Consider the following 56944-nt stretch of genomic DNA (forward strand, 5'->3'; position numbering starts at 1 on the left):
CACTAGCAACCCCGCAACCGGAGGAAGAAACACCCAGCTCAGGGGTGGGGTGAAGCGTCAATCACGGGCACGGGGCTATATGCGCTACAGGTGTTGGGGCGGACGGACTCACGTTATGGGAAGGGAGGAAGTTGACCGCCGGGAAGAAGATGCCACTGGCGTGCGGGGAAACGCTGGCCTCGGGCGCACGTTCTGGGTGCCGAAACGGAACAGGAAAAGCCCCGCGAGGAAGGGGCTTGGAACCTTAGGCGCTTGTAGGGCCCAGCGGCATGGTGCGCTTGTGGGCGCCGCCGCGCCAGAGGGTTTCGATGCGCTCGCGGGCGTCGTCAGGCACGTCCTTGCCCTCGAGGTAGTCATCGATGTGGGTGTAGGTGACGCCGAGAGCTTCTTCATCAGAGAGCAAGGGGCGGTCATCCTCCAAGTCAGCAGTTGGTACCTTCTTCCACGTGGAATCCGGTGCGCCGAGATGTTTCAGGAGTTGAGCGCCCTGGCGCTTGTTGAGCCCGGCGAGAGGCAGGATGTCGGCAGCGCCATCGCCCCACTTGGTAAAGAAAGCTGTGACGTTTTCGGCGGCGTGGTCGGTACCGATGACTAGCGCACCGACCTCGCCGGCTAGCGCGTACTGTGCAGCCATGCGCAGACGCGCCTTCAGGTTGCCTCGATTGAAGTCGCCCAAAGAGTCCTGTCGCAGGGCGCTAGCAACGGCGTCGTCGAGAGCTGTGGTGGTCTCGGCAATGTTGACGGTGAGGGAGTAGTCAGGCTCGATGAAGTCCAGAGCGATCTGTGCGTCATCCTCGTCGGCCTGCACTCCGTGGGGAAGGCGCACGGCCCAGAAATGTGCGCCGTCGACGCGGGCCACCGCCAGCTGCGCCAACCGTCCGGCCAGGGTGGAGTCTTGGCCACCAGAGATGCCCAGGACAAAGCCCTTCGCACCGGTGGTGCGAAGATAGTCCACCAAGAAAGCGACGCGGCGCTCAACCTCTTCTGCTGGATCGATACGGGGTTTTACGCCGAGGGCCTTGATGATGTCGTGCTGGAGGTCTGAGGATTCATGTGACATGACGCCCATGGTAGCCGCCTGCGACAATAGGAACCCGTGAACAAAGATACTTACGTCATGATCGTCGCAGGCGTAGCCGCCCTGGGCGGCCTGCTCTTCGGATATGACACCGGAGTGATGTCTGGTGCCCTTCTCTTCGTGGGGCCGGAATTCGGCATGTCCGCCCACGAGGAGGGGCTGGTGACCTCGATGCTGTTGGTTGGCGCGGCAGTCGGTGCGCTGGCAGCTGGGCGTGTGGCGAGCGTAATCGGGCGGCGTCGAACCCTCATCGCCGGCGGACTCATCTTCGTGGCTGGTTCCGTGTGGTGTGCGCTTGCAAACTCAGCTGCGGAACTTGCTACCGCCCGCACATTCCTTGGCGTGGCGGTGGGCGCGGTGTCCATCGTCTCCCCGATGTACATCTCCGAAATCACCCCGGCGGCTGTGCGGGGCCGGATGGTCTCCCTCAACACGCTCATGATCGTCGTCGGGCAGCTACTCGCGTACGGGGTGAACTCGCTGTTGGCTGCAAGCGGCAGCTGGCATTGGATGCTCGGGCTGGCCGCGGTCCCGGGTGGGGCGCTGGCGCTCGGCATGGTGTTACTCCCCGATACCCCGGCGTGGCTCGCGGCACAAGGTCGAACGCGCGAGGCTGCCGCAGTCAGCGCTCGGGTTGGCGCGCGGGGAGCGGAGTTGGAACATAGCGCGCGGCCGAACACGGGTGAATGGCGAGCTTTGCGACGCCACCGCTGGATGCGCTGGGCCATCGCGCTTGCCATGCTCATGGGCCTGACCCAGCAGATTACGGGTGTTAACGCCATCGTGTACTTCGCACCCACGATGATGAACCAGGTGGGTATCTCCACCACCAACTCGGTGTATACGTCGATGGTGATTGGTGTGGTGTCTGTCGCGGCGTGCCTAGTGGGCTTGCGCGTGGTCGACCGACTGGGGCGCCGTCGGTTGTTGCTAGCAGGATTAAGTGGCAACGTTGTGTCGCTCGTGGTCCTCGCTGTGGCTTATCACTTCGCCTATGATTCCACTCCGCTGGCTATGCTGGCGCTGACGTGCATGGCGGCGTTCATTGCCTTCCAGCAGGCGGCGGTCTCCCCGGCCACGTGGCTGCTCATGTCAGAAATTGTGCCGCCCGAAGTTCGCGGCTTGGGCATGGGAATCGCCGGGCTGGTGTTGTGGGTGAGTAACTGGGCGGTGGCGCAGTTCTTCTTGCCGGTGGTCGAGTGGCTCGGCGGCTCGCTGGCCTTCGGAATCTTTGCGGTCTTAGGCCTCGTCGCGGTGGGGTATACCCGCGCACTCGTTCCGGAAACGGCGGGGAAGAGCCTCGAGGATGTTGCCGAACAGCTTCGCTCCCGCTACTCCGAAAGCTGAGTGTTTTGGTTATGGCGCGCGCGTGGGGTAACATTTTTCCTCGTGTCATTGCTGGGTGTCTGCCCGGCTGTGCTTTGAACTAATCAATCGCATCAAGATTGCGCATAACGAAAGGAGCGCCCGATGAAGGTTCGCAAGTCGCTTCGGTCGCTGAAGAAGAAGCCGGGCGCCCAGGTTATTCGCCGCCACGGTAAGGTCTTCGTGATCAACAAGAAGGATCCGCGCTTCAAGGCTCGCCAGGGCTAAGTCGTACGGACTCGCACCGCCCCCTTCAGCATGCTCATAGCTTGTTGGAGGGGGCGGTTTCCTTTTGCCGCTTCGCTCCGGGCTGAAACTGCCTCTGTGAGCTTAAGGAGTCTTTCGTGCCAGTGTGCGGGAGGCGAAAACCGGGGACCGAGTGGTGTTTGTCACAAACTAGGTGAATCTTCGGTGAACGAGCAGGGAATATCACCCGTGTAGTTACCGCCGTGGCAATCGGTGAAGTGATGGGGTGTCAACATGTGGGGTCGGGGCGGGTTACATCCTGGGAATATCACCCTTGTAACTACTACATATAGTGCTAGTTGCGGGGTGCGAGCACAAAGTATAGTGTCGTTGATGTTGCTTGAGCGGCGGTTCTGCACCGCTGTTCAAAGCTTTAATATGGGGCTACTAAGCGCCCTGCTGGTATCGAATTCAACAGTCACTCCGCGTGTAGTGCCGAAGGAAGCTGAAGGAACGTCACATGAGCATCACCCTCTACACCAAGCCCGCCTGCGTCCAGTGCAACGCCACCAAGAAGGCTCTTGACCGTGCTGGTCTCGACTATGAAACGGTGGATATCAGCCTGGATGATGATGCCCGCGACTACGTCATGGCTCTGGGCTACGTCCAGGCGCCGGTCGTTGAAGCTCACGGCGAGCACTGGTCTGGCTTCCGTCCCGACCGCATCAAGGCTCTCTCTGCCATGGCGGCGAGCGCCTAGGGTGCAGCCATGTTGGTCGTGTATTTCTCTTCCGCTACGGAAAACACCCACCGCTTCGTCGAGAAGCTCGGCCTTCCCAGCGCCCGCATCCCGCTGCGTCTTAACGACGAGCCCCTCACCGTGAACGAACCCTACGTCTTGATTTGTCCGACGTACGGGGGAGGGGCGTCGATGAGCGGGCGGAACACCCGGCCTGTCCCCAAGCAGGTCATTCGTTTCCTCAATGACGAGCACAACCGCAGCTTTATTCGTGCTGTCGTAGCCGGAGGTAATAGTAACTTCGGCAGTGACTTTGGTAAGGCGGGCGACGTTATCGCCGCCAAGTGTAAGGTTCCTTATGTGTACCGCTTCGAACTTCTCGGAACCGAGGAAGATGTCACAATTTGCCGTGAAGGCCTCTTGGCCAACGCGGCCGCTTTAGGCTTAGCTGCTTAAAGCCTCATTCCTATTATTTTGTCTCTCCATTTCGCCATAGCAAAGAAAGGCCCGTGAACGTCGTGACCACGCAATTGGGTAAGACCGTCGCTGAACCTGTGAAGCCAGAGGAGCAGCTGGATTACCATGCGCTCAACGCACTTCTGAACCTGTATGACGAGAACGGCAAGATTCAGTTCGACAAGGACCGCGAGGCCGCGAACCAATTCTTCCTCCAGCACGTCAACCAGAACACCGTCTACTTCCACGACTTGGAAGAAAAGATGCGCTACCTGGTGGACAACAAGTATTACGAGCCGGAGTTGCTCGAGCAGTACGACTTCGATTTCATCAAGTCTCTGTTCAAGCGCGCCTACGCCTTCAAGTTCCGTTTTAAGACCTTCCTTGGCGCCTACAAGTACTACACCTCATACACGCTGAAGACCTTCGATGGCCGCCGCTACCTCGAGCGCTTCGAAGACCGTGTATCCATGACCGCACTCTTCTTGGCGGATGGTGACACGAAGGTGGCTGAGCACCTCGTTGATGAAATCATGACCGGCCGCTTCCAGCCGGCGACCCCGACCTTCCTCAATGCCGGCAAGGCCCAGCGCGGCGAGTTGGTGTCCTGCTTCCTGTTGCGCATTGAGGACAACATGGAGTCGATCGGCCGCTCCATCAACTCCGCTCTGCAGCTGTCCAAGCGCGGCGGCGGCGTTGCCCTGTTGCTGTCCAACATCCGTGAATCTGGCGCGCCCATCAAGCACATCGAGAACCAGTCTTCCGGTGTCATCCCCGTGATGAAGCTGCTGGAGGATTCCTTCTCCTACGCTAACCAGCTGGGGGCTCGCCAAGGCGCAGGTGCGGTTTACCTTAATGCGCACCACCCGGACATCATGAATTTCCTCGACACCAAGCGCGAGAATGCGGATGAGAAGATCCGCATCAAGACTCTCTCGCTCGGCATCGTGATCCCGGACATCACCTTCGAGCTGGCGAAGCGTAATGATGACATGTACCTGTTCAGCCCGTACGACGTCGAGCGCGTCTACGGCAAGGCTTTCGGCGATATCTCCGTTACCGAGCACTACGAAGAGATGGTTGAGGATCCGCGCATCCGCAAGAAGAAGATCAACGCTCGCCACTTCTTCCAGACTGTCGCGGAGCTGCAGTTCGAGTCCGGTTACCCGTACATCATGTTCGAGGACACCGTGAACCGTGCCAACCCGGTCAAGACCGGACGCATCAACATGTCGAACCTGTGCTCTGAGATTCTGCAGGTCAACTCCCCGTCGGAGCTCAACGACGACCTCACCTACAAGACCTTGGGCAGCGATATTTCCTGCAACCTTGGCTCCCTGAACATCGCCGCCACCATGGATTCGCCGGACTTCGCGTTGACGGTGGAGACCGCTATCCGTGGCTTGACCGCCGTGGCGGACAAGACGTCCATCAACTCCGTTCCGTCCGTGCGCAAGGGCAACGATGATTCCCATGCCATCGGCCTGGGCCAGATGAATTTGCACGGCTTCCTTGGCCGCGAGCACATCGAGTACGGCTCCGAGGAAGGCTTGGACTTCACCAACGCCTACTTCGCCGCCATCATGTACGCAGCGCTACGCGCATCCAACAAGCTGGCCCGCGAACGCGGCGAGTACTTCAGCGAGTTCCCCGAGTCTGACTACGCTAGTGGCGAGTTCTTCGACCGCTATGATCCGGCTGACTTTGCTCCCCGTACGGAGAAGGTCAAGGAGCTCTTCGCCAAGTCCTCGATCCACACCCCGTCGGCAGAGGAGTGGGCGCAGCTGAAGGTGGACGTCGCCAAGCACGGCATTTACAACCGCAACCTGCAGGCGGTGCCGCCGACCGGATCGATTTCCTACATCAATAACTCGACCTCTTCGATCCACCCGATTGCCTCTAAGATTGAGATTCGTAAGGAAGGCAAGATCGGCCGCGTCTACTACCCGGCGCCGCACATGGACAACGACAACCTGGAGTACTTCAAGGACTCCTACGAGATCGGCTACGAGAAGATCATCGACACCTACGCCGAGGCCACGAAGTACGTTGACCAAGGTCTGTCGCTGACGCTGTTCTTCAAGGACACCGCCACTACCCGCGATATCAACCGTGCTCAGATTTACGCTTGGCGCAAGGGTATTAAGACTCTCTACTACATCCGCCTGCGCCAGATGGCGCTGGAGGGAACCGAGGTTGAGGGCTGCGTTTCCTGCATGCTCTAGTCTTTATTCGCACGCGCCTCAATGAGAATGGCGCGTGCGATTTTTTCTGCCTCGGGGGAGTCACCGCGGTGGATTCCCTCCGCTAGATCGAGGTGGAGCTGTGCGGTGCCGGCCGTGGGGTTGCGCTTGCGGGAACCATAGAGGGAGCGCCCGCGCACCATGGATAGGAGATAGGGGCTTAGCGCAGTGAACATTTCATTGCCTGAGGCATGGAGAACCATGGCGTGGAAGCGCAGATCTGTGGCGAGGTGCTCGCCCACGCGCCGCGTTGGCGTGACCTGAAGGCGGTGGGCCAGCTCCAAAATCTCTTCCTTATCTTCTGAGGAAGCGTGCTGCGCGGCTAAGCCCGCGGCGACAGGCTCGATGGCGAGACGCAGATCATTAAGAGAGGTGCGCTGGCTATCGCGCGATTTCTCGGATCCTAAACGCCAAGAAATGATTGCGGGATCGTAGACCGCCCATTCACTGATGGGGAGCACTGTAATACCTACTCGGCGCGACGAGGAGACCATCCCTAGGTGCTCGAGCGCGCGCATGGCTTCGCGGGCTACGGTTCGGGAAATACCGAAACGCGCGCAGAGATCAGTGAGCGTAAATCGATCACCGGCTGCCAGCGTGCCGCTGACGATGTCCGTGCCCAATGCGTCGAGCACGGTGCTGAGGAGGGGAGCGGAGGAGTCAGTCATTCCATCGAAACTTGGGGTCATGAGAACAGGACTTAAGTATAAAACACGCTGGAATTTTGGCCCCTAATTTTAGCGGGTACGATGGCACCGAACCCCAAAATTACTAGCAAGACGAGGTGACGTGCGTGTCTCACGAGTACGACGATTACATCGCTAGCCACGAGGCTCCGGTGAAAGCAATTAACTGGAATACCATTCCGGATGAGAAGGACCTTGAGGTGTGGGATCGCCTGACCGGTAACTTCTGGCTCCCGGAGAAGGTTCCGGTGTCCAACGACATCCCGAGTTGGAAGACGCTGACGGAGAAGGAGCAGGAGACCACCATGCGCGTCTTCGCTGGCCTCACCCTGCTCGATACCATTCAGGGCACCGTGGGTGCGGTCTCGCTGCTTCCCGACGCCGTCACGCCCCACGAGGAGGCCGTGTACACCAACATCGCCTTTATGGAGTCCGTCCACGCGAAGTCCTACTCCAATATCTTTATGACGCTGGCGTCGACCCCCATGATCAACGACGCCTTCCGCTGGTCTGAGGAGAATGAAAACCTCCAGCGCAAGGCTAAGATCGTCATGTCCTACTACGAGGGAGATAACCCGCTGAAGAAGAAGGTAGCGTCCGTGCTGCTGGAATCCTTCCTCTTTTACTCTGGTTTCTTCCTGCCGATGCACTTCTCGTCGCGAGCAAAGCTGACGAACACGGCCGACATCATCCGCCTCATTATTCGTGATGAGGCCGTTCACGGCTACTACATCGGCTACAAGTTCCAGCAGGGCTACAAGGAGCTTTCGGAGCCGGAGCAGGAAGAGTTGAAGGGCTATGCCTTCGACTTGCTCTACGATCTCTATGAGAACGAGATTGACTACACTGAGGACCTTTACGATGAGCTGGGCTGGACCGAGGATGTGAAGCGCTTCCTGCGCTACAACGCCAACAAGGCGCTGAATAACCTAGGCTTCGAGGGCCTCTTCCCCGCGGATGAAACCCGCGTGTCCCCAGCGATCCTGTCTTCGCTGTCTCCGAACGCCGATGAGAACCATGACTTCTTCTCTGGCTCCGGCTCTTCCTACGTAATTGGCAAGGCCGAGGAAACCACCGACGACGACTGGGACTTCTAAGCCCTCCCTGTCGGTACCGCGCACCTCCCGAGAGGATCAATCGAAAGTTTGATTCTTTCAGGGGGTGCGTTTTTGGCTTTCCGGGGCCTACAGGACCGACCTTCTGTGTTCTATATCACCGAGCGTTAAGGTGCGCTGCGGCGGGTCGGCCGCGTACAAGGGGTTATCTGCTCCAAACGGGGCTAGCGAGGGCAGTGGAAAATAACAGAGCGCTGGAAATTTGGCCCTGAGGTGGCCTAATATAATGCGAGTAAACCTAGGTGTTTGATCGCTGAGCGTGTGGCGCGTGAAAACGCGTGATACCGATGTGGTTAAACGCTTGTTCTTCAGGAGGATTTTATGACCGCTGTGGCGCCACGGCTCGACGATTACGTCGCGCCTACACGTCCGGAGCCGACTGGTAATGCAAAGACCGGTTCCAAGGCGTGGACGTTGCTAACCACCACCGACCACAAGCAGCTGGGCATCATGTACATGATCATGTCCTTCAGCTTCTTCTTCCTCGGTGGCTTTATGGCTCTGCTTCTTCGTGCTGAGCTTTTCACCCCAGGACTGCAGTTCCTGTCCAACGAGCAGTTCAACCAGCTGTTCACCATGCACGGCACCGTTATGCTGCTGCTGTTTGCAACACCAGTGGTGTGGGCGTTCGGTAACTACGTTCTGCCCCTGCAGATTGGTGCACCGGATGTGGCCTTCCCGCGTCTGAACGCTTTCGGTTTCTGGATTACCCTGACCGGCGGCATCGTGATGCTCGCGGGCTTCTTGACCCCGGGCGGTGCTGCTGACTTCGGCTGGACCATGTACATGCCGCTGGCTGACTCGGTTCACACCCCGGGCATCGGCGCTGACATGTGGATTGTTGGTGTGGGTGCTACCGGTGTCGGTACCATTGCTTCCGCCATCAACATGATCACCACGGTTCTCACCCTGCGTGCGCCAGGCATGACCATGTTCCGTCTGCCGGTCTTCACCTGGGCTGTCTTCACCGCTTCCATCATCGTGCTGATGATCTTCCCGCTGCTGACCGCCGCAGCGCTGGGCGTTCTCTATGACCGCAAGCTGGGTGGCCACATCTTCGATTCCGCCAACGGTGGCGCCATCCTGTGGCAGCACCTCTTCTGGTTCTTCGGCCACCCGGAGGTTTACGTCCTGGCACTGCCGTTCTTCGGCATCATCTCCGAGATTGTTCCGGTCTTCTCCCGTAAGCCGGTCTTCGGCTACATTGGCCTCGTCTTCGCTCTGCTGGCCATCGGTGCACTGTCCATGGCTGTGTGGGCTCACCACATGTTCGTGACCGGCGCCGTCCTGCTGCCGTTCTTCTCCTTCATGACCTTCCTCATTGCGGTTCCGACCGGCGTGAAGTTCTTCAACTGGGTCGGCACGATGTGGAAGGGTCATATCACCTGGGATACCCCAATGATCTTCGCCATGGGCTTCCTGACTACCTTCCTCTTCGGCGGTATGACCGGTATTATGCTGGCCTCTCCGGCGCTGGACTTCCACCTTGCTGAGTCCTACTTCCTGATTGCTCACTTCCACTACACCCTCTTCGGTACCGTGGTCTTCTCCGCCTTCGGTGGTCTGTACTTCTGGTTCCCGAAGATGACCGGCCGCATGCTGGATGAGCGTCTGGGCAAGATTCACTTCTGGCTGACCTTCATTGGCTTCCACGGCACCTTCCTGGTTCAGCACTGGGTGGGCAACATGGGTATGCCGCGTCGTTACGCCGACTACCTGGAGTCTGACGGCTTCACGGTCTTCAACCAGATTTCCACCATCTTCTCCTTCGTCCTCGGCGCCTCGGTTATCCCGCTGATTTGGAACGTCTTCAAGTCCTGGCGCTACGGTGAGATCGTCACCGTGGACGATCCGTGGGGCTACGGCAACTCCCTCGAGTGGGCCACCTCCTGCCCGCCGCCGCGCCACAACTTCGTGTCGCTGCCGCGCATCCGTTCCGAGCGCCCGGCCTTCGAGCTGCACTACCCGCACATGGTTAAGCGCATGCGCGAGGAAGCACACGTCGGCCACTAAGCACTCACTAGCTGAGTACTCCTGAAAACGCCGCCTCCCCATCACTGCGATGGGGAGGCGGCGTTTGCCGTAGGTGAAAAGGTCACCAACGCGGTGTGAGATAATAAGCCCCGTGGATAATCAAAGTGAACAAGTCTTCGCCGTTGTTACCGCCTCCGGCCCCGATAAGCCCGGCGTGTCGGCGGCCTTCTTCCGCGTACTGAGCTCCCACAATGTCGAGCTCGTCGACGCCGAGCAAGCCATCTTCTCCGGCCGTATTTCCCTCTCCGCGTATATCCGGGTGCAGGCCTCCCGCCTCGAAGCGCTCGAGCAGGGCCTACGCAACACGTTGAGCATTTATGCCCAATCCATCAACGTGGATCTTCGCGAAGAGGAGGCAACCTCACGGCCGCGCTCCACGCACGTCGTCGTGGTGCTAGGACGCCAGCTCAACGCCAGCCACATGTCGGCGATTGCCAAGGAGCTGGCCAACCTGAACGTCAACATCGACCGCATCCGCGGTCTTTCTACCTACCCGCTCAACGGTCTCGAGCTCTACATCACCATTGAGGGAGCTTCCGACCCAGTCCGCGCAATGCTGGCCCGCTTGGCCACGGAGCAGGGCGTCGACATCGCCATTGAGCGCTCCGGCCTGCAACGCCGCTCAAAGCGGCTTATTTGCTTTGACTGCGATTCCACCCTCATCACCGGCGAGGTCATCGAAATGCTGGCCGCCCACGCCGGAAAGGAAGCCGAGGTTGCCGCAGTGACCGAGCGCGCGATGCGCGGCGAGCTGGATTTCGAGCAATCCCTACGCGAGCGCGTCGCCACCCTGGAAGGTTTGCCGGAGTCCGTCATCGCAGAAACCGCCGCCGATATTTGCCTGACCCCGGGTGTGCGGACCACCATCCGTACCCTCAAGCGCATGGGTTACCGCGTTGCGGTAGTCTCTGGTGGCTTTATCCAGGTCCTCGAAGATCTGGCAAAAGAACTCGACCTTGATTACGTGCGCGCCAACACCCTCGAAATCGTGGACGGTAAGCTCACCGGCCGCGTCATCGGTGACGTGGTGGACCGCAAGGCCAAGGAGAAGTTCCTGCGCGAATTCGCCGCGGATTCGGGCCTGAGCATGCTGCAGACCGTTGCCGTCGGCGACGGCGCTAACGATATCGACATGATTTCCGCCGCCGGCTTGGGCATCGCCTTCAACGCCAAGCCAGCGCTGCGCCAGGTTGCGGATACCTCCGTCAACCACCCATACATGGATGAGATCCTGCAGATCCTCGGTATCCCGATGGAAGAAGTTGCCAGTGAGTAATCTCCGCGAGGCCCATCGCCGTCTTGCGGCTGCGTGTAGCGAGCGCAGTTGGCGCGATGACCCTGAGGACCCGAACAAACCCGAGACCATTCAGGCGATGCAGATCGCGCTCAACCTGCCCAAGCAGGATCCGCCCGCGCGCACCGAGGCGCTCGAGGCGGCAGCTAAAGGCGTCGTCAAGCTCTGCCTCGATGATAGGGCTGGCCAGGATGGGGCCTTCGCCGAGGCCCTAGGGCAGTGGTACGGGCACCGCATCCGCAAGGTGGCGCGCCGCGCACGCAACAAGGCCTGGCGCGATGTGCAGTCCCTGCCCGGCGTCACCGTGGATGATCGCGCGCGCGTTTTCCTCCCCTCGGCGGTGCAGGACGTGGACCCACTCGTGGCGAAGCTGCAGATCGGCCACACCGACCTGCCGAAGGATGAGCCAGGGCCCGCGCTTGACGACGTCCCTGTGATCTACGTCGACGCCTCCCTCGCCATGAGCGCGGGAAAGGCCGCAGCACAAGTAGGGCACGGCTCAATGCTACTGGCCGCGGCGATGAGCGCCGAGGAAGTGGAGGACTGGGCGGCACAGGACTTTGTGCTGTCCGTGCGCGAAATCCCTCATGCGGACTTCGCCGTGGCTTGTACGCGTCAGGGAGCGGTGGTGGTGCATGACGCCGGTTTCACCGAGGTCGCCCCAGACTCAGCCACGGTGTGCGCGCTGCGCCGCCCCTAGCGGGCCTCAACCAGGCGCTTGAGAGCGCCGCGCACGACCTGCGGGTCGCTCGTGGGCCACATCTGCGGCATGGAGGCCCGCAGGTAGGAGCCGTAGCGCTTGGTTTCCAAGCGGCTATCGAGGACCGCGACGACCCCGCGGTCGTTGGCGGAACGCAGCAGGCGGCCCGCGCCTTGGGCCATAAGCAGCGCCGCGTGCGTAGCGGAAACCTCCATGAAACCATTGCGCCCAGCCGCCTTGGCGGCTTCGGTGCGGGCTTGCATGAGGGGGTTATCCGGGCGGGGGAAAGGAATGCGGTCGATGAGGACGAGGGAACAGGCAGGTCCCGGCACGTCGACGCCCTGCCAGAGGGTGAGTGTGCCGAAGAGACAGGAGTTCTCGTTCTTTGTGAACTTATCCACGAGCGCGCCAATGGAGTCCTCGCCCTGGAGGAAGATATCGAAGGGGAGGGTGGGCTTGAGTTCCTCAGCTGCCTGTTGCGCGGCCCGGCGCGAGGAGAAGAGCCCGAGAGTGCGCCCGCCCGCAGCCATAATGAGCTCGCGGATCTCCTTGAGCGTCTCCGGGCTGAGACCGTCGCGGCCCGGCTGCGGTAGATGCGAGGCGGTATACAAGATGCCGCTGCGAGCAGGATCGAAAGGATATCCCACATCGAGGCTGTCCCATGAACCTTTGGGCAGGCCCCATTGCGCGGCCATGGCGTCGAAGCGACCGCCCAAGGCCAGTGTGGCGGAGGTCAGCACCACGGTCTGTTCGCCGAAGAGCTTTTCGTGCAGCATGCCGGCGATGGAGAGCGGGGCCACGGCGAGGGTGTCGTTCAGCGTGCGCTCATCGCGCTCCAGCCACACCACGTCGGCGTGCGCGGCGGGGTCACCGGTGGCGAAAACGTCGAGGATGCGGGCGATGGCTTCGACGAGACCGCTGAGGTGATTGGCCAGGTTTTGGCGCTCGGCAGATTTTTCCGGGTCTTGGGCCTGTTCGCCTTCGGGGGCGCGGGCGATGGTCTCGCGGCAGTCGGCCAGCGTGTCCGCGAGGCTCATGAGTTGTTGTTTGGCTTCCTCAGGGAGGTCTGTCCAGCGGCCCGGTGTGAATTCCCCGAGCAGTTGGCTCAACTCGTTGGCCTGCTCGGTGAGGCGTTGGTCCTTGCCGTTGGCTCCGAGAGCTTTGGCACGGTTGGCCGCCATCTTCAGGGCACGCCCAGTGATTTCGGCGGTCGAGACCGAGGTGATGCGTCCGTCCAATTCGTGGGCCTCATCGATGATGGCGACATCGTGCTCAGGCAGGATGTTGATGTCTGCCACCGCATCGATGGCGAGCAGCGCGTGGTTGGTGACGACGATATCGACGTCCGCTGCGCGACGCCGCGCGAGCTCCGCGAAGCAGTCCTCGCCGTGCGGACAGCGCGTAGCGCCGAGACATTCGTTGGAGGTGACAGAAACCTGCCGCCACGCGAGATCGGGAACGCCTGGTTCTAAGTCCTCGCGGTCACCAGTCTCGGTGTTCTCCGCCCATTCATAGACCCGTTGGACATGGCGGCTAAGATGAGAGATGGAGTCCTCATCAAGCAGGGCATCTTCGTCTTCCAACTCGGCGGCACGGGAGACCTTGTTGAGGCAGACGTAGTTGGAGCGCCCCTTCATGATGGCGAAGGTCGGCTTCTTCTCCAGGTGCGGCTCGAGGGCTTCGGCGAGGCGCGGCAGGTCTCGTTCCACGAGCTGGCGCTGCAATGCCAGGGTGGCCGTGGAAACAATCACGGTGTGGCCAGTGCCTTGGGCGTGGCGGAAGGCAGGAACCAGGTAGGCCAAGGACTTGCCCGTACCAGTTCCCGCCTGCACGGCGAGGTGGCGTTCCTTTTCCAAGGCGGTGGTCACAGCCTCCGCCATGCGCACTTGGCCGGCACGCCGCGATCCACCTAGGGCGGAAACGGCGGCGTCGAGAAGGTCAACCGTTGAGTCGTGCATGTCAGGCAGTGTAGTCGGTCGCCTTCGCCCGGCTTCTTAAGAGTCGAAGCCGATGAAGCGGGTCGGAACCGCAGGCTCGTCGCGGGTAAGTGCCAGGCCTTCCCACGGCAGGGTAGTGATGGCCTCGGCCAAGTACTCGCGGGATTCGTGGAGGGTGGGCAGCTTGTCCACGATCTCGCCATCGCGCATGAGCGGTACCGTCATCTCACGGGTACGCAGCGTGCCAGTATCCGGGTTCTCGGCGGAGAAGGGGAGCACGAGCTCCTCGACGGCCACCCCCGAGGAACGGTAGGTGCGCAGAGAGCGCTTAGCCCCACCCTGCGATTTCTTCGAGGAGGAGCGCTTGGCTACTGGGTGGCCATCAACCTCGACGACCTTGTACACCATGCTGGCGGTTGGCGCGCCCGAGCCAGTAACCACTGAGGTACCCACGCCATAGACATCGACGGGGTCGCCGCGCAGGCCGGCGATGGCAAACTCATCGAGGTCGGAGGAGACCACGATTTTGGTGTTGTGGTTGCCCAAGTCATCGAGCTGCTTGCGCACGCGACGGGTGACCGCGGCCAAATCACCAGAGTCGATGCGCACGCCGCCCAACTCGGGGCCGGCGACGCGCACGGCGGTTTCTACGCCCTTGGTGATGTCATAGGTATCCACCAGCAGGGTGGTATCGACGCCGAGCGTTTCGATCTGCCCGCGGAAGGCCGCCTCCTCATTGGGAGTGCCGTCCTCGTTGACGTGCGCCAGCGTCCACGCATGCGCCGCAGTGCCGGAGACCGGGATGTCATAGCGGTAGCCGGCTTCCAGGTTGGAGGTGGCCTGGAAACCTGCCAGGTAGGCGGCGCGGGCAGCGGTCACGGCAGCGTATTCGTGAGTGCGGCGCGAACCCATCTCGATGATGGGGCGGCCATCTGCAGCCACCACCATGCGTGAGGCCGCAGAAGCCACTGCGGAATCGGAATTCATGATGGACAGAATCACCGTTTCCAGAATCAGGCATTCACCAAAGGTTCCGCGCACGGTCAACAGGGGCGAATTGGGGAAGTAGAGCTCGCCTTCGCGGTAGCCATCGATGTGTCCAGAGAAGCGGTAATTGGCCAGGTATTCCTTGGTTTCTGCATCAAGGAAGTCCATCTCTGCCAGTTGTTGGGCGGTAAAGCGGAAGTCCCGGACTGCGCGAAGTACGCGCTCGGTGCCGGCCACGACACCATAGCGCCGCTCGTTGGGGAGGCGGCGGGCAAATACCTCGCAGGCCACTTGGCGGTGCGCGGAGCCATCGCGCAACGCTGCCTCCAACATGGTCAGCTCGTATTTATCCGTAAGGAGAGCCGTAGAACGATCGCTAGGTCCGAACCCAGAATCCTGGGTGTTGTCTGAGATAGTAGTCACATCGAAGATGCTACTCAGGGAGCTCTGAAAAATCAGCTCTTCTATTCCTCAAGCTGAATGACGACGTAGACCTCGCCGTCGTTATAAGCCACTCCAACGGCTGCAGTGGACATCCGGCGATCCCGCAAAGCAGCCACATGGTCGGGAGAAGCAAGGAAGGCTTCCATGAATTGATAGCCGCTAGCCTCCTCCAAGGGCAGGTGGTGCTGAACCATCTGCACATTTTCTTCGGCCGAGTCTTGCGTCTTGGTGACGGCGTTGCACTCTGCCTTTTCGCGGGCTGCGGTTTGGCGGTCGATCCAGGGCACCAGTGGGGCTTGGCCATCTTCCTTGCGCCACTCGTTGAGCCCCTCCATGAGCTCCTCTTGGATGGTGGCGAGCTGGCGTTGGACGGGAACGTCGGGAAGTTCGTAGTCGCACGCCTCCGACGTCGGGGGTTCCGCATCCGTCGAGCTGCCGTCGTCCGACGGGTTGGTCAGGCTAATCACGGCAGTGACGAGCGTGCCGCCGAGGACGAGCACGGTGAGGATGCGCTGCAGGAGGAGCACGACATCCTCCTTCGCCGGTTGGCGTCCCGCGAGAATGTCAGTAACGGCTGGGGGAAGGGTGAAAGAATTCATCGGTGCCACCTGGAAAACGACAATCAGGTCAGAAGTTGATGACAGTATAACCGCTCGCTACCGGAAAAAATTTGGCTAGGGTAGAGGACATGAAAGCGCACAAAGAAACGTCCGCGGGTGTGGTTATGAGTTCGCCCATGGCCACCCCGGAGCTGGATGAAGCGATTGAGGTCGACGTCGCCACGAGCGAAAACCTACCGTGGATGTGCATTGTTTGGGATGACCCAGTCAACCTAATGAGCTATGTTTCCTACGTGTTCCAGACTGTGCTGGGCTATGACAAAAAGCGCGCCAACGAGCTGATGATGCAAGTCCATACCGAAGGTAAGGCGGCAGTCTCCTCGGGTGAACGCGACAAAGTCGAAGCCGATGTGAAGAAACTGCAAGTCGCCGGCCTGTGGGCCACGATGCAGCAGGCAGGATAAGAGTATGCAGGCTTGGAAAAAGAAAAAGTCCTTCATGCGTGGCGCGAAATACACGACTATTTTCGAGCCCATGGAGCGCGAAGTTTTAGGTGATCTCACCGCAACCGTCTCCGAGGCCATCATTGCCCGCGCACAATCGGCCCCCAAGGATGAGCTGGCGGACATGCTCGACATGCCCACTGGCCACACCGAAGCACCGGAGGATCCATCGCTGGCTCGCCTTTTCCCCGACTTCAAAAAGGCAGGGGATGAAGAGTTCGACGGCGATAATTCACTGCTGCGCTCGCTGCACGAGAATGACATCGCGCGCGCCAAGCTGGAAAACCTCCAAGTGATTAACACCGCGCTGGGGCCCACCGGCGGGGTAGAGGTGGCTATCAGCGAGGAAGAAGCACATGCCTTCCTCGCCGGGCTCAATGACCTGCGCCTCTTCATCGCCACCGGGGACGTGCCGGAGGATACCCCTGGAGCGGACCGCGATACGCTCGTGGAATGGCTGGCGTTCTGTCAGGATTCGCTGCTCAACGTCATCATGGATTAGCACCGTGCAGACTCTCCCCGACATGGGCTTTTCTGTCGGTCACGTCACGCGTGAGGACACCGGCGTCACCGTCGTTTACTGCGGTGAACAAGGAGCCGTGGCTGGCGTCGATGTGCGCGGCGGAGGCCCCGGCACCCGCGAGACGGATCTGCTGGAACCGCACAACACGGTTGAGCGCGTTCATGCTCTTGTCCTTGCAGGCGGTTCGGCCTTTGGGCTGGCAGCAGCGGATGGTGTCATGCGCGGGCTTGAGGAAGCGGGAATTGGTTTCCCCGTCTTTGGGGAGGAGATCCCCGGCCCCCGCGTGCCCATCGTGCCAGGCGCGGTCATTTTTGATCTGCTCGCCGGCCCACAGCGCCCCACGGCGGAGGATGGTCAGGCGGCTCTACGCGCCGCGTTGGCAGGGCACGACGCTACGAGCGGCAGCGTGGGCGCAGGCACCGGCGCCTGCGCAGGCAAGATCAGAGGTGGGGTGGGGACCGTGCTTATCGATGTCTCCCCGTTCACCGTCGCCGCGGTTGTTGTAGCCAACCCGGTGGGGCAGGTGATTGATGCTGAGACTGGGCGTTTGTTTGGCGCACCGGACGCGCCGGCCGTCGACGCTAAGCGGTTTGCCGCGGCCCGCAGCCTGGCTGAATCTTTCGCAGAGGCTTCTCAACTAAACACCACCATTGGCGCGGTGTTGACCGACGCCCCGTTAACCAAGGCCCAAGTAAAACGTCTTGCTTTAGCGGGCCACGACGGCATTGCCCGGGCGGTTCGCCCGGCGCATTCCCCACTGGATGGAGATACGCTTTTTGCCGCTGCCTCCGGAACACAACCCGCGGAGCAGGGGATCGGTGCTGCGGAGTTGGCGTCGTTAAGCGCCGCCGCTGCCGACGCAGTGGAGGCAGCCATCGTCGATGCCGTGGTGAGCGCAATCCCGGGGCTGGGATTGGAGGCGTATTCCTCGCTGCGCGCTTGCTAAAGTTGGAGTCATTATGACGACGAGTGGACCTTTTGGCCAGCAGCATTCGTATGAGCCCAACCCCTTCCAGCCCCGCCCGGCAGCCCCCGTGGCGGGGCAGCAGCCTGTTCTCAACACGGGGGATTCGAAGAATTACACTCGGGCCGGACGCCTGAAGACGGCAGCGTCTTTAACGGTGGGATTCCTAGTCGTTGAGTGGGTTATCCACATCATCAACTTCCTGTTTTTTGGCAGCGAGCTGGGTCAATACGGCATACGCCCACTGGACTTTAATGGCATCTGGGGGATTTTCACCGCTCCGCTACTCCACGCGAACTTTGAGCACCTCATCGGAAATTCACTGCCCGGTGCCGTCTTTTGTTTCCTGATCGGCCTCTCAGGCCGCAAGGCATGGTGGGAAGTTACCATCATCGTGGTACTCATCGCTGGCATCGGCACCTGGCTGTTGGGCGGGCCGGGGACCTCGCATATTGGTGCCTCGGGCATGGTGTATGGCTGGCTGGCCTACCTCATCGTTCGGGGAATCTTCAACCGTTCCCTGGGTCAATTTCTCGTCGGCGTGGGGTTGGGCTTTGCCTATTCCGGTCTCATCTGGGGCGTGTTGCCTATCTATGAAGGAGTCAGCTGGCAGGGGCACCTTTTCGGTGCCATCGGTGGCATCGTCGCGGGAATGGTGATCACCTCCGATGACCCGATTAAAAAGGTTAAGCCCGTGCCCGAAGGAGTAACGCGCTAATGCCTGATGCAACATCTCCCATCGGGATTTTTGACTCGGGCGTGGGTGGCTTGACCGTTGCGCGCACCATCATCGAGCAGCTTCCCGACGAATCCATTATCTACATCGGCGATACCGCCCATGCGCCCTATGGCCCGCGCTCCATCGCCCAAGTGCGTGAGCTGTCCACCGCGATTGCCGATGAGCTCGTGGAGCGCGGCTGCAAGATGCTGGTGATTGCCTGCAACACCGCGACGGCCGCCTTTTTGCACGACGCCCGGGAGCGCTATGACATTCCGGTCGTGGAGGTTATCCGTCCGGCTGTACGCCGTGCCATCGCCACCACCCGCAACGGAAAAATTGGCGTGATCGGCACGGAGGGCACCATCAATTCAGGTGCTTACCAAGATCTTTTTGCCGTCAATCCGAATGTCGAATGCGAGGCGGTGGCCTGTCCTGATTTCGTGAATTTTGTCGAGCGCGGCATTACGGCTGGGCGCCAGATCCTTGGCGTGGCGGAGGGCTACCTGGCGCCGTTGCAATCGGCGGGCGTCGATACGCTCGTTCTTGGCTGCACACACTATCCGCTGCTCACGGGCGTCATCCAGCTCGCTATTGGGGATAACGTCACCTTGGTGTCCTCGGCGGAGGAGACTGCGAAGGATGTCCTGCGCATCCTCACCAACACAGACATGCTGGCCCCAGTAGGGCAGGTACCCACACGTAGTTTCGAGTCCACTGGCGACCACGCCACCTTCGAGCGTTTAGCCGCGCGCTTCCTGGGGCCCAAGATTTAGAGCGGGTGAGGATGTACAATCGACCCAAATCCCGCATCCCCCATTGTTTCGTGGAACTATTGAACGCATGAAGCTGACCATCCTAGGCTGTTCCGGCTCGGTGCCCACTGTGGGTAATCCGGCCTCTGGCTATCTCTTGTCTTTCCCCTCTGCTCCGTCCATCATCATGGATTTGGGCCCGGGTACGCTTGCACGCCTGCAGGAACTCCAGGATCCGTGCGATGCACACGTGGCGTTAACTCATCTTCATGCCGATCACTGCTTGGACTTTCCGTCTTTGATGGTGTGGCGGCGCTTCCACCCCACAGCACCCGCAGCGTCCCGCAATTTCTGCCTCGGGCCCAGTACTACCGAAACCCACCTGGGCCGCTTGTCCTCTGATGCTCCGGACGGGGTGGATGACATGAGCGATACGTTTGCGTTCAGCCCCTGGGTGGACCGCGAGCGCCAGCTTGTTGACGATGTCTATATCACCCCCTTCCGCACAGTTCACCCGGTCGAGACATACGCCTTGCGGGTCGAACACACTAAAACCGGTGCAACCTTGTGCTATTCAGCTGATTCGGCTTATACGCCCGCGCTCGTCGAGGCTGCCCAGGGCGTGGATGTTTTCCTCTGTGAGGCCGCATGGGGCGAGACCTCGGAGGACAAGGCCCCGGATATGCATATGTCGGGGGCAGAAGCCGGGCGCTTGGCGCGTGAGGCGGGCGTGAAGAAGCTGGTGCTCGTGCACCTCCAGCCTTGGGGTGATGCTGCCGCCACTTATGCCGCAGCTGCCCGTGAGTTCGACGGTGAGATCGTCGTCGGTGCCGCCGGTATGGAGCTCGACTTTTAGCACGCGCGGTAGGGTAGGAGGCATGACTGATTTCACTCGTGCCGATGGTCGCGCGCTCGACCAACTCCGTAGCGTCCGCATTACCCGCAACTTCACCACCAATCCGGCTGGGTCGGTCTTGGTGGAGTTCGGCAACACCCGAGTTATGTGCACGGCTTCCGTGGAATTTGGGGTGCCGCGCTTTAAGAAGGATTCCGGCGAGGGCTGGTTGACAGCCGAGTACGCGATGTTGCCTTCGGCCACCCACGATCGCATGCCGCGCGAGTCGATGAAGGGCAAGGTCAAGGGCCGCACCCACGAGATTTCCCGGCTGGTGGGGCGTAGCCTGCGCGCAGCGGTTGATCTCTCCGAACTGGGGGAGAACACCATCCAGCTGGATTGCGATGTGCTGCAAGCAGACGGCGGCACACGCACGGCGTCGATTACCGGCGCGTATGTGGCGCTGGCTGATGCGATTGCTTACCTCAAGGAGGAGGGCGTCGTCCCGGGCGAGCCGCTGCTGGATCCTATTGCCGCTGTTTCCGTCGGCATCGTCGACGGTCACGTGTGCCTCGACCTGCCCTATGAAGAGGACTCCCGCGCGGAGGTTGATCTCAACGTGGTGATGCAGGAGGGCGGAGACTTCGTCGAGATTCAGGGAACCGGTGAGCACGGCCTGTTCGGCCGCGCGGAGCTTAACGACATGTTGGACGTGGCCCAGGCAGGTTGCGCCCAGCTTATCGACGCTCAAAAGGCGGCCCTCGGATGGTAAAACTCCTCGTCGCTTCGAATAATGCCAAGAAGCTCAAGGAGCTGGAGAAGATTCTCGCTGATGCCGGCATCGCGGGCATCGAACTGCTCCCACTGTCCGCAGTGGAAACCTACCCGGAGCCTGTGGAAGACGGCCGCACCTTTGCCGATAACGCGCTGATCAAGGCGCGCGCCGGGGTACAGCACACCGGATTGGCCACGATCGCGGATGATTCTGGCCTCGCGGTGGAAGAACTCAACGGCATGCCGGGTGTGCTCTCCGCTCGGTGGTCGGGCGGCCACGGAGACGATGAAGCGAATAACCAGCTGCTGCTAGGACAGATGTCCCATGTACCCGCTGAACGTCGCGCGGCTGCCTTCGTGTCGGTCTGCGCGCTGGTGACCCCGGATGGGCAGGAACACGTGGTGGAGGGCCGCTGGCCAGGCGCCTTGCTCACCGCCCCACAGGGCGAAAATGGCTTTGGTTACGATCCCCTCTTCCAGCCCGAAGGCGAATCCCGCTCTGCCGCGGAGATGTCCCCGGAGGAGAAGAACGCTGTCTCGCACCGCGGCCGCGCGCTGGCGCAGCTGCGTGAACCCCTAGCGGCGCTTGCCGGCCAAGCCTAAGCATCCGCCGGGCCATGACCGCAAGCCCCGGCAACAGCCAAGCCGTGACCGCAATCCCGGTATCCGCGAGCTGGGCTGGCTTGCCGAGCGCTGTGACGACAAGACCCCGCACGGAAACCGCGCGGGGGTCTGACTATGTGCGCCCGGTGAGACTTGAACTCACACGTCATAAGACACTAGAACCTAAATCTAGCGCGTCTGCCAATTCCGCCACGGGCGCGGATTTAGTTGCTGCGGAGCACTCTTGACTCTGCGCAACGTTCACTAGCCTACAGGGCAGCAGCCCATAGACGGAAATCCACTTTTCCGGGCGTGGTGGGTAGGCTGTTGAGAGTGAGCACCAACCCAGCACCGAAAAAGCGGATGAAGGTTCGATGGTGGCACATCGTCCTCATCGTGATCTTTGTCGTGCTCTTTTTATTCCTTGCTTATTGGCAATGGACGCGGTTCCGCTCCGGTTCGGGAACCTTCCAGAACTTGGGATACGCCTTCCAATGGCCGCTGTTCGCGGTATTTGTTGTTTACGCTTACCGCACTGCCATACGCTACGAGAATGAGCGAATTGATGCCGAGAACGAAGCACTCGAGCGGGGAGAAGAGCCAGCCCAGTATGAGGCAGAGAGCGTGCGCGCGGCCAAGGAGCACACCGCGACTAAAATCGACGAAGATTTCCTACCGTCTCGCCCACAGATTGATGTGGACACCTTTAACGCTATGAACAAGCAGCGCCGCCGTCGCGGCACTGAAGAGGAGTATTAATGAGCAACTCAGTCAACAACGCTGTCCATCCTGACCGCCAGGCGCGTATCCGTGGCCCGCTGAAGTTCTTTTCCATTGCCGCCACTATCACCGGTATTTTTCTTCTCATTCTTGTTGCGCGCATGATTCTGCAATACGGCGTGGGGATGGAGATGCCATCCTGGGCCACGCTCATCGCCCAAGCACACGGCGTGGCCTACATGGTCTACCTCGTGTCCATCCTGGTCCTCGGTCCGCGTGCCATGTGGCCGGTAAGCAAGCTTTTCACCACGGCGCTTGCCGGCGTTGTTCCATTCCTGTCCTTCTGGATGGAGCACAAGCGCCGCACTGAAGTTATTCAGCAGTTCCAGCTGTAGGTAGGTATGACGAGCCGCAAACTGAGCACCACACTTATCGCGATTGTGGTGCTTCTTTCACTCGCTTGCGCTGGCTTGGGTGTGTATGCCGTACGCCAGCCGAACGAGATTTATAGCGCCCCAGTTCAGTCCACTAATACTCAGGTGGTCAACGCAGTCGAACGTGAAGAGCAAGTGGTCTTGCTCAGCCTGGGCATCCAGGGGCTGGCGGAGAAATCCTCTGTCGGCGAAGTATTTGGTGTACGCGTCCCGTGGACCGACCGCACCCAATTTGTGCAGTATTCCTACAAAGCCAAGCTCGGTATCGAAGGCAAGGATGTGCGCGTCACTGAGACCGGCGAGCATGCCTACACGGTCCATATCCCGGACTTCATTTTTATCGGGCATACCGATGAAGAGTTTAAGACCGCAGTGGAAGATAACGGCGTGCTCAGCTGGACCACCCAGCCACTCGACGCCGCCTCGACAGTGTCAGATGTCCTCAGCGCCGATAAGAAGCGCAAGGACATCAACGACAACCGCGAGCTCCTGCAGGACCAAGCCCGCCGTTTCTACGAGGGCATCATCCGTGGCGTTGACCCCGAGGCCCAGGTCACCATGGAGTTCAGCTAATCCTCACTCTGAGTGCCCTCTTTCGTGGAATGAACTACGTTCATTCCACCTCCGTGAACTTGCGGTCCCAATAAGCCCGCACCGGGTTAGCGTCCGCAAGGAGGATATCGAAGCGGTCATTGGCAATCTCGATGATTTCGCTCAAGACCACGCGCTGTTCCAGCTCATCCGAGTTGGACAAGCGGCGCACGCCCGCATCGATGACACGATCGGCCGAGTCATTGGTGTCTAGGTACGCCACAAATGGCATGTCGAAGCGTTCGCGGTAGGCCTGTGAGACGTCGATAAGCTGCTGTGTCTGAACGTCGTCGAGGTCATCCAGAGCCAAGGAACCGCGGTCAGCAGAGATAGTGGCGGCGGTGTCGGAATCGGCAAGCAGTAGCTCATCCATCGCGGGGTAGTCGTGGATCAGGGCACGGCGCTGCTCGCCGGGGGCAGTGAGGACCGTGACCTGGATTGCTTCGCGCAGCTGGCTGACATCCTGGAAGGGGCGCAGCTCCCAGGCAGCTTCGAGCGGCCAGGTTTCGTTGTTGAAGAGCGGGCGCAGCGCACTGACGAAGCTGTCGCGGTTCATGTCGTTGAGCTCCTTGAGCGAGACGCCGGCGCCGTCGAGACGGCTGACATCATCGCCAGACTGCGAGCCGACGTGGAAGAAGAGCAAGTTGAGCAAAATCGCCGTGATAGCGCCGATGGACATTCCGGAGGAGACAAAGATCTGCGCCCACTCCGGGAAGGCGGTGGCCACGTCCGGCTTGAAGGTAACGAGCATGGCCAGTCCCAGCGCGGTGGTAACGATGGCGGCGTTGCGGCCATCAGTAATGTCTTCCTTCGCAATGGTCTGCAGGCCCGCCCACGCAACGTTGGCAAACAATGCGAGGGAGGCGCCGCCGAGCACCGGGGAGGGAATAGCCGCCACAACAGCTGCGGCCTTGGGCAGCAGGCCCAGAATGATCATGAAGCCCGCTGCGGACACGGCTACCCAGCGGGATTTCACACCAGTCAGGCGAACCAAGCCGACGTTCTGCGCGAAGCAGGTGTAGGGGAAGGAGTTCATCACGCCACCAAGGGTGGTGGAGAGACCATCGGCGCGAATGGCGCGCACCACGTCATCGCGCTTGATGCGCTTCTTCACAATCTCACCGGTGGCGAAGACATCGCCGGTGGTTTCCACCATGGTGATGATCATGACGATGATGAGGGAAAGAATCGCCATGATGTCGAACTTCGGCATACCGAAGTAGAAAGGTGTTGTCATACCGATGGCATCGGCTTCACGCACGCCGTCAAAGGACGTATCGCCCAGTGCGAAGGCCACGCCAGTACCGATGACCAAACCAAGCAGCACAGACAGAGTACCCAGGAAGCCGCGGAAGAAACGCTGCACGATGATAATGATGGTGAGCGTGCCGAAACCATAGAGCAGATCGCGTGCGGCCGGAACCCCGTCCGCGTAATTGACAAAGTCATTTGCTGAGACCGCCAGCAGCGACGTGCCCATCACCAGAAGCACGGTGCCGGTGACAATTGGGGGGAAGTACTTGAGCACGCGTCCAAAGACCGGCGCAGCAAAGAAAGTAAAGATACCGGCAGCAATAATCGCGCCATAAATCGTCGGCAGCGGCTGGTCGCCAGCGCTCATGCCGATGGCAATGATCGGGCTTACCGCCGTGGTGGTCACACCCTGGATGATGGGAAGGCGGACACCGATGTGCTTGCCGACGCCCACCGCCTGGATCAACGTCGCCAGACCACAGGTCAACAGGTCTGCATTGATGAGGTGAATCGTGGTGGCCTCATCGAGGCCCAAGGAACCAGCGATAAGCAGTGGCACGATGACCGCGCCGGCATAGAAAGCGAGAACGTGCTGGAGTCCGAGTGCCGCCAGCTTGGGCGCCGGCGGGACCACATCAACGGGGTGGGTTGGGACAGTGGCAGGGCTAGCGGTAGCGGCGGTGTGAGACACGCAAAGAGCTCCTTGCTGAAGGGCGAGATGAGGATACTGCGCATAACAATAGAGTGCGGCGCGGACAGGCACCAAGAACTCGCCCGAAAGGTGTGGGAAAGGCCACGTCAGGGGGTGATTTACCCCCGCATCCAACCGTACGGCCGTTACCTATGAGAGAGCTGACCTGTGTGGTGCTAAAACCAGCCCGTTCGGTGGCGCGGGGCACGCATGTGCCGATGTGAGGTTATGCGTTTGTCCCCCTACTATGGGCTACAGAGAGGGGTTCGGTGACGATACGTGTTGACCGAATTGCCCGTGAGCCGAAGTCACCTACAACCCTTCTGCGACTAAGTGTTTACGCGTCGTGTGAACTATGAAGGGAGTCAATATAGTGACCACCGCAACGGAACAGTCTGTGCAGTTCGAGGCATGGAAGGGCTTTGAGCCCGGCCCGTGGACTGAGAACATTGACGTTCGTGATTTTATCCAGCGCAACTACACCCCTTATGACGGGGACTCTTCCTTCCTCGCTGGGCCCACCGAGAAGACGCAGCGCGTGTGGGAGCATTTGGAGAAGAACTATCTTTCCGTCGAGCGCCAGAAGCGCATCTTCGATGTGGATACCCACACCCCGAGCGATATCGATGCTTTCCCGGCTGGGTATATCTCCGAGGATGATGACGTCATCGTCGGTCTGCAGACGGATACTCCGCTCAAGCGCGCCATGATGCCCAATGGTGGATGGCGCATGGTCAAGCAGGCCATTAAGGAAGCCGGCAAGGAAACCGATCCGGAGATCGAGAAGATCTTCACGCGTTACCGCAAGACCCACAACGATGCGGTCTTCGATATCTATACCCCGCGCATCCGCGCAGCGCGTTCCTCCCACATCATCACCGGCCTGCCGGATGCTTATGGCCGCGGCCGCATCATCGGTGACTACCGCCGCGTGGCTCTCTATGGCGTGGACTACCTCATCGCCGAGAAGGAAGCATCCAAGAGCGCGGTGGGAGACCTCGGTTTCTCCGAGCACTGGGCCCGCTACCGTGAGGAGCACGCCGAGCAGATCAAGGCCCTGAAGAAGCTCAAGATCATGGCTGAGTCTTATGGCTTCGATATCTCGAAGCCGGCGAAGACTGCCCACGAAGCAGTGCAGTGGACTTACTTTGGCTACTTGGCCTCCATCAAGTCCCAAGACGGTGCAGCGATGTCCATCGGCCGCCTTTCCGCCTTCTTCGACTGCTACTTTGAGCGTGATTTCGCCGCAGGCATCCTCACTGAGGAAGATGCCCAAGAGATCATCGACCAGCTGGTTCTCAAACTGCGCATCGTGCGCTTCCTGCGTACCGAGGACTATGACCAGATCTTCTCCGGCGACCCGTACTGGGCAACCTGGACCGATGCTGGTTTCGGTACGGATGGCCGCCACCAGGTCACCAAGACCTCCTTCCGCCTGCTGCAGACCCTGATTAATCTGGGCCCATCACCGGAGCCGAACATCACCATCTTCTGGGATCCGCAGCTGCCGGCGGGCTACAAGGAATTCTGCGCCCACATCTCGATTGAGACCTCCTCCATCCAGTACGAGTCCGATAAGCAGATTCGTGACCAGTGGGGCGATGACGCCGCGATTGCGTGCTGCGTGTCCCCGATGGCCGTCGGCAAGCAAATGCAGTTCTTCGGTGCCCGCGTGAACGCCGCCAAGGCCCTGCTTTACGCCATCAACGGCGGTCGCGACGAGGTCAGCGGCAAGCAGGTTGTGGATGGCTACGAGCCTATCCAGGGTGATGGCCCGCTCGACTTTGACGAGGTCTGGCAGAAGTACGAGGAGATGCTGGACTGGGTCGTCGGCACCTACGTTGAGGCCCTGAACATCATCCACTACTGCCACGACAAGTACGCTTACGAGTCCATTGAGATGGCGCTGCACGATTCCGATATCGTGCGCTCCATGGGCTGCGGTATCGCCGGCCTGTCCATCGTGGCTGACTCGCTTTCCGCCATTAAGTACGCCAAGGTCTACCCGGTGCGCGATGAGACCGGCCTCATCGTGGACTACAAGACGGAAGGTGACTTCCCCTTCTACGGCAACGATGATGACCGCGCCGATGATATCGCCGCCACCATCGTCCACACCGTCATGGCGAAGATTAAGGCCATCCCGATGTACCGCAACGCCATTCCGACCCAGTCGGTGCTGACCATTACCTCCAACGTGGTCTACGGCAAGGCAACTGGTTCCTTCCCGTCCGGCCACGAGGCAGGTACCCCGTTCGCCCCAGGCGCTAACCCGGAGAACGGCGCGGATAACCACGGCATGGTTGCCTCCATGCTGTCGGTGGGCAAGTTGGACTACAAGGATGCCCTCGATGGCATCTCACTGACCAACACCATCACCCCATCCGGATTGGGCCGCACCCCGGAGGAGCGCATCACCAACCTGGTGGGCGTCCTCGATGCCGGCTTCATCATGGATTCCGAATAGACCACTTCCACACCACTTCCCAAGGAGAACACATCATGGCAACCCCAACTTTTGACGAGCGCCTCGCCACCATGAAGGCCAACCGCACCGCCAACAACATGGACTCGGGCCTCTACCACGCCAACATCAACGTCCTGGACAAGTCCACCTTGGAGGACGCCGTTGAGCACCCGGAGAAGTACCCGAACCTCACGGTCCGTGTTTCCGGCTACGCGGTGAACTTTGTGAAGCTCACACGCGAGCAGCAGCTGGACGTTATCTCCCGCACCTTCCACCAGGGTTCCTAAATGGCAGATGGCATTACCGGCGTCGTGCGTCTTTCTCCTGAAGAAGGGGAGAAGGTGCGCGGCGCCGCCGCCGGTTTAGGAACGGACAACGACCTCGACGGTTTTACCCGCTCGGAGCTGATGCAGGCTCGCCGCTCCGGTGATGTCGCGCTCGTGCATTCTTGGGAGCTGGTTACGGCTGTTGATGGCCCCGGAACCCGCATGACCATGTTCATGTCGGGCTGCCCGTTGCGCTGCCAGTATTGCCACAACCCTGACACCATGGAGATGAAGGTTGGCACCTTGGAGCGCATCGAGGATGTGGTCAAGCGCGTCAAGCGCTATAAGCCCGTCTTCAAGGCTTCAGGAGGTGGTCTGACTTTGTCGGGTGGCGAGGCGCTGTTCCAAATCGCCTTCACCCGGCGCCTGCTCAAAGAGGTCCATGACGCCGGTATTCATACGACGATTGACACGTCGGGATACCTCGGCGCGCGCCTGCGCGATGAGGACATGGACAACATCGACCTGGTTCTCTTGGACGTCAAGTCTGGTGACGAAGAGACCTACAAGGAAGTCACTCGCCGCGAGTTGCAACCCACGATCGACTTCGGTGACCGTCTCAATGAGATGGGCAAGCCGGTGTGGATTCGCTTCGTGGTCGTCCCTGGCCTGACAGACTCCCCAGAAAACGTCGCTAACGTTGTCAAGATTGTCTCCCGCTGGAAGAGCAACGTCGAGCGCGTCGAGGTCCTGCCTTTCCACAACATGGGCGCGGACAAGTGGCGCGAGTTGGGCTATCCCTACACTCTCGAGGACACCAAGCCGCCGAAACCGGAAGATGTTGAATCTATCCGCGATGCGTTCCGCGAGGAGGGTTTCGTGGTCTACTAGAAGCATGAAACGCTTCGGCCACACCATCAAGGAACACACCATCACCGTCCCCTGGGACTATGACAATCCCGCCGCGGGGGAGTTCGAGCTCTACGCCCGGGAAATCATCCCGCCCGGCGGTGAGAATTACCCAGCGCTGCTCTATAACCAGGGCGGGCCGGGTTTTCCCGCGCCAAGGCCGACGGGTGCTTCCGGACTCATCGGGAAGGGCTTGGAGCGCTACCGCTGGATCCTCATGGACCAGCGCGGCACGGGTCGCAGCCACCGCATTGATGAGCTGAGTCCTGCCGAGGACCGCACCGCACAGCGCTTGGCCCAACTGCGCCAGGAAAACATCGTGCGCGATGCCGAACACCTGCGTGCGCACCTGGGGGAGGAGTCCTGGGATCTCTTCGGCCAATCCTTCGGCGGCTTCATCATCACCGCCTATGCCTCGATGTTCCCTGATTCCATTGGGCGTGCCTTCCTTACAGGTGGCCTGCCCACCCTGACCAAAGGTGCAGATGATCTCTACCGCACGACTTTTGCCAAGCTCAAGGTGCGTCACGAGCGTTTCTATGCCCAGTTCCCGTGGGCTAAAGCGCGCGTCGAGGAAATCCTCCACCACCTAGACAACTCGGAGGAGCTACTTCCGACAGGGGAGCGCCTGTCTGCGCGCCGCTTCCGCACTATCGGAATTGAGTTGGGGCGCGGCACTGGCTTCGATTCTTTGGGCTACCTGCTGGAGGAACCTTTCCGCACCGTGGGTGGGGAGAAGCGCTTGCGTTCGGACTTCCTCAACGACGTCGGAAGCCGCGTGAGCTTCCAGGCTGGCCCGCTGTACGCGGCCATCCATGAATCTATCTACGGTGGCGTCGGCGGCCAGGCCGTCACCGGCTGGGCTGCGCACCGCATGCGTGAGGAGTTCCCCGAGTTCGCCGAGGATGGTACCTATCTCACTGGTGAGCACATCTTCCCCTGGCAGTTCGATGAGGATCCGGCGCTGCGCCCCTTCAAGCAGGCCGCCGAGGAGCTCGCCGCCCACGAGTGGGCAAGCTCTCCGTATGACGCCGCTGCGCTTGCCGCCGCACCCGTTACCGCCTCCGCCGCCATCTACTTGGACGATATCTTCGTGCCCTTCGAAGACTCCCTGGCTACAGGAGAGACCTACCGCGACTTGCGCCCAGTGGTGACCAACCGCTTCCAGCACAACGGTATTAGTGAGGACGGCGCGGGGATTTTGGGCGAGCTCTTCCGCGCGGCTGATGAGCGATAAGAGTGCTCCGAGAGCTCTCGGGGAATGTTCTTTCTCGAGATGTGGTGGTGGTCACCGTATGGCACACTGGTTAGGAAAACCTTAACCGAGCAGAAAGGATAAGCCTATGGCCGGTCTCATCGTCATTGGCGTGATTCTCCTCATTATTATTGCCACTGCCTTCGACGGTTTCTTCATCGTCCGGACGAAGGAGGCCGCCATCATTGAGCGGATGGGTAAGTTCGTGAGCGTTGCTCACGCGGGCTTGCACTTCAAGGTGCCTTATGTCGACCGCGTGCGCGCCAAGATTAGCCTGCAGATCCGTCAGCTCGATGTCATGGTGGAAACCAAGACCAAGGACAACGTCTTCGTCCAGATCCCCGTTGCCGTGCAGTACGAGGTAGTTCAGGGCAGCGAGCGTCAGGCTTTCTACACCTTGTCCAACCACGAGCAGCAGATCGTGGCCTATGTGCAGGACAACGTCCGTTCCTCCGTGGCGAACATGAACTTGGATGATTCTTTCTCTTCCAAGGACACCATCGCCCGCAACGTAGCGATGTCCCTGCGCGATAACATGGCCGCCTACGGCTGGAACTTCGTTAACACCCTCGTTACCGATATTCGCCCGGATGCCCGCGTGCGCGAGTCCATGAACTCTATTAACGCCGCACAGCGTGAGCGCGAGGCTGCCGTGGCGCAGGCAGAAGCTGAGAAGATCCGTGTGGTCAAGGAAGCCGAAGGTGCGGCCGAGGCCAAGAAGCTGCAGGGCCGCGGTGTGGCTGACCAGCGTAAGGAAATCGTCGAAGGTATTGCCCAGCAGTACGAGTTGCTGCGTGCTGCCGGTGTGCAGGAGAACCCCGAGACCCTCATGCTGGTCTCCCAGTACCTTGACGCCATGGTGGACGTGGCCGACCGCGCCCACACCAATGTGCTGTACATGCCGTCTAACCCGGGCGGCATGCAGGATCTCTTCGGCGGTATGCGCGATACGCTGCTGTCCACTAACGCTATTAACGAAGCCCCGAAGCCGAAGATGCCGGCCGGCGAAGCAAAGCACAGCCGCGAGGATGCCGCCACGGAGCGTCGCCGTCGTGAGGAACAGGAGCGCCGCGAGCGGGATGAGCGTGCCCGCCGCGATGCTGAGATGATGGAGCAGGCGCAGCGCGCACAGCAACAAGCACAGGAGCACGTACAGAACGCACAGCAGGGCCAGGGCTTTGGTCAGTTCTCAGGTTTCCCGGCCCCGCCGCAGGGCAATAACCAGCCGCAGAGCGCGCGCGACTACTTTGATCAGTTGCGCAATCAGCTCAACAAGGGCAATAACTAAGCACATTCAAAACCACATGAAGAGGGCCTTTCCGCAGCTTGGGAAGGCTCTCTTTTCGTTGCCCTTCCACGCGAAGATGGTCAACATCATGATGGCGCCGGTGAAGATGTCGGGAACGGAGAAAGCAACGGAGGTCGCAACCGGAATGATGGAAGTGCGCAGGGCGTGCTTGCGAATGGCTTGGGAACGGGTCAGGCCCTTTGCCCGTGCAGTGCGCCCCGGAATTCCGATCGTGGAAAACTAAGCTCCAGCGTTAGGTGCGGATGAATATTATGCGCATAATTTCGGGGGTAGCCGGAACGCACCCGCAACGCTTAAAACACATTAAGGGGGATAGAAATACTCAGCAGGCGTGCAGCAGCCGACTGAGTGCATCCTTTTCTGCCTCCGTAACCCAGATTCCATAGGTCGCTTTTACCTCGACGATGCGGCGCGCATATTCACAGCGAAAACCTTTGTTAGGCGGCAGCCACGTGGCGGCATCACCAGCGCCTTTCTGCTGGTTGAGAGGACCGTCGACGGCAAGGAGGTTGCGTGGATCATTGGCAAAGTTGCGGCGCTTCTCCGGTGACCATTGCTGGGCGCCTTTCTGCCAGGCGTCGGCCAGCGCCACAACGTGATCGATCTGCACCGCGCGTGAGGTCTGCGCCCCGCGCTGAAACTCAATGTCCTGGCCCGAATAAGGGTCGTGCAAAACCCCGGACAGCGCCACACAGTCGTGGGTGCCTTCCTTGAGCACGAGGCTTTCCGGATCCAGATCCCTGCGGAGGATGTCGTTGCGGGTATCGCAGCCGTTGTGTCCGAAGTCCACCGTCACATCATCGGACCACGCTTGGCCGAATTCCTCACGCTCATAACCGGTCATGGGAGCGCGGCCTTTGACCTCCAAGGAATTCAAGGCGGCGAGTGTTTCGGCGATCTCCGGCGCGGGAGCGGCCTCTTCGGACTGTTCTTCTGTAGGTCCCTCCTGGACCGGCGCCGCTGCCGTTGTGGCGCTGGGCTGCTCGAATGGGGGATCGGCTGGGGCGGGAAGGAAAAGGCCCACAGCCACCAGTGCGGCTATCGCGGCGTTAAGCAGTGCGGCGATGAAGAACGGGGTACGAGTGGCCATGACGTAGTGATCCTAGTGGGTAGAATCGGCACACGGTATGAGTATCGATATGTTCTTTGACGAGTACCTTGCTGAACGCGGCTTGCAGCGCTCGGCCGAGGTTGTCCCAGACCACGCCTGCCAGGTCTTTTCTGATATTCCTGAGTCGAAGACCCAGTCTTCCCTCGATGAGGCCGCGCAGCTTGTCGCTCGCGCTTTGGGGGAGTAGTGACGGTGTCCGATTCCCACGTCTCTGTGCCTTTGGTTGCGCACTTGGGCTCCGAGCCTTTCGCGCTGTCTTTCTCCGGACAAGGCTATGCCTGGCTGCCGACGTTGCGCGACGCCCTTGCCACTGGTGTCGGGCCGCAACTGACTGAGTACCTCGCTGAGGCGGAAGAACTGCTTGCCCCACTGGACGAGGAACTCCTGCCCGCTGCGCCACACGGGTTTGCACCCCTGGCCTGGGCGGATGCGGAGCCGGCGTGGGCGCACGCGCTTGCCGACGTCCCACTTTCCACTCCCGGCATCCTCACCGCACAGCTGGCGGTGCTAGAAAACCTGCGCGCACACGGAGTAGAACTCGAGGACGCTGTGAGCAGCATCGGCCATTCCCAAGGCGTGCTCGCCGCAGCGGTGGTGAAGAAGCGCATGAGCCCAGCGGGGGCTCTGGCACTGGCGCGTCTCATCGGCGCAGCCATGGTGACTACCGCGCGCAGCGCTGGGCTCGTCCGCACCGCGCAGGGCGCACCCATGGCGGCGGTGACCGGTGCGACGAAGCAGCAACTGCATGAAGCCGGTGCCCGCATTGGCCTCGACAACGGACGGGGGCGCTTCGTCATCGTCGGAACACCGGTTGAGCTTGCCCGAGTGAAGGCCGCGCTGCAGGAGAACGCGACCCTTACGGAAGGGGAGGAAGTCAAGCCCGCCGCAGTTACCGTTTCCGACCTTGACGTTTCGGCCGCGTTCCACCATCCCACCATGCAGTATGCGGTGGAACAGGTAGAAAGCTGGGCGGGGCGAATCGGCTTGGACCCAGAAATCACCGCGCAGCTCGCGCGCGCCGTGCTCACGGACTACGTGGACTGGCCCGAGCGCGTTGATTCGGCGCTTGACGCTGGGGCTCGCTGGATCCTTGAAGTCGGGCCCACCCGCGGGGTGGAGCCGCTGACACGCGATCTCGTTGCCGGGCACGGCGTGGGCACGCTGGCCGTGGGGACAGCGCAAGGACTGGCTCAGCTCGTGGAACCGGGACGCGCACCTTCTCTGCCACGCGCGTGGTCCGAGTGGGCCCCGCGCGTGGTAAACGGGCGTCTGTCGACTGCTTTCACTCGGGCCACCGGCTACTCACCAGTCATGCTCCCCGGGATGACCCCCACCACGGTGGACCCGGACATCGTCGCCGCGGCAGCCAATGCCGGGCACTGGGCCGAATTGGCCGGCGGGGGACAGCACACCGATGCCATCCTTAAAGAGAACTTGCACACCCTGGGCCGGCTACTGCAGCCTGGGGTTAACGCCCAGTTCAATGCGCTGTACCTCGCGGCTTCCCAGTGGCGCCGCCAGATCGAGGGGCCGAATTCGATTCTGCAGGCACGCGCAGTGGGAGCGCCTATCAACGGCGTGGTGATTTCCGCTGGTATTCCGCCTGTGGAGGGGGCAATAGAGCTGGTGGGGAAACTCCACGCAGCGAATATCCCGTGGGTCGCCTTCAAGCCGGGAACTTCGGCGCAGGTGGAGGAGGTTCTCCGCGTTGCGGACGCTCTCCCTGAGACCACCGTCATCATGCAGCTGGAAGGTAGCGCGGCCGGTGGCCACCACTCTTTAGAAAGTCTCGATGAGGTCCTTGTTGCTACCTACGCGCGGATCCGTGAGCACGACAATGTCCTTCTCGCCGTTGGTGGGGGAATCGGTACCCCAGCGCGTGGAGCAGAGTACCTGCTGGGCACGTGGGCGCAGCGCTACGGTCTGCCCGCAGCGCCAGTCGATGCCATCATGGTGGGCACCGCTGCCATGGCGGCGAAGGAATCCACCGCATCCAAGTCGGTAAAGCAGGCGCTCGTCGCTGCGAAGCGCGACGACGTTGTATCGGGACGCTCGGACCTGGGGGCAGACATTCACGAGCTGGACAATTCCTTTGCCCGCGCTGGGCGCCTCTTGGATGAGGTGGCCGGTGACGCTGCGGCCGTGGAGACTCACCGCGCGGAGATCATTGAGGCCATCGGGTGCACGTGCAAGCCCTATTTCGGGGACCTTAATGAGATGTCCTATTCCGAGTGGCTGCAGCGCTACCTTGAGCTGTCCTACCTGGACGGCTGGGTCGATGAATCCTGGTTGAGTCGATTCTTGCGCATGGTGGCTCGCGCCGAAGCCCGCCTTCATCCGACCGACCACGGCGAGATTGAGTTGCGCGTTGAGGTTGACCGCGAAAACCCGGCTGCGGCAAGTGCCCAACTGACCGAACTCTACGGTGACGCCGCGCTGCACCCGACCGACGCCGCATGGTTCATCCAGCTCGTGGATGGTCCGGGCAAACCCGCAAACTTTGTGCCGGTCATCGATTCTGACGTACGCCGCCGCTGGCGCCGCGACACCTTGTGGCAGGCGCACGATGAGCACTACGAGGCCGATGAGGTCTGCATCATCCCTGGCACGGCAGCCGTTGAGGGAATCGAGCAGGCCAACGGGCCGGTGGCGCAGATACTTGGCCGCTTCGAACAGGCGGCACTTGCGCTTCTTGACGAGACCGAGGATGGCTCTGGCGAGCCCGCTTTCAGCACTGAAGAGCTCATTCGCCGCGCCCCGGGGCTGAATTGGGCCGGGCGCGAGCAGCCCAACCCTCTGCGCTTGGGCCTTCATGGCGTGGAACTGGAGGCTGCCGGCGACGATGCCATGTGGTTGACCGTTCCGTTCCATTCCGGAGCTGAGCTGCGTGTGCGCATCACTTCGCCGCGCATTCCGGGCGCCTCACCACTGGTCATTGTCGACGATGCCGAATCCGCCATGCGGGAGCTGCTGCGCCAAGCTGTCGGCGGCGACCTACCTGAGGTTGATTCCGGGGCCGCAACAATCAGCGCTGACCTCAGTGCCACCGACATTGCCCAGTATGGTGTGGTGACGAGCGGGGAGATGAGCACTGCTGTCTCGCCCGATGTCCTCGTTGGCCGCGCCTGGCCGGCACTCTTCGCAGTCCTGGCCGGCGCCCACACCGAGTGCGGGGAGCCGATAGTGGAGGGCTTCCTCAACCTTGTCCACCTCGAGCACTCGCTGAGCCTCACACCGCACGCCTGGGATTGGCTTCGCAGCAGCGCCGCCCCCGACGCTGAGCCTTTGGACCTGCGCTACACCGCCGAGCTGGAGGAGGTACGCGATACACCGTCGGGGCGCGTTGTCGACATTACAGTCGGCGTGACTACAGCCGTGCGCGGCGAAGAACATGAATTCGCGCAGATGCACGAGCGCTTCCTGATTACCGGACGGCATGGTGATGCATCCGAAACCAACGCGCAAGCAAACAGCCAAGAAAACAGTGCAGGGTCCTCTCTCCGTGAGACTCCGTGTTCCTTCCGCCACCGCACCACCGCGGTGGCACCGGAATCACTGCGGCCCTTCGCCGTTGTAACGGGGGATAGGAACCCCATTCACCTGTCATCGAACGCTGCGGCACTGGCGGGGCATCGTCAAGGCCCGATCGTCCACGGCATGTGGACCTCGGCGCTGGCGCAAGCAGCCGTGGCTTTCGACGGCGCTCGCGTCCTCGAGTGGTCCGTTACCTGGCTTGCACCCGTGCTTCCCGGCAGTGAGGTGGAGTTTGATGTGGAACGGGTGGGCGTCGACAAGCGGCGCGGCTACGGTGAGGTCCGCAGCGTGACTGCCACCAGTCAGGGCGTGCCGGTGCTGCAGGCGCGAGCGACGATGAGCAGCCCCACCACCTTCTATGCCTTCCCCGGCCAGGGCATCCAGTCCCCGGGGATGGGGATGAAGGACTACGCAGAATCCGCAGCGGCGCGCGCCGTGTGGGAGCGTGCGGATAAACACACGCGGCGGAGCTTGAGCTTCTCCATCCTGGAGATCGTCCGCCACAACCCCGACACCGTGGTGGTGGATGGTGAGGCATTCACCCACCCGGATGGCGTGCTATATCTGACGCAGTTCACGCAGGTGGCTATGGCGACGCTGGGTTGCGCACAGATTGCAGCGCTTAAAGAATCCGGGGTTCTTGAAAGTTGTGCCTTCTTCGCTGGCCACTCGGTGGGCGAGTACAACGCCCTGGCCGCCTATGCCGAGGTCCTGTCCTTGGAAGCAGTGTTGGACATCGTTTATGTCCGCGGTCTAACCATGCACCGTCTGGTCGAGCGCGATTCCGCTGGGCAATCTCTCTACGGTTTCGCTGCGCTGCGCCCGAACAAGATGGGGATGAGCGCGACCGAAGCCTTTGACCATGTCGCTCGGGTCGCTGCGGATACGGACGAGTTCCTCGAGGTGGTCAACCACAATATCGCCGGGCGCCAATATGCAGTGGCCGGCACGAAGGCGGGCCTGGATGCACTGGCGAGCGACGCCGAGCGCCGCGCCCCTGGGCAGCGTGCCGTCATCCCCATTCCGGGAATTGACGTGCCTTTCCACTCCTCCCACCTGGTGGGCGGCGTAGCGGATTTCCGCGCGCACCTCGATGTACTCGTTCCTGAAGAAATCAATCTCGACCCGCTGGTGGGGCGCTATATTCCAAACCTTGTGGCGCGGCCCTTCGCGCTGAGCCGCGAGTTCGTGGAATCCATCGCCGCGGTGGTGGATTCGGAACCCATCGCGGAGATTCTGGCGGACTTCGATGGTGCCGTGGCGAGCCCGGCGCGCCTGGGCCGTACCCTGCTCATCGAGCTTCTGGCCTGGCAGTTTGCTTCCCCCGTGCGCTGGATAGAGACCCAGGATTTGCTCCTGGCGCAGCTTGGCGTGGAGCGTTTCATCGAGGTCGGTGTGGGCGCCGCGCCGACGCTGACCAACATGCTGGGCCAAACCCTGCGCCTTCCCCAGCACGCGGGCAGCGCAGACCTCGAGGTGCTCAACTATGAGCGCGACCATGGGCGAGTCTTTGCCGAAGACGCCGAGCCGGCACCCGGGCCAGCAGCGCAGGAGCCTGCACAGCCGGTCACCGCCGAAGCGGAGCCGGCAGAACTGGAAGTAACGGTGCAAGCACCGCGTGAGGGGGTTCCAGCCGTCGTCGAGGACTGCCCGCTGAGTGCGCACCAGGCACTCGAGATGCTTATTGCCCTGTGGACGAAGGTCCGCCCCGACCAGATCGCGGCGACTGATTCGATCGAAACCCTCGTGGAAGGCGTGTCCTCCCGCCGCAACCAGTTGCTCGTTGACCTTGGCGTGGAATTCGGCATCAGCGCCATCGAGAACGCGGCGGACACACCCATCCCGCAGCTAGCGGAGAGTGTTGCTCAGCGCGCGCCGGGCTATGCAACCTTCGGGGAGGTTCTCTCAGAGCAGGTTGCGCAGGCGCTCAACCGGCTCACGGGACCGGCAGGCAAGAAACCGAGCTACGTGGCCGAGCGCGTGAGCGGTACCTGGGGATTGGGGCCGGGCTGGGTCGATCGCGCGACCGCGCAGCTGGTCCTGGGTACTCGCGAGGGCTCCTCGTTGCGCGGCGGGGACTTGGCCAGCTTGCCCACGACCGCCGTGGCGTCGGTAGCTGAGCTCGATGAACTGATCGACGCCGCGGTGCGCGCTGCCGGCGAGTGCGAAGGAATCGCGCTTCAGAAGGCCGCAGCGGCAACGCCACACGAGGCCGTGGACCCGGAGGCGGTGCGTGCCTATACCGAGCGCCTTGAATCGGCGCTGGAGGACTCCGCCCGCGCCGCACTCGCCGCTCTCGGCTGTGAGGAGACCCTGATTGAGCAGGGGGACAGCGCAGCACGCACGGAGCTGGAGCAGCTCGTTGCCACGGAGCTGGGGCCGGACTGGCAGCAGCGCGTCGCCCCCGCTTTTGATGCGCGCAAGGCAGTGCTTCTCGACGACCGCTGGGCCAGCGCCCGCGAGGACATCGCCCGAGCGGCCGCCGCCGGAGAAGCAGATCCCGAGTTAGACGTGTTGGGCGCCGGTGAGGAGGTTGCGCTCCTGGCCGAGTACTTCGGCTATGAGGATCTGGCCCGCGATGCCCGCACCCCGGCCGATGGGTTGCTCTTGGCTGACCAGGTGGCGGTGGTGACAGGTGGCTCGCCGGGTTCGATTGCCGCCGAGCTCATTGGCGAGTTGCTCGCGGAGGGCGCAACCGTGATTGCGACGACCTCCCAGCTAAGCCACGAGCGCCTGGAGTTTTATAAGGAGCTCTACCGCAGGCGGGCTGTCGGCGCGGCCGCGCTGTGGGTAGTTCCAGCAAACCTCAGTTCCTTCGCGGACGTGGATGCGCTCGTGGAATGGATTGCGGCGGAGCACACCGCCACCGTGGGCGGTAAAACCGTGCAGATAAAACCGGCCTATGTGCCGGACCTGCTCTTTCCCTTCGCCGCGCCGCGCGTTACCGGTACCCTCCAGGATGCCGGTGCGGGGGCGGAGTCCCAGATGCGTCTGCTGCTGTGGTCGGTGGAAAAACTTATTGCGGCGCTTTCCGCTGTGGGTACGGATACACGCGTGGGCCACCGATTACACGTGGTGCTGCCGGGCTCACCCAACCGCGGGCGCTTCGGCGGCGATGGCGCCTACGGCGAGGCCAAGGCGGCCCTCGATGCCTTGGTTAACCGCTGGTCTTCCGAGCAATCCAGCTGGGGAGCGCGCACCTCGCTGGTGCACGCCCACATCGGGTGGGTGCGCGGCACCGGCCTGATGGGCGGTAACGATCCGCTGGTTGAGCAGGTGGAGGCCCGCGGCGTGCGGACCTTCTCAGCGAAGGAGATGGCGGTGCAGCTTCTCGACGTCACCGTCTCCCCGCAGATCCGCGCTCAGGCAGCGTCCTCACCGCTGAGCGTCGACCTCACCGGCGGGCTGGCCGATGCTGAGTTGGACCTAGCCGCACTTGCCCGGGCGTCACAGCCAGAGGAAGCAGATGCACCACTGGCAGCTGGTAGCTCGCGCGTAGAGAAGGCTTCGCGAACGGCGAAGGCCCTGCCGAACGTGCTGAAACCTGCGGAGTCGACCAGCCCCGACTTCAGTGGGGTAACGCAGACTCTCGAGGACATGGTGGTCATCGTCGGCGCGGGAGAGCTCGGTCCGCTGGGCTCCTCGCGTACCCGCTATGAGGCGGAGGTCGGCGGAGAGCTCTCCGCGGCTGGCGTGCTGGAACTGGCCTGGAGTCGCGGACTCGTCAGTTGGGATGAGCGCACAGCCGGATGGCTGACGGCCGAAGGTGAAAAGTTAGCAGAGGAAGACGTCTACGAGCGTTTCCACGACGAAGTTCTCGCTGGGATTGGTGTACGCCGCTTCCACGATGACTTCGGGCCACACCTACCTATGCTGGATAACCTCGCGCCCGAGCTGACCACCATTTATCTAGAGAAGCCGCTGAGTTTTAGCGTGCCGGACGAAGAGACGGCGCGCAGCTTCGTCGACAGCTGCGAGGGTGCCACGTTGCGGCGCGTTACTGATCAGACTGGCGAGGTTGAATGGCAAATCACCCGGCCCGCCGGCTCCGCAGTGCGGGTTCCGCGGCGCGTGGCCATGACCCGCTTCGTGGGCGGCCAGATACCGGAGGGCTTTGACCCACAGGTCTACGGCATCCCCGCGGACATGGTGGATAACCTCGACCGGCTCGCCCTGTGGAACCTGGTGTGCACAGTGGATGCCTTCCTTTCTGCAGGCTTTAGCCCGGCCGAGCTCTTGTCCCATGTCCACCCGGCGCGGGTGAGCTCCACCCAGGGCACCGGCATGGCAGGCCAGGAGGCGCTGCGCTCGTTGTACGTCGATAAGCTGCTGGGACAGCCACGCCCCAATGACATCCTGCAGGAAGCGCTGCCCAACGTTATTGCCGCGCACGTGATGCAGTCCTATGTCGGCGGCTATGGCCAGATGGTGCACCCGGTGGCCGCCTGTGCCACGGCGGCGGTGTCGGTGGAGGAGGGCTTCGACAAGCTGTGCCTGCACAAGGCGGACTTCGTCGTCGCCGGTGGAATCGATGCCCTGTCCATCGAGGGTATTACCGGCTTTGGTGACATGGCGGCTACGGCCGATAGCGCCGAGATGGCGGCGAAGGGGATTGAGCATCGCTTCTTTTCCCGAGCTAATGACCGCCGTCGTGCCGGCTTCGTGGAATCCGAAGGCGGCGGGACTATCTTGCTCGCCCGGGGAAGCTTTGCCGCACAGATGGGGCTGCCCGTCCTTGGCGTGGTGGGCTTTGCCGAGTCCTTCGCCGATGGTGCGCACACCTCCATCCCCGCGCCGGGCTTGGGCGCACTCTCCGCGGCGCGGGGCGGTAGGGAGTCTCGCCTGGCTAGCTCGCTGAAGGCGCTGGGGGTCGGCCCCGACGATATCTCCGTGGTGTCCAAGCACGATACCTCCACCAACGCCAACGACCCCAACGAATCTGACCTGCACGAGCGCATCGCCGCCGCCCTCGGCCGCAGCCCCGGCAACCCGCTGTATGTGATATCGCAGAAGAGCCTGACCGGGCATGCCAAGGGCGGTGCCGCCGCCTTCCAACTCATCGGTCTGACCCAGGTACTGCGCAGCGGAATTCTCCCGCCGAACCGTTCCCTGGACTGCGTCGACCCCGTGCTGCGCCGCCACGAGCACCTGCTGTGGCTGCGCCAGCCGCTGGACCTTCGCCGCACCCCGCCGAAGGCGGGCCTGGTGACATCTCTGGGCTTCGGGCACGTCTCCGCCCTCATCGCGCTGGTTCACCCGAGTGCTTTCTTTGCCGCATTGGCCCGGGAGCAGGGTGAGGGCGTGGCCGAAGCCTGGCGGGTGGCCGCCGCCGATCGCGAGCTGCGTGGACTGCGGCGCTTAGAAGAAGGCATGCGCGGTGGGCCATCGCTGTACGAGCGGCCGGTAAAGCGCAACTTGGGAGCAGGCACAGCTGACGAGGTAGCTGAACGTGAGGCAGCAACGCTGCTGAGCGAATCCGCTCGGCTTCGCAACGGCATCCTCGAACCGGAGGGAGGAGACACAACGCAACGGGGGTAGCTTCCGTTGACGTATCCCCAGCGTGTCCCCTCTGGAACGATAAAGAAGCAGGTCAGGCGGGTTGGAGAAGTCCCCCAATCTGGGGCACCATGCAAGGGTGAATAAAGCTAAGAAGCCACTACTAGGCCTTATTTCGGTAGCCGCTGCCACCCTTCTTGCCGCCTGCTCCGCCACCGGTGGTGCGCCCCGTCCCGAAGCTGACGGTGAGCTAGCCGGTGGCGTCGACACCGAGCGTCTTGTCGTTGCCATGATTTCCCATGGCGCACCAGGTGATACGTACTGGGATCTCGTGCGCAAGGGCGCGGAGGATGCCGCTCGCAAGGACAATATCGAGTTGCGTTACTCTTCCGACCCGGAAGCGCCCAACCAGGCAAACTTGGTCCAGTCCGCCATCGACTCCGGGGTGGATGGCATCGCCGTGACCATGCCTAACTCCGGGGCGATTGGACCGGTGGCCAAGAAGGCCTCCGATGCGGGCATCCCCACCGTGGGCCTTAACGCAGGCATGGATGATTACCAGAAGTATGGAATGAGTGCCTTCTTCGGCCAGGAGGAGAAGGTCGCCGGCACCAAGGCCGGCGAGCGCCTCAAAGACGATGGCGCCAAGCACGTTCTGTGCGTCATCCACGAGCAAGGCAACTCCTCGCAGGAGTCGCGCTGTGCCGGCGTGAAGGACGGGCTGGACAACGGCGAGGTTGAGATCCTGTACGTCAACGGCAAGGATCTCACCGCCGCGCAGTCCACCATCAACGCGAAGCTGAGCCAGGACCCATCCATTGACTGGGTCATGGCGCTGCAGGCCTCCGTGGCCATGCGCTCCGCCGACGCGGTTGCTGACGCCGCCTCTAAGGCTAAGGTCTCCACCTTCGACACCAACGCCGAGCTTGTCGACGCCATCGCGGATAAGCGAATCCAGTGGGCCGTCGACCAGCAGCCCTATATGCAGGGCTACCTCGCCGTCGATTCACTGTGGTTGGCACACCGCAACGGCTCCACCATGGGCGGCGGACGCCCCGTGTACACCGGCCCCTCCTTCGTGGACTCCACCAACGTGGACATCATCTCCGAATCCGCTAAGGCAGGCCTGCGATGAGCGAAGCCACGACTGCATCAGACGAGGCGCAATCAACCCCCGCCGATACCCGCCTGACCCGCCGCAGCGGCTTCGCGCGCTTCATCCGCCGCCCCGAGTTGGCCAGCTTGCTCGGCGCGGTGGTCATCTTCGTCCTTTTCATGATCGTGGCGCCCGCCTTCCGCTCGGTGGAGGCCTTCTCCACGGTGCTTTACGCCAGCTCCACGTTGGGCATCGTGGCTCTGGCGGTGGGCCTGCTCATGATTGGTAATGAGTTTGATTTGTCCTCCGGCGTGGCGGTGACCTCCGCGGCGCTCGTGGCCACCATGCTCAACTACAACTTCCACCTCAACTCGTGGGTGGGCGTGGGCCTTTCCCTGCTGACCGCACTGGCCATCGGTGCGCTCAACGGCTTCCTTGTGGTGCGCACCAAGATCGACTCCTTCCTTATTACTCTGGCGGCCTTCCTTATGCTGCAGGGTCTCAACCTGGCGATTACCAAGCTGGTCACCGGCCAGGTGGCCACCCCCACCATTTCGGACATGGAAGGCTTCGATTCTGCCCGCGTCATTTTTTCCGGCACCATCCACATCGGCAGCTTGAGCATCCGCGCCACCGTCATCTGGTGGATCCTCTTCGTCGCCATCGCCTCGTGGGTGTTGTACAAGACGCGCTGGGGAAACTGGATCTTCGCCGTTGGTGGCGACGATGAAGCCGCCCGCGCCGTCGGTGTTCCCGTGCGCCGCGTCAAGGTGGCGCTGTTCATGCTCGTCGGATTTGCAGCGTGGTTCGTGGGCATGCACACCCTCTTTGCTTTCGACTCCATCCAGGCCGGCCAGGGCATTGGCAACGAGTTCCTCTACATCATCGCCGCCGTGATTGGCGGCTGCTCCATGACCGGCGGGCGCGGTACCGCGGTGGGCACCGCCATTGGTGCACTCATCTTCGGCATGACCAACCAGGGCATCGTGTACGCTGGCTGGAACCCCGACTGGTTCAAGTTCTTCCTCGGCGCCATGCTGCTCTTCGCCGTGCTCACGAACACCTCGGTGGCCAACTTTACGAGGAAGCGATAACCATGATTGAGTTGCACGATATTTCCCAAACATTTGGCAACTTCCACGCCCTGCGCGGTATCAACCTCCGCGTCAAGGAAGGCGCAGTGACCTGCGTGCTGGGTGATAACGGCGCGGGTAAATCCACGCTGATTAAAATCCTCGCCGGCCTCAACCAGCCCACCGGGGGCACTATCACCGTCGATGGGGAAGAGGTGAATTTCACGAGTCCGCGCGATTCCCTCGACGCCGGTATTGCCACCGTGTACCAGGATTTGGCGCTAGTACCCTCGCTGTCTGTGTGGCGAAACTTCTTCCTAGGCCAAGAGCTCACCGGGGCGCTGGGGAGCTTGCGTGAGGAGGAAATGAAGCGCATTACGCACGAGCAGTTGTCCGAAATGGGCATTGAGCTTGGCGATGTCTCCGTGGAACTCTCCGCCCTCTCCGGTGGCCAGCGCCAGGTGGTCGCCATTGCCCGCGCCATCTACTTCGGCGCGCGCTACATCATCCTGGATGAGCCCACCGCCGCGCTCGGCGTGAAGCAATCAGGCATGGTGCTGCGCTTTATCGACGCCGCCCGCGAACGCGGCATGGGCGTGGTGTTTATTACGCACAACCCGCAACACGCCTACCTCGTGGGCGATCACTTCATCGTGCTCACGGTGGGGCAGATGTCTCTCGACGCTTCCAAGGAGGAGGTCACGCTGCCGGAGCTGACCCAGTGGATGGCCGGCGGCGACGAATTGGAGGAGCTCAAGCAGGAGCTGGCGCGCTAAACCACGGTTGGCGCAACTAAGCTGGTCTGCATGACTATGAGTGGCGTGAGCGTGGGCACCGACTTGGTGCACATTCCGTCCTTTGCCCAGCAATTGGAGCTTCCCGGCACACGTTTTGCGCGGGTCTTCAGCGCCTCCGAGCTGCGCGTGGCGCAGGCTCGTGGGCTAATCGGTGCTGCCCGCGCGCAGCACTTCGCGGGGCGCTGGGCAGCGAAGGAGGCCTTCATCAAGGCGTGGTCGCAAGCGCTCTACGGGCGCCCGCCGGTCCTGGCGGAGGAGGCCGTGGACTGGGCCGAGATTGAGGTCCGCCCGGATGCGTGGGGGCGCGTGGCAGTTGAACTGCGTGGGGAGATTGCCCGGCTCGCGCGGGAATCCCTGGGGGATTTTTCTACGGCGTTGTCGATCAGCCACGATGGTGACTACGCCACCGCTACCGTGCACCTTTCGCGGCACACGCCATAACCCACGCCATGACCTAGGCGCTGGTCGCGATGGCGAAGAGGTAGGCGATGAGCATGCGCTTAATCTCTTCCACCACGCCATCGAAGCTCTCCTCGGAGCGCATGGTGCTGTAGTTGAGCAAGGACACCACGGTGTGGACGAGGAAGGCGGCGATCTCCACTCGGGCGTCGGCGTCCATGCCCTGTGCAAGAGGCTCGATGATTTCCGCGATGGGCTTGAGCAGGCTGAGCTCGGTATCAGCGGCCGTGGCGCGGGTAGCTGGCGTGGACTGCACGGCGTGCCACACCGCGCGGCGCGAAGGGTCCTCGCGCCAGACGCGAGCCATGCGGTCAATGAATTCCTCGAGAAAGTCCGGCCACTGCAGGGCCGGCACGCGTTGGGAAAAACGCTCAACCTCCGCCTGCATTGCGGCGGTGTCTTGGCGGTCGAGCTCGCAGATCAGTACGTACTTGTTGGCAAAATACTGATATAGCGTGCCGATTGGTACTTCCGCGCGGCGCGAGACCTCGTCGAAGGTAAAAGACTCAAAGCCATAGTCCACGAGCGCCTGACGCGCGCAGGACAAAATCCGGTCATACTTGGCCCGGCTGCGTGCCTGCGCTGGGCGACGCCTCGGGACCAGAATCTCCGGTGACTTCGAGCTAGATTCCACGGTTTAGTTGAGCCCCTTGAGCACGCGGGCGACGTGGCCAGTGGCCTTGACGTTGTACATGGCCTGGCCGATCGTGCCGTCTTCCTCGACGAGGAAGGTAGAGCGGATAACACCCTGGACGATCTTGCCGTAGTTCTTCTTCTCGCCGAAAGCACCATACGCCGTCATGACCTCCTTGTCGGGGTCAGACAGCAACGGGAAATTCAGGTCGTGGTCCTCGCGGAACTTCGCCAGTGCCTCGGGCTTGTCAGGGGAGATTCCCACCACGGCGATGTTCATGCCATTGAGTTGTTCCAGGCTGTCGCGGAAGTCGCAGGCTTCCTTCGTGCAGCCAGGAGTGTTGGCGCGCGGGTAGAAATAAACCACGACGCGCTGGCTGGCGTAGTCGCTCAGGCTCACGGTGTTGCCGGCATCATCGCTCAAGGAAAAAGCGGGGGCTTTGTCCCCTACGGACAGTCGTTGTGCTTCAGTCATGGTGTCTACCTTACCGTGCTCTGTTCAAGGGCTCTTTCGCTCATCGATGTTCACTCGGTGCAGCGTGGGTGAGATAAACGTTGACCGACTCTGCAGACACGCTGGCGGTCAATGTAGAATGTCCACGTTAGAACCACAACGGTTAGATAGAAGCTAACCGCAACAACACCGAACGAAGTCAAAATTCAGGAGATTCACGTGGCACGCAACATTGATGATATCCAGCGCGACATCGAGCGCACCCGCCGTCAGCTGGCTAGTACCTTGGATGAGCTCGCTGATCGCAGCAAGCCGCAGAACTTCGTCGAGGATGCTAAGGGCGCGGCAACCCAGAAGCTGCAGGAGCGCAATGTGCAGATGGCGCTCGCCGGCGTTGGCGCGGCCGTCGTAGGCCTCATCGCTTTTTCCGTCTTCCGCTCCAAGCGCCGTAAGTCCGACATCAAGGAGCTGCAGCGCCTGCTCGCTGAGCGCCGCTAGCGCGGGCGCGCGCCAGTGGGCGCGACTGCGCGCGTAGAGGCCCTGCCTTGGGAAATGCCTGGGGTGGGGCATTTTTACGCTCCGCATAAACTAGAAAAAGCATTGCCTACCCTATGCAAGCTTTGGGTAGCCTTACTTATCTGTGTAGTATGAACCTCCGAACAGACCACAAGACGAAAGCTTGAAGGAGAAATTGTGCTTCACGTATCGACGCCTGCAGGCCAGGCATCCCGTCCACGCACCGGGCGAGTGGTAGGGGCGTGCGCCATGGTGGCGGCGCTGGCCGGCGCGCTGGCGGGCTGTGCCGCCGACAATGCCGGTGCTGGCAGCGAGCAGGCCGGGACTGCTGCTGTGAGTTTCACAGACCTTGCCGGCCGCCAGGTGGAGCTGGACCACGCGCCGGAACGCGTCATCCTGGGAGAGGGCCGCAGTGTCTTTGCCACCGGCATCCTCAACAAGGAAGACCCGCTGGACAAGGTCGTGGCCATCGGATCGGACCTGAAGCAGAATGTGCCCGACTACTACCGCGAGCTGGAAAAGACCACGCCCAAAGTCAACGAGCTGCCGGAAATCGGCGGCTTCACCAAGGGTGATGTCACCGTGGAGGAGCTCATCAGCCTCGACCCGGACCTCATCGTGCTCTCCAAGGATCAGTATGAGGCCTCCCAGACCGCCGGGCTCACCGACAAGCTGGACCAGGCCGGCCTGACCTATGCCGTCACAGACTTCCGTTCCAAGCCCTTGGAGAACACCGTGCCCACCATGGAAATCTTCGCCGATATCTTCGGCCACGAGGACCGCGCGGAGGAGTTCATCGCAGACTGGCAAAAGAACGTTGACCTGGTAACTGAGCGAGCAAAGAAGGCGCAGGATAAGCCGTCCACCTTCGTGTGGCGTGCAGCAGGTATCTCAGATTGCTGCGGCTCGTGGAACGACTCCAATATTTCTGAGTTGGTCAATGTCGCCGGCGGAAAGAACGTGGCAGATGGCATCATCGAGGGCGAGTCTGGCGCACTGACCCCGGAGAAGGTCATCGATGTCGATCCCGACATGGTCATCGCCACCGGCGGTGACTGGTCCACCAAGGTGGATAACGCAAGGGGCCACACCGGTTTCGCCGCTACTGGCTATGGCATCAGCGAAAAGGATGCCCACGACAGCGCCAAGACGCTGGCCAGCGTCCAACCTGGTTTTGAGGACCTCTCTGCCGTCAAGGAGCACAACCTCCACGGCCTGTGGCACCAGTTCTACAACTCGCCCTTCAACTACCTGGCGCTCCTCCAGATCGCCGCGTGGCTCCACCCGGAGGACTACGCAGACGTCAACGTTCAGCAAGAATGGGCCGAAGCCCAAGAGAAATACTCGCCCGTCCCCGGCGACGGAACCTTCTTCAGCACCAACTAGTCATGAGCATTCTCACATCAACCACGCGCACGGCAAACCCTGAACGAACCACGCGCGCAGAAACCGCGGAACTTCCTGTGGAGGCCCTCGCACACGAACATTCCCGCGTGACCCGCCGCCGCATCGCCATCGTCGCCGGGCTTATCGCCGTAGCACTCGCCGCCTTCGTCGTGAGCGTGATCGTTGGCGCCATCGACCTCACCACGGGGCAGGTGCTGCGGGGGATGGTGGACCCGGGAGGCGTCGACAAGCAAACGCGTACAGTCCTGTGGAGCCTGCGCCTGCCTATGGCCGTCATGGCGCTGCTCATCGGGGCTAGCCTGTCACTGGCTGGCGCGCAGATGCAGACCATCCTGGATAATCCGCTGGCGGAGCCTTTTACCCTCGGCATCTCCGCGGCGGCTGCTTTCGGCGGGGCCAGCGCCATCGTTCTGCGGTGGCAGCTCCTGGCCCAGCCGCAGTTCAACCTCGCGCTCATCGCGTGGCTGTCGGCGGCGCTGGCCACGGCCATCATCGTCGTCGCCGCCGTCATCCGCGGTGCGAAGTCCGAGACGATGGTGCTGCTCGGTATCGGCCTCGTCTTCTTCTTCCAGGCCATGTTGGCGCTCATCCAATACCGCTCTTCTAGCGAGGCTCTCCAGCAGATCGTTTTCTGGTCCATGGGTTCCCTCACCCGCGCTAGCTGGCAGGCCAACGCCGTGCTGGCCGGCGTGCTTGCGGTGGCGTTGCCCATCCTGGGCGCGCTGTCGTGGCGGCTGACGGCGTTGCGGCTTGGCGACGCCCGCGCCACCGCCCTCGGCATCAACACTTCCCGCCTGCGCGTGATTGTTCTCGTCGTGGTCTCACTCGTCGCGGCAACCACCGTGGCTTTTGCCGGCATCATCGGATTTATCGGCCTGGTGGGCCCGCACATCGCGCGCATGTTGGTGGGCGAGGACCAGCGCTACTTCGTGCCGGCCTCCATGGCCGCGGGCGCGGCGGTGATGTGCGCCGCCCACGCGCTAAGCCTCCTGATTAAGCCCGGGCTCGCCATCCCCATTGGCATCGTCACCTCGCTTCTGGGCGTGCCGTTCTTCATCGCCATCGTCATGACCCGAAGGAGGGCATTGTGGACGTAGAACTCACCATCACCGATCTATCTGCCGGCTATGGCTCGCGCACGGTGGTGGACGGGCTGAGCCTTCCCACCCTGTGCGGCGGGCAGGTCGTGGGGCTGCTGGGGCCGAACGCGTCCGGCAAGACCACCACCATCAAGACGCTCGCCGGCGTGCACCGCGCGCGGGGCGGCACGGTGGATTTTCGTGTCGACGGCCAGGTTCCGCGCGGACAGCGGCGCCGCCGGCTCATTGGCTACGTGCCACAGGGCCTGCCGCACACCGCGGCGCTGCGGGCGTTTGAGGCGGTGCTGATTGCGGCGCGTCGGGAAGCATGCGAGGACCCTGTCACCCGCACCGCAGAGGTCCTGCACTCCATGGGGCTCGATGACATTGCGCAGCGCTACCTCAACGAGCTCTCCGGCGGCCAGCGCCAGCTCGTCGCCGTGGCGCAGATGCTGGTGGGGACCCCTGGGCTCATGCTTCTCGACGAACCCACCTCCGCCCTCGATCTCAACCGCCAGCTCTTCGTCTTGGGCCGCGTGCGGGCAAAAGCTCGGGAGGAAGGCAGCCTCGCGTTGGTAGCGATTCATGACATCAACCTGGCGGCCCGGATGTGTGACCAGCTCGTCGTGCTCCACGGTGGCAAGGCCCGCGCCCATGGCGCGCCGGGGGAGGTGCTCACGGAGGAACTCTTGCGCGAGGTCTACGGCGTAGAGACGGATGTGCTGGACCACCGCGGGCAACCCGTCGTGGCGCTGCGGGAGGTTAGTTAGACTCGGGCCGTGTGAGCCGAAATTCGCCCGAGAACCTCCTGTTGTACCTCACCCCGGAGGACGAAAACACCATCCGGGAAGTCTACGCAGCCCTGGCTCAGCGTGGCTTTCCGGTGCAGCACCAGCGCCCGCACATTACGGTGACGTTCGCGCCGGTGCTCGAGACTTCAGTCGTTGACGAGGCTCGCAGCCTGCTCCCACCGCTGATGCCGGCGCAATTTCATCGCGTAGGAACGGTGGTCTTCGGAAGGAAAAGCAAGCAGACCGTGGCCTGGCTTCTGGAGACCACCGATGAGCTAGAAATTGCGGCGCGGAAGATAAGCGCTAAGAACCCCGAGGGGCGCGGACCACGGTGGACGCCGCATCTGACGATGGGCCTGCGCCTGCCCCGGGCGCTGGTGCCTGACTATATGCGCGTCCTCGATGAGATTGCCGGGCCGGAGCATAAAGAATTCAGGGCAGAATCTGCCGCCTGGTGGCGGCCCAAGACGCAGCGTCTGGAGGTCTTTGGGGCGGCCACGGAATGAGGAAACCCCCTTCATCGAAGGATGAAGGGGGTTGAACTGTGCGCCATCAGGGAATCGAACCCCGAACCCACTGATTAAGAGTCAGTTGCTCTGCCAATTGAGCTAATGGCGCTTGTGTTTACTCGGTGACTGCTGATTTCCTCGGTGCCTGCCGTGCAACGAGATGTAACTTTAACACCCTCTTTGTAAAAAGGTAAAATCGCCAGGTAGTTGGTGGTTTATTGGGGTCTTCGGTGGTGGCGTTGTGGCCGCTTTGAAGGAGGGGCGAATTGGGTGCGCAACGGGTGGGTAACGAAACGGTTAAGGGTGGTGGCGTCAACTGGTTTGAGAGGTGCGCTGGCGGTTAGGCTATGAGAACTCTTGTCATTGTCTTTAATCATTTCTATGAGCTAGGGGTTTCTGTGCGTTCTCTATTCCCTTCTGCACGTCCCGCAGTACTTCTCTCGAGCCTCGTTGCAACGGCTTCCCTTCTGGCCGCCTGCACCATCGGCGGGGCCGCGGATTCTGGCCCAGCCGAAAACCAATCGGAAGCAGATGCTCAGACGAGTGCTTCGGCGGAGGCGTCGGCCTCGGCAGCCGCTAAAGCGAAGCAGCTGAAGTTTTCCGTCAAGGACGGTGCTAGCAATGTTGATCCATCCGAACCGGTAGAAGTGAACTCCCCGGCTGGCCTGAAGTCGGTGACGATGACCAACGAGGCTGGCATTGAAGTGGAAGATGAGCTGTCCTCGGACTCGACCACGTGGAAGAGTGCTGAGGTGCTGGGATATAACCGCACGTACACCATCGATGCCACGGACAAAGACGGCACCCACAAGACCATCACGTTCACCACCCCGCAGGCCGCAGGGGTATCCGAGGTAGCTTTGAGCCCACTGCCGGACTCCGAAGTAGGCGTGGGTCAGGTTATCGGCGTGCGCTTTGGCAACTACGTCACTGACCGCAAGGCGGCCGAAAAGGCTATTACGGTCAAAACAGAGCCCGCCGTCGACGGTGCTTTTTACTGGGTGAATAACCAGGAGGTGCGCTGGCGCCCGGAAAACTATTGGGAGCCGGGTACGAAGGTGACTGTTGACGTCGACCTGTACGGTCGCAACCTCGGCGGCGGTGTCTACGGCGGCGAGGATGCCTCAACCAACTTTACTATCGGCGACCGCGTCATCACGCTGATCGATAACAACACGAAGATGATGTCGGTGTTCAAGAATGGTGAGGTGCTGCGCCGCATTCCTGTCTCGATGGGCAGGGATGGCCAGTGGGATACCCCGAACGGCGCCTACATCATCGGTGACCAGTACCCGTCCCTTACCATGGACTCGACTACCTTTGGCCTGGCTCTCGACGCTGGCGGTTACAAGACCGACGTTCAGTGGGCGACGCAGATGTCCTATTCCGGAATCTATGTCCATGCGGCGCCTTGGGCTGTGGGTGCGATGGGCAGTTATAACCAGTCCCACGGCTGTATCAATGTAACTACTGAGGCTGCTCAGTGGTTCCAAAACACGGTCAAACGCGGCGATATTGTGAGGGTTTCCAACACCGGCGGTGGTGTGCTGAGTGCGCTCGATGGTCTAGGGGACTGGAATATGGATTGGGCTACCTGGTCTGCGGGCAATGCTACCGCTAATCAGTAGCTCCCCGGGGATCGATCAGGGTGCACCCGAAAGTTAAAACAGCTAATTCGGCGTCAGTGGCCTAAATGGCTGTAACGGGCAGCATTGCGACGTGCGCGCATGTAATGCAAAGTGTGTGAAGTGTAATGCTTTAACTTCTACAAAGTGGTTTGCATCACGTCTTTGTTTTGGTGAATCTTGTGGAGAACTAGTTATTCACTGCAAAGATGGAGGCAGAAGTGGATCTCTACGAGTACCAAGCTCGAGACCTCTTTGAAGCTCATGGCGTTCCCACCCTCAAAGGCATCGTTGCGACCTCGGCCGTGCAGGCTGAAGAAGCAGCCGTGAAGTTGGGGACACCGGTGGTCGTGGTCAAAGCACAAATCAAAACCGGTGGGCGCGGAAAGGCTGGGGGAGTCAAGCTAGCGCACAGTCCTGCGGAAGCCGCGGAGAAGGCCAATGAGATTCTAGGCCTGAAGATCAAGGGGCACACCGTGCGCAAGGTCATGGTGGCAGAAGGTGCCGACATCGCTGCGGAATACTACTTCTCCATCCTCCTGGACCGCACCAAACGCCGTTACCTGGCCATGCTCTCCAAAGAAGGCGGCGTGGAGATTGAGAAGCTGGCCGAAGAGCGCCCAGATGCCCTGATTAAGCGCAGCTTCTCCCCACTCGATGGCATGACAGACACCCTCGCTCGAGACATGGCGTATGAGGCGGGGTTTGACGAGGGGGACGTCGCCAAGCTGGTGCCCGTATTCAAGAAGCTCTACACGGTGTACACGGAAGAAGACGCCACGCTTGTAGAGGTGAACCCACTGGTCAAGACATCGAGCGGTGAGATCATCGCGCTTGATGGCAAAATCACGCTGGACGATAACGCGCAGTTCCGCCACCCCGAGCACCGGGACCTCCAAGACCACGGGGCGACCGATCCGCTGGAGCTCAAGGCGCAGAAGATCGGGTTGAACTACGTGAAGCTTGACGGTTCCGTGGGGATTATCGGCAATGGCGCTGGCCTAGTGATGTCCACGCTCGACGTCGTGGCCTATGCCGGCGAGGATTTTTCTTCGCAGCCGAAGCCCGCGAACTTCCTCGATATCGGTGGTGGCGCTAATGCGGAGGTGATGGCCAACGGGCTCGAAGTGATTCTCAGTGATCCGCAGGTGAAATCGGTCTTTGTCAATGTCTTCGGCGGTATTACCGCCTGCGATGAAGTGGCCAAGGGCATCGTGCAGGCCTACAAAATCCTGGACTCGGAGGGGATTGAACCCAAGCCGCTCGTGGTGCGCCTGGATGGCAACAACGCGGAATTGGGGCGCGCGATTCTGAATGACGCACACCTGCCCAAACTGGAGCAGGTTGAAACCATGGACGCTGCGGCCCGCCGGGCTGCGGAGCTGGCGAACTAGGAGTAGACATGTCGATTTTTCTCAACAAAGACTCGCGGATCATTGTCCAGGGCATGACGGGGTCCGAAGGTATGAAGCACACGCGTCGCATGCTGGAATCCGGCTCCACCATCGTAGGTGGGGTCAACCCGCGCAAGGCAGGTGAGCGCGTGGATATTGAGGGGCGTGAGATTCCCGTCTTCGGCAGCGTGCGTGAGGCCATGCAGGCTACCGATGCCAATGTCACCGTCATTTTTGTGCCGGCAAAGTTCACTAAGGACGCAGCGGAAGAAGCCATCCGCGCCGGTATTGAACTCGTGGTCATCATTACGGAAGGAATTCCGGTGAAGGACACCGCTGAGCTCTATGCGCTGGGACGAGAATCCAAAACCCGCATCATTGGGCCGAACTGTCCGGGGCTCTACACACCGGGCGAATCTAATACGGGCATTATTCCGGCAGAGACTGCGCCAAACCCAGGAAAGATTGGCTTGGTGTCGAAGTCGGGCACGCTGACGTATCAGATGATGTACGAGCTATCCGATATTGGTTTTAGCACGTGCGTGGGAATCGGTGGAGATCCGATTATTGGGACCACGCACATTTCAGCGATTGAGGCCTTCCAGAATGATCCGGATACCGAGGCGATCATTATGATCGGTGAAATCGGCGGTGATGCAGAGGAGCATGCCGCTGCCTATATCAAGGACCACGTCACGAAGCCGGTGATTGCGTATATCGCGGGCTTTACCGCGCCGGAAGGCAAGACGATGGGGCATGCTGGCGCCATCGTGTCTGGTGGTTCTGGTACGGCAGAAGGCAAGAAGGCGGCGCTGGAAGCGGCCGGCGTGAAGGTGGGCAAGACCCCCTCGCAGGCCGCGGAGCTGGTGCGAGCAGCCTTGGCTTAAAGATAAGGCGCATGAGTCTCAGGACTCATGCGCCGGTAGGGGCTAGCGGGGGAGACCGCGACGCCGAGACACTGTCTTGTCGAAGGGAATCCAAAATCGTAGCGCGGCGTCTTGGTTCTTTGAGATGCCGATGCGCGGCCCGCGGACCCACTCGGGCTCCTCTTCGCGTGCGCCAAGTTTTACCGGGGTTCCGTTATCTTCAAGGCTGAATCCTAAGGCCTTGCCCAAATTGCCAGGGCCGCGGGCGAGATTATGAAAATCCGTGTCGCCCCGGCGCTGGTAGGCAATGTCTAGCCCGTCGATGACTTCTCCGCCGCGGAGCAAGCAACCCTGACCGGTGTCTTCGGGCGCGCAGACGATATTGCCGTTCCGATGGATGCCATAAGACATGTAGACGTAGAGGCGCCCGGGTGGGCCAAACATGGCTGCGTTGCGCGGCGTGCGGCCCTTAAAAGTGTGTGAGGCTTCATCGTCTGCGCCGAGGTAAGCCTCGACCTCCGTGATGCGTACTGAAACGCCGTTGTGCGTGAGCACCGTGCCCAGAAGCTGGGGAGCAACGACGTCGGCGGTGTCGGTGAAATCGATCATTGCCGCAGTCTAACGTGAAAACAAGCGTTAGGCCTTAGCTCTTTCTTCCTCTGCTTCAATCTCTGCATTGAATTCGCGCTTGGAGGATTGCCATTGGTCCTCAGTCATTCCGATACGCCAGTAGCCAGAGATAGAAACGTCTTCCTTGGGAATTCCAGATTCCACGAAAAGGAAGCGACGCAGCTCTTTGATCATCTCGGCGACACCGTGGATGAACCAGCTGGTTTTCTTCTCCTTGGGGATACCAGCCTCGCGTACCACGCGGGATAGCTCAGTGCCGTGGGTAGCGCCGTTGCGGATTACCCAGACGATCTCCACACCCTCGCGGGTGGGCAGCTCGAACTTGCGGTCTTCGTCTTCGATCTCGATGAAGGCCGTAGTGGTCGCGCCCTCAGGGAGGTGGCGCAGACCAGCGCCGATGGCCGGTGCCGCAGATTCATCGCCGGCGAAGATGAAGTGCTCATATTCTTCGGCAGGTCCCCACGCGCCACCTGGGCCGAGGAAGCCGATCTTCTCTCCGGCCTTAGCGGCTCGTGCCCACGGACCAGCCAGACCGGAATCACCGTGGGTGACAAAATCAACGTCGAAGTCCCCGGTCTCCGGGTCTAGGTTAATCAGGGTATAGGTGCGGAGAATTGGTTGTTTATTACGCGGCTGCTCTTCGCGAATCTGCTGGATATCAAACGGCCAAGAGTAGTCAGCATTTTCTGGCACAAACAACAGCTTGATGTAGTGATCCGTAAACTCCAGCTCCTTGCCTACAAAAGCCGGGGAGTTCATGCTCAACCGAATCAAATCCGGAGAGACCTGGTAGCGACCAGTCACGGTCGCTTCATGTGCCTTGCGGGGCTTGCGCTTCGACGCTGCCTCTTTAGCTTGGCCAGCCATCGTTATCATTGTCCTTTGAAAAACTTGAGTTGCTGTGTTGGAGGAAGCCTACGCACTATACAATTAGGCAAGGCTAACATACTCAAGTCCGGCAGGCTGTGGGGCTTGGCGGTGCGGTGGTGCTGGGGCTCAATGCAAAAAGTTGACCCCGCATCCTGCTCAAACAGAATGCGGGGTCTATTCGGGGTGGCTGACGGGGCTCGAACCCGCGACACCCAGGATCACAACCTGGTGCTCTACCAGCTGAACTACAGCCACCATCGTTGCGGAAAGCAACGAGATACAGGTTAACCCACGTTGTCCGTTTTACAAAAACGCCTGGTAGTCGTTGGTAGTAGCCGCCTTGAGCTCCTCAGCTTCCGGGGTGGAGGGGCCGTTATCCGTACGGAACACGCTGCGGCGATAAAAATCCAGCTCGCGAATGGACTCAATAATGTCCTGCAGTGCCCGGTGCGCCATGCCTTTATCCGGCTGGTTGTAGTACGCGCGCGGGTGCCAGCGGCGTGCGAGTTCCTTAATCGTAGAAACATCAATCATTCGGTAGTGCAGCGCGGCGTCCAGGCGCGGCATGTACTCACGAATGAAGGTGCGGTCCGTTGCGATGGAATTGCCTGCAAGGGGTGCGGGGTGGTTGGCATCGCAGTGCTTCTCGACGAGCTTCAGCACCGCCTCTTCTGCCTCCTCAATCGTGATCACAGATTCCCGAATCTCCTTGTCCAACTCGGACTTCGAGTGCATCTCAGTGACGAAGTCATCCATCTGCGCGAGTTCTTCCTCCGTGGCGTGGACGACGAGGTCAATGCCTTCGTCGAGGATGTTTAGCTCGGCGTCGGTAATCACGGCGGCAACTTCCACAATCACGTGGCGCTTCGGATCTAGCCCTGTCATTTCCAAGTCGATCCAGACGAGGCGGTCGTTTTTAGCGGGGATATCACTCATGCCTTCCACCATAGTTTCTCTTGGGGCGTGGTCGGAGCCGTGCCCTCTCTGGCTTGGTGGGGGTAAGCGGGGGTGGGGAAGGGGTGCGCTTTTCGAAATCGGTCTCTTAATCGATATGTGCTGGGGTTTTCTGCTGGATGTGAATGTTGAGGGTGGTGCTTTTTCAACTTTTTCATGATTTCGCGCGCGAAAGTCGTCGTGGATGGGACATTATTAGGTCAGCCTTTAACGTGATGGCACTCACATATTTCGAAGGACGGTAACCTACCGATG

General features: G+C 61.3%; 52 protein-coding genes, 3 tRNA genes and 1 pseudogene (1 of these 56 cut by a window edge). 40 read left to right on the forward strand and 16 right to left on the reverse strand.

Annotated features, from left to right (window positions below):
• Positions 1 to 244: 244 nt before the first annotated feature.
• Positions 245 to 1069 (reverse strand): ammonia-dependent NAD(+) synthetase, encoded by an 825-nt coding sequence (gene nadE, locus HMPREF2943_RS07060; RefSeq protein ID WP_070711189.1) that lies wholly within the window; start codon positions 1067 to 1069, stop codon positions 245 to 247.
• 27 nt (positions 1070 to 1096) lie between these two features.
• On the opposite strand from nadE, the gene HMPREF2943_RS07065 reads away from it, so the two are divergent.
• From HMPREF2943_RS07065 to nrdE, 5 genes are all read left to right on the forward strand, one after another.
• The gene (locus HMPREF2943_RS07065) at positions 1097 to 2425 is read left to right on the forward strand and encodes a sugar porter family MFS transporter (protein ID WP_070711190.1); all 1329 of its coding nucleotides are present in this window, start codon (positions 1097 to 1099) and stop codon (positions 2423 to 2425) included.
• A gap of 123 nt (positions 2426 to 2548) precedes the next feature.
• Positions 2549 to 2671, forward strand: coding sequence for a type B 50S ribosomal protein L36 (gene ykgO, locus HMPREF2943_RS07070; protein WP_003847162.1), 123 nt, complete (start codon positions 2549 to 2551; stop codon positions 2669 to 2671).
• 478 nt (positions 2672 to 3149) lie between these two features.
• Positions 3150 to 3389 (forward strand): glutaredoxin-like protein NrdH, encoded by a 240-nt coding sequence (nrdH, locus tag HMPREF2943_RS07075; RefSeq protein ID WP_070711191.1) that lies wholly within the window; start codon positions 3150 to 3152, stop codon positions 3387 to 3389.
• A gap of 9 nt (positions 3390 to 3398) precedes the next feature.
• On the forward strand, positions 3399 to 3824 hold the full coding sequence (nrdI, locus tag HMPREF2943_RS07080) for a class Ib ribonucleoside-diphosphate reductase assembly flavoprotein NrdI (RefSeq protein WP_070645901.1): 426 nt from the start codon (positions 3399 to 3401) through the stop codon (positions 3822 to 3824).
• Between the two features lie 62 nt (positions 3825 to 3886).
• Complete coding sequence (gene nrdE / locus HMPREF2943_RS07085) at positions 3887 to 6049, forward strand: class 1b ribonucleoside-diphosphate reductase subunit alpha (RefSeq protein WP_070711230.1); 2163 nt, start codon at positions 3887 to 3889, stop codon at positions 6047 to 6049.
• Here the strand turns inward: nrdE and HMPREF2943_RS07090 are convergent.
• On the reverse strand, positions 6046 to 6756 hold the full coding sequence (locus HMPREF2943_RS07090; RefSeq protein ID WP_070711192.1) for a FadR/GntR family transcriptional regulator: 711 nt from the start codon (positions 6754 to 6756) through the stop codon (positions 6046 to 6048). The two genes, nrdE and HMPREF2943_RS07090, sit on opposite strands and share 4 nt — an antisense overlap.
• Before the next feature lie 104 nt (positions 6757 to 6860).
• On the opposite strand from HMPREF2943_RS07090, the gene nrdF reads away from it, so the two are divergent.
• The 4 genes from nrdF (at position 6861) to HMPREF2943_RS07110 (ending at position 11896) form a co-directional block, all read left to right on the forward strand.
• Positions 6861 to 7850 carry a class 1b ribonucleoside-diphosphate reductase subunit beta gene (nrdF, locus tag HMPREF2943_RS07095; protein ID WP_070443354.1) on the forward strand — a complete coding sequence of 330 codons (990 nt, stop codon included), beginning with the start codon at positions 6861 to 6863 and terminating at the stop codon, positions 7848 to 7850.
• A gap of 339 nt (positions 7851 to 8189) precedes the next feature.
• Entirely contained in the window at positions 8190 to 9881 is a 1692-nt protein-coding gene (gene ctaD, locus HMPREF2943_RS07100) for an aa3-type cytochrome oxidase subunit I (RefSeq protein WP_070711193.1), read from the forward strand.
• A gap of 103 nt (positions 9882 to 9984) precedes the next feature.
• Positions 9985 to 11178 carry a phosphoserine phosphatase SerB gene (gene serB / locus HMPREF2943_RS07105; RefSeq protein WP_070711231.1) on the forward strand — a complete coding sequence of 398 codons (1194 nt, stop codon included), beginning with the start codon at positions 9985 to 9987 and terminating at the stop codon, positions 11176 to 11178.
• The gene (locus HMPREF2943_RS07110; protein WP_070561747.1) at positions 11171 to 11896 is read left to right on the forward strand and encodes a peptidyl-tRNA hydrolase; all 726 of its coding nucleotides are present in this window, start codon (positions 11171 to 11173) and stop codon (positions 11894 to 11896) included. The genes serB and HMPREF2943_RS07110 overlap by 8 nt, the downstream gene beginning before the upstream one ends.
• Here HMPREF2943_RS07110 and HMPREF2943_RS07115 read toward each other — a convergent pair.
• From HMPREF2943_RS07115 to HMPREF2943_RS07125, 3 genes are read right to left on the reverse strand one after another with little or no spacing between them, the layout of a single operon-like run.
• A complete protein-coding gene (locus HMPREF2943_RS07115; protein WP_070711194.1) occupies positions 11893 to 13854 on the reverse strand; it encodes an ATP-dependent DNA helicase in 1962 nt (653 codons plus the stop codon). The genes HMPREF2943_RS07110 and HMPREF2943_RS07115 overlap by 4 nt on opposite strands.
• A 36-nt stretch (positions 13855 to 13890) precedes the next feature.
• Positions 13891 to 15243: a nicotinate phosphoribosyltransferase gene (locus tag HMPREF2943_RS07120; RefSeq protein WP_070711195.1), complete on the reverse strand. Its 1353-nt coding sequence runs from the start codon at positions 15241 to 15243 to the stop codon at positions 13891 to 13893.
• Positions 15244 to 15284: 41 nt separating this feature from the next.
• The gene (locus tag HMPREF2943_RS07125) at positions 15285 to 15863 is read right to left on the reverse strand and encodes a spore germination YkwD domain-containing protein (protein ID WP_070711196.1); all 579 of its coding nucleotides are present in this window, start codon (positions 15861 to 15863) and stop codon (positions 15285 to 15287) included.
• Positions 15864 to 15952: 89 nt separating this feature from the next.
• On the opposite strand from HMPREF2943_RS07125, the gene clpS reads away from it, so the two are divergent.
• The 8 genes from clpS (at position 15953) to rdgB (ending at position 21499) form a co-directional block, all read left to right on the forward strand.
• Positions 15953 to 16288, forward strand: a complete 336-nt coding sequence (gene clpS, locus HMPREF2943_RS07130) for an ATP-dependent Clp protease adapter ClpS (RefSeq protein ID WP_012715272.1) — start codon at positions 15953 to 15955, stop codon at positions 16286 to 16288.
• A gap of 4 nt (positions 16289 to 16292) precedes the next feature.
• Positions 16293 to 16829, forward strand: a complete 537-nt coding sequence (locus HMPREF2943_RS07135) for a DUF2017 domain-containing protein (RefSeq protein ID WP_070711197.1) — start codon at positions 16293 to 16295, stop codon at positions 16827 to 16829.
• Between the two features lie 22 nt (positions 16830 to 16851).
• The gene (locus HMPREF2943_RS07140) at positions 16852 to 17796 is read left to right on the forward strand and encodes a P1 family peptidase (RefSeq protein WP_070711198.1); all 945 of its coding nucleotides are present in this window, start codon (positions 16852 to 16854) and stop codon (positions 17794 to 17796) included.
• A gap of 13 nt (positions 17797 to 17809) precedes the next feature.
• Positions 17810 to 18532, forward strand: coding sequence for a rhomboid family intramembrane serine protease (locus tag HMPREF2943_RS07145; protein WP_210399726.1), 723 nt, complete (start codon positions 17810 to 17812; stop codon positions 18530 to 18532).
• Complete coding sequence (gene murI / locus HMPREF2943_RS07150; RefSeq protein ID WP_070711199.1) at positions 18532 to 19308, forward strand: glutamate racemase; 777 nt, start codon at positions 18532 to 18534, stop codon at positions 19306 to 19308. Before HMPREF2943_RS07145 ends, murI begins: the two co-directional genes overlap by 1 nt.
• Before the next feature lie 67 nt (positions 19309 to 19375).
• A complete protein-coding gene (locus HMPREF2943_RS07155; protein WP_070711200.1) occupies positions 19376 to 20143 on the forward strand; it encodes an MBL fold metallo-hydrolase in 768 nt (255 codons plus the stop codon).
• A 22-nt stretch (positions 20144 to 20165) separates the two neighbouring features.
• Positions 20166 to 20894 (forward strand): ribonuclease PH, encoded by a 729-nt coding sequence (gene rph, locus HMPREF2943_RS07160; protein ID WP_070711201.1) that lies wholly within the window; start codon positions 20166 to 20168, stop codon positions 20892 to 20894.
• The gene (rdgB, locus tag HMPREF2943_RS07165; RefSeq protein ID WP_070711202.1) at positions 20888 to 21499 is read left to right on the forward strand and encodes an RdgB/HAM1 family non-canonical purine NTP pyrophosphatase; all 612 of its coding nucleotides are present in this window, start codon (positions 20888 to 20890) and stop codon (positions 21497 to 21499) included. The genes rph and rdgB overlap by 7 nt, the downstream gene beginning before the upstream one ends.
• Positions 21500 to 21637: 138 nt before the next feature.
• On the opposite strand, the gene HMPREF2943_RS07170 is transcribed toward rdgB, so the two are convergent.
• Positions 21638 to 21719 (reverse strand) — tRNA-Leu (locus tag HMPREF2943_RS07170).
• A gap of 143 nt (positions 21720 to 21862) precedes the next feature.
• On the opposite strand from HMPREF2943_RS07170, the gene HMPREF2943_RS07175 reads away from it, so the two are divergent.
• From HMPREF2943_RS07175 to HMPREF2943_RS07185, 3 genes are read left to right on the forward strand one after another with little or no spacing between them, the layout of a single operon-like run.
• Positions 21863 to 22258, forward strand: coding sequence for a hypothetical protein (locus tag HMPREF2943_RS07175; protein ID WP_070645924.1), 396 nt, complete (start codon positions 21863 to 21865; stop codon positions 22256 to 22258).
• A complete protein-coding gene (locus tag HMPREF2943_RS07180) occupies positions 22258 to 22614 on the forward strand; it encodes a DUF3817 domain-containing protein (RefSeq protein WP_070711203.1) in 357 nt (118 codons plus the stop codon). Before HMPREF2943_RS07175 ends, HMPREF2943_RS07180 begins: the two co-directional genes overlap by 1 nt.
• A 6-nt stretch (positions 22615 to 22620) precedes the next feature.
• Positions 22621 to 23226 carry a hypothetical protein gene (locus HMPREF2943_RS07185; RefSeq protein WP_070711204.1) on the forward strand — a complete coding sequence of 202 codons (606 nt, stop codon included), beginning with the start codon at positions 22621 to 22623 and terminating at the stop codon, positions 23224 to 23226.
• A 40-nt stretch (positions 23227 to 23266) separates the two neighbouring features.
• Here HMPREF2943_RS07185 and HMPREF2943_RS07190 read toward each other — a convergent pair whose 3' ends face one another.
• The gene (locus tag HMPREF2943_RS07190) at positions 23267 to 25189 is read right to left on the reverse strand and encodes a solute carrier family 23 protein (RefSeq protein ID WP_070711205.1); all 1923 of its coding nucleotides are present in this window, start codon (positions 25187 to 25189) and stop codon (positions 23267 to 23269) included.
• A 355-nt stretch (positions 25190 to 25544) separates the two neighbouring features.
• Between HMPREF2943_RS07190 and pflB the strand changes: the two genes are divergently transcribed.
• The 5 genes from pflB (at position 25545) to HMPREF2943_RS07215 (ending at position 31374) form a co-directional block, all read left to right on the forward strand.
• The gene (gene pflB, locus HMPREF2943_RS07195) at positions 25545 to 27656 is read left to right on the forward strand and encodes a formate C-acetyltransferase (protein ID WP_253287080.1); all 2112 of its coding nucleotides are present in this window, start codon (positions 25545 to 25547) and stop codon (positions 27654 to 27656) included.
• A 35-nt stretch (positions 27657 to 27691) separates the two neighbouring features.
• Positions 27692 to 27943, forward strand: a complete 252-nt coding sequence (gene grcA2, locus HMPREF2943_RS12700) for an autonomous glycyl radical cofactor GrcA2 (protein WP_039676708.1) — start codon at positions 27692 to 27694, stop codon at positions 27941 to 27943.
• Positions 27944 to 28813, forward strand: a complete 870-nt coding sequence (gene pflA, locus HMPREF2943_RS07205) for a pyruvate formate-lyase-activating protein (protein ID WP_070443392.1) — start codon at positions 27944 to 27946, stop codon at positions 28811 to 28813.
• A 4-nt stretch (positions 28814 to 28817) separates the two neighbouring features.
• Positions 28818 to 30068, forward strand: coding sequence for an alpha/beta fold hydrolase (locus tag HMPREF2943_RS07210; RefSeq protein ID WP_070711207.1), 1251 nt, complete (start codon positions 28818 to 28820; stop codon positions 30066 to 30068).
• Between the two features lie 106 nt (positions 30069 to 30174).
• Entirely contained in the window at positions 30175 to 31374 is a 1200-nt protein-coding gene (locus HMPREF2943_RS07215) for an SPFH domain-containing protein (RefSeq protein ID WP_070711208.1), read from the forward strand.
• Positions 31375 to 31434: 60 nt separating this feature from the next.
• Here the strand turns inward: HMPREF2943_RS07215 and HMPREF2943_RS12205 are convergent.
• Positions 31435 to 31590: pseudogene (locus HMPREF2943_RS12205) on the reverse strand (ABC transporter permease subunit); the annotation flags it as partial.
• Between the two features lie 127 nt (positions 31591 to 31717).
• Positions 31718 to 32485, reverse strand: coding sequence for an HNH endonuclease family protein (locus HMPREF2943_RS07225; RefSeq protein WP_070443400.1), 768 nt, complete (start codon positions 32483 to 32485; stop codon positions 31718 to 31720).
• A gap of 37 nt (positions 32486 to 32522) precedes the next feature.
• On the opposite strand from HMPREF2943_RS07225, the gene HMPREF2943_RS12505 reads away from it, so the two are divergent.
• The 6 genes from HMPREF2943_RS12505 (at position 32523) to HMPREF2943_RS07250 (ending at position 44943) form a co-directional block, all read left to right on the forward strand.
• On the forward strand, positions 32523 to 32693 hold the full coding sequence (locus HMPREF2943_RS12505; RefSeq protein WP_168163690.1) for a hypothetical protein: 171 nt from the start codon (positions 32523 to 32525) through the stop codon (positions 32691 to 32693).
• A gap of 5 nt (positions 32694 to 32698) precedes the next feature.
• A complete protein-coding gene (locus HMPREF2943_RS07230; RefSeq protein WP_083315658.1) occupies positions 32699 to 41578 on the forward strand; it encodes a type I polyketide synthase in 8880 nt (2959 codons plus the stop codon).
• A 97-nt stretch (positions 41579 to 41675) separates the two neighbouring features.
• Positions 41676 to 42671 (forward strand): substrate-binding domain-containing protein, encoded by a 996-nt coding sequence (locus HMPREF2943_RS07235; protein ID WP_070711211.1) that lies wholly within the window; start codon positions 41676 to 41678, stop codon positions 42669 to 42671.
• The gene (locus tag HMPREF2943_RS07240; RefSeq protein WP_070645941.1) at positions 42668 to 43726 is read left to right on the forward strand and encodes an ABC transporter permease; all 1059 of its coding nucleotides are present in this window, start codon (positions 42668 to 42670) and stop codon (positions 43724 to 43726) included. Before HMPREF2943_RS07235 ends, HMPREF2943_RS07240 begins: the two co-directional genes overlap by 4 nt.
• A 2-nt stretch (positions 43727 to 43728) precedes the next feature.
• Entirely contained in the window at positions 43729 to 44481 is a 753-nt protein-coding gene (locus tag HMPREF2943_RS07245; RefSeq protein ID WP_070711212.1) for an ATP-binding cassette domain-containing protein, read from the forward strand.
• A 36-nt stretch (positions 44482 to 44517) separates the two neighbouring features.
• Positions 44518 to 44943 carry a holo-ACP synthase AcpS gene (locus tag HMPREF2943_RS07250; RefSeq protein WP_070443633.1) on the forward strand — a complete coding sequence of 142 codons (426 nt, stop codon included), beginning with the start codon at positions 44518 to 44520 and terminating at the stop codon, positions 44941 to 44943.
• A gap of 13 nt (positions 44944 to 44956) precedes the next feature.
• Here HMPREF2943_RS07250 and HMPREF2943_RS07255 read toward each other — a convergent pair whose 3' ends face one another.
• Complete coding sequence (locus HMPREF2943_RS07255) at positions 44957 to 45595, reverse strand: TetR family transcriptional regulator (RefSeq protein ID WP_070645945.1); 639 nt, start codon at positions 45593 to 45595, stop codon at positions 44957 to 44959.
• Between the two features lie 3 nt (positions 45596 to 45598).
• Positions 45599 to 46069 (reverse strand): thioredoxin-dependent thiol peroxidase, encoded by a 471-nt coding sequence (gene bcp, locus HMPREF2943_RS07260; RefSeq protein WP_070711213.1) that lies wholly within the window; start codon positions 46067 to 46069, stop codon positions 45599 to 45601.
• 198 nt (positions 46070 to 46267) lie between these two features.
• Here bcp and HMPREF2943_RS07265 point away from each other — a divergent pair, with 198 nt between their 5' ends.
• The 5 genes from HMPREF2943_RS07265 (at position 46268) to HMPREF2943_RS07285 (ending at position 50347) form a co-directional block, all read left to right on the forward strand.
• Positions 46268 to 46546: a DUF3618 domain-containing protein gene (locus tag HMPREF2943_RS07265; protein ID WP_010191207.1), complete on the forward strand. Its 279-nt coding sequence runs from the start codon at positions 46268 to 46270 to the stop codon at positions 46544 to 46546.
• 267 nt (positions 46547 to 46813) lie between these two features.
• Complete coding sequence (locus HMPREF2943_RS07270) at positions 46814 to 47950, forward strand: ABC transporter substrate-binding protein (RefSeq protein ID WP_070645947.1); 1137 nt, start codon at positions 46814 to 46816, stop codon at positions 47948 to 47950.
• Positions 47951 to 47952: 2 nt separating this feature from the next.
• Positions 47953 to 49068 carry a FecCD family ABC transporter permease gene (locus HMPREF2943_RS07275; RefSeq protein ID WP_246817292.1) on the forward strand — a complete coding sequence of 372 codons (1116 nt, stop codon included), beginning with the start codon at positions 47953 to 47955 and terminating at the stop codon, positions 49066 to 49068.
• The gene (locus tag HMPREF2943_RS07280; protein ID WP_070645949.1) at positions 49059 to 49820 is read left to right on the forward strand and encodes an ABC transporter ATP-binding protein; all 762 of its coding nucleotides are present in this window, start codon (positions 49059 to 49061) and stop codon (positions 49818 to 49820) included. Before HMPREF2943_RS07275 ends, HMPREF2943_RS07280 begins: the two co-directional genes overlap by 10 nt.
• A gap of 11 nt (positions 49821 to 49831) precedes the next feature.
• Positions 49832 to 50347, forward strand: a complete 516-nt coding sequence (locus HMPREF2943_RS07285) for a 2'-5' RNA ligase family protein (RefSeq protein ID WP_070645951.1) — start codon at positions 49832 to 49834, stop codon at positions 50345 to 50347.
• A 39-nt stretch (positions 50348 to 50386) separates the two neighbouring features.
• Here the strand turns inward: HMPREF2943_RS07285 and HMPREF2943_RS07290 are convergent.
• Positions 50387 to 50459, reverse strand: a tRNA-Lys gene (locus HMPREF2943_RS07290).
• A gap of 289 nt (positions 50460 to 50748) precedes the next feature.
• Between HMPREF2943_RS07290 and HMPREF2943_RS07295 the strand changes: the two genes are divergently transcribed.
• The 3 genes from HMPREF2943_RS07295 to sucD all read left to right on the forward strand — a co-directional run bounded on the left by HMPREF2943_RS07295 (position 50749) and on the right by sucD (position 54256).
• Positions 50749 to 51978, forward strand: coding sequence for a L,D-transpeptidase (locus HMPREF2943_RS07295; protein WP_070443420.1), 1230 nt, complete (start codon positions 50749 to 50751; stop codon positions 51976 to 51978).
• 218 nt (positions 51979 to 52196) lie between these two features.
• Positions 52197 to 53369 (forward strand): ADP-forming succinate--CoA ligase subunit beta, encoded by a 1173-nt coding sequence (gene sucC / locus HMPREF2943_RS07300; protein ID WP_210386034.1) that lies wholly within the window; start codon positions 52197 to 52199, stop codon positions 53367 to 53369.
• 8 nt (positions 53370 to 53377) lie between these two features.
• Positions 53378 to 54256, forward strand: a complete 879-nt coding sequence (gene sucD / locus HMPREF2943_RS07305) for a succinate--CoA ligase subunit alpha (protein ID WP_070645955.1) — start codon at positions 53378 to 53380, stop codon at positions 54254 to 54256.
• Positions 54257 to 54298: 42 nt separating this feature from the next.
• Here the strand turns inward: sucD and HMPREF2943_RS07310 are convergent, their stop codons facing one another.
• The 4 genes from HMPREF2943_RS07310 to orn all read right to left on the reverse strand — a co-directional run bounded on the left by HMPREF2943_RS07310 (position 54299) and on the right by orn (position 56671).
• On the reverse strand, positions 54299 to 54844 hold the full coding sequence (locus HMPREF2943_RS07310; protein WP_070711214.1) for a DNA-3-methyladenine glycosylase: 546 nt from the start codon (positions 54842 to 54844) through the stop codon (positions 54299 to 54301).
• A 27-nt stretch (positions 54845 to 54871) separates the two neighbouring features.
• Positions 54872 to 55732 (reverse strand): siderophore-interacting protein, encoded by an 861-nt coding sequence (locus tag HMPREF2943_RS07315; RefSeq protein WP_070711215.1) that lies wholly within the window; start codon positions 55730 to 55732, stop codon positions 54872 to 54874.
• A 185-nt stretch (positions 55733 to 55917) separates the two neighbouring features.
• A tRNA-His gene (locus HMPREF2943_RS07320) sits at positions 55918 to 55990 on the reverse strand.
• Positions 55991 to 56038: 48 nt separating this feature from the next.
• Positions 56039 to 56671 carry an oligoribonuclease gene (gene orn, locus HMPREF2943_RS07325; protein WP_246817293.1) on the reverse strand — a complete coding sequence of 211 codons (633 nt, stop codon included), beginning with the start codon at positions 56669 to 56671 and terminating at the stop codon, positions 56039 to 56041.
• Positions 56672 to 56941: 270 nt separating this feature from the next.
• On the opposite strand from orn, the gene HMPREF2943_RS07330 reads away from it, so the two are divergent.
• A protein-coding gene (locus HMPREF2943_RS07330; protein WP_070711217.1) for an alanine/glycine:cation symporter family protein crosses the window boundary here: on the forward strand, positions 56942 to 56944 show its 5' end (the start). It continues 1542 nt past the right edge of the window; only the first 3 of its 1545 coding nucleotides appear in the window; it begins with the start codon at positions 56942 to 56944; its stop codon lies off the right edge, out of view.

This window comes from Corynebacterium sp. HMSC072D12 (assembly GCF_001813925.1).
GTDB classification, from domain to species: Bacteria; Actinomycetota; Actinomycetes; order Mycobacteriales; family Mycobacteriaceae; genus Corynebacterium; species Corynebacterium aurimucosum.

Coding starts and splice junctions, on each gene's coding strand:
- HMPREF2943_RS07185 (WP_070711204.1), top strand. CDS start 22,621: ATGACGAGCCGCAAACTGAGCACCACACTTATCGCGATTGTGGTGCTT.
- clpS (WP_012715272.1), top strand. CDS start 15,953: ATGAAAGCGCACAAAGAAACGTCCGCGGGTGTGGTTATGAGTTCGCCC.
- HMPREF2943_RS07240 (WP_070645941.1), top strand. CDS start 42,668: ATGAGCGAAGCCACGACTGCATCAGACGAGGCGCAATCAACCCCCGCC.
- sucD (WP_070645955.1), top strand. CDS start 53,378: ATGTCGATTTTTCTCAACAAAGACTCGCGGATCATTGTCCAGGGCATG.
- HMPREF2943_RS07115 (WP_070711194.1), bottom strand. CDS start 13,854: ATGCACGACTCAACGGTTGACCTTCTCGACGCCGCCGTTTCCGCCCTA.
- rdgB (WP_070711202.1), top strand. CDS start 20,888: ATGGTAAAACTCCTCGTCGCTTCGAATAATGCCAAGAAGCTCAAGGAG.
- HMPREF2943_RS07245 (WP_070711212.1), top strand. CDS start 43,729: ATGATTGAGTTGCACGATATTTCCCAAACATTTGGCAACTTCCACGCC.
- murI (WP_070711199.1), top strand. CDS start 18,532: ATGCCTGATGCAACATCTCCCATCGGGATTTTTGACTCGGGCGTGGGT.
- HMPREF2943_RS07310 (WP_070711214.1), bottom strand. CDS start 54,844: ATGATCGATTTCACCGACACCGCCGACGTCGTTGCTCCCCAGCTTCTG.
- HMPREF2943_RS07225 (WP_070443400.1), bottom strand. CDS start 32,485: ATGGCCACTCGTACCCCGTTCTTCATCGCCGCACTGCTTAACGCCGCG.
- bcp (WP_070711213.1), bottom strand. CDS start 46,069: ATGACTGAAGCACAACGACTGTCCGTAGGGGACAAAGCCCCCGCTTTT.
- HMPREF2943_RS07315 (WP_070711215.1), bottom strand. CDS start 55,732: ATGGCTGGCCAAGCTAAAGAGGCAGCGTCGAAGCGCAAGCCCCGCAAG.
- HMPREF2943_RS07275 (WP_246817292.1), top strand. CDS start 47,953: ATGAGCATTCTCACATCAACCACGCGCACGGCAAACCCTGAACGAACC.
- pflA (WP_070443392.1), top strand. CDS start 27,944: ATGGCAGATGGCATTACCGGCGTCGTGCGTCTTTCTCCTGAAGAAGGG.
- HMPREF2943_RS07250 (WP_070443633.1), top strand. CDS start 44,518: ATGAGTGGCGTGAGCGTGGGCACCGACTTGGTGCACATTCCGTCCTTT.
- rph (WP_070711201.1), top strand. CDS start 20,166: ATGACTGATTTCACTCGTGCCGATGGTCGCGCGCTCGACCAACTCCGT.
- HMPREF2943_RS07125 (WP_070711196.1), bottom strand. CDS start 15,863: ATGAATTCTTTCACCCTTCCCCCAGCCGTTACTGACATTCTCGCGGGA.
- HMPREF2943_RS07175 (WP_070645924.1), top strand. CDS start 21,863: ATGAAGGTTCGATGGTGGCACATCGTCCTCATCGTGATCTTTGTCGTG.
- HMPREF2943_RS07140 (WP_070711198.1), top strand. CDS start 16,852: ATGGGCTTTTCTGTCGGTCACGTCACGCGTGAGGACACCGGCGTCACC.
- nadE (WP_070711189.1), bottom strand. CDS start 1,069: ATGGGCGTCATGTCACATGAATCCTCAGACCTCCAGCACGACATCATC.
- HMPREF2943_RS07210 (WP_070711207.1), top strand. CDS start 28,818: ATGAAACGCTTCGGCCACACCATCAAGGAACACACCATCACCGTCCCC.
- ctaD (WP_070711193.1), top strand. CDS start 8,190: ATGACCGCTGTGGCGCCACGGCTCGACGATTACGTCGCGCCTACACGT.
- HMPREF2943_RS07145 (WP_210399726.1), top strand. CDS start 17,810: ATGACGACGAGTGGACCTTTTGGCCAGCAGCATTCGTATGAGCCCAAC.
- HMPREF2943_RS07270 (WP_070645947.1), top strand. CDS start 46,814: ATGGTGGCGGCGCTGGCCGGCGCGCTGGCGGGCTGTGCCGCCGACAAT.
- grcA2 (WP_039676708.1), top strand. CDS start 27,692: ATGGCAACCCCAACTTTTGACGAGCGCCTCGCCACCATGAAGGCCAAC.
- HMPREF2943_RS12505 (WP_168163690.1), top strand. CDS start 32,523: ATGAGTATCGATATGTTCTTTGACGAGTACCTTGCTGAACGCGGCTTG.
- HMPREF2943_RS07090 (WP_070711192.1), bottom strand. CDS start 6,756: ATGACCCCAAGTTTCGATGGAATGACTGACTCCTCCGCTCCCCTCCTC.
- pflB (WP_253287080.1), top strand. CDS start 25,545: ATGAAGGGAGTCAATATAGTGACCACCGCAACGGAACAGTCTGTGCAG.
- orn (WP_246817293.1), bottom strand. CDS start 56,671: ATGAGTGATATCCCCGCTAAAAACGACCGCCTCGTCTGGATCGACTTG.
- nrdI (WP_070645901.1), top strand. CDS start 3,399: ATGTTGGTCGTGTATTTCTCTTCCGCTACGGAAAACACCCACCGCTTC.
- ykgO (WP_003847162.1), top strand. CDS start 2,549: ATGAAGGTTCGCAAGTCGCTTCGGTCGCTGAAGAAGAAGCCGGGCGCC.
- nrdH (WP_070711191.1), top strand. CDS start 3,150: ATGAGCATCACCCTCTACACCAAGCCCGCCTGCGTCCAGTGCAACGCC.
- HMPREF2943_RS07155 (WP_070711200.1), top strand. CDS start 19,376: ATGAAGCTGACCATCCTAGGCTGTTCCGGCTCGGTGCCCACTGTGGGT.
- HMPREF2943_RS07180 (WP_070711203.1), top strand. CDS start 22,258: ATGAGCAACTCAGTCAACAACGCTGTCCATCCTGACCGCCAGGCGCGT.
- HMPREF2943_RS07135 (WP_070711197.1), top strand. CDS start 16,293: ATGCAGGCTTGGAAAAAGAAAAAGTCCTTCATGCGTGGCGCGAAATAC.
- HMPREF2943_RS07215 (WP_070711208.1), top strand. CDS start 30,175: ATGGCCGGTCTCATCGTCATTGGCGTGATTCTCCTCATTATTATTGCC.